Annotated in this window: 54 protein-coding genes, 1 tRNA gene, 1 other RNA gene and 1 riboswitch (1 of these 57 cut by a window edge); of the genes, 35 read left to right on the top strand and 21 right to left on the bottom strand. The window is 49.8% G+C overall.

Going from position 1 to position 57,388, the window contains the following annotated elements:
* On the bottom strand, nt 1-809 hold the 5' portion of the coding sequence (locus MUG84_RS01245) for a YitT family protein (protein WP_244718208.1). Its footprint begins 16 nt before the window's first position; 809 of the gene's 825 nt are visible here — the first part of the coding sequence; its start codon is at nt 807-809; its stop codon lies off the left edge, out of view.
* Nucleotides 810-1,142: 333 nt separating this feature from the next.
* Between MUG84_RS01245 and cshA the strand changes: the two genes are divergently transcribed.
* Entirely contained in the window at nt 1,143-2,756 is a 1,614-nt protein-coding gene (gene cshA / locus MUG84_RS01250; RefSeq protein WP_244718211.1) for a degradosome RNA helicase CshA, read from the top strand.
* A gap of 103 nt (nt 2,757-2,859) precedes the next feature.
* Here the strand turns inward: cshA and MUG84_RS01255 are convergent, their stop codons facing one another.
* A complete protein-coding gene (locus MUG84_RS01255) occupies nt 2,860-2,988 on the bottom strand; it encodes a YjcZ family sporulation protein (RefSeq protein WP_244718215.1) in 129 nt (42 codons plus the stop codon).
* A gap of 176 nt (nt 2,989-3,164) precedes the next feature.
* Between MUG84_RS01255 and MUG84_RS01260 the strand changes: the two genes are divergently transcribed.
* From MUG84_RS01260 to MUG84_RS01270, 3 genes are all read left to right on the top strand, one after another.
* Nucleotides 3,165-3,980: a YesL family protein gene (locus MUG84_RS01260; protein ID WP_244718218.1), complete on the top strand. Its 816-nt coding sequence runs from the start codon at nt 3,165-3,167 to the stop codon at nt 3,978-3,980.
* 6 nt (nt 3,981-3,986) lie between these two features.
* Nucleotides 3,987-4,177: non-coding RNA, 6S RNA (gene ssrS / locus MUG84_RS01265), on the top strand.
* A gap of 163 nt (nt 4,178-4,340) precedes the next feature.
* Nucleotides 4,341-4,733 carry a DUF1499 domain-containing protein gene (locus MUG84_RS01270; RefSeq protein WP_244718222.1) on the top strand — a complete coding sequence of 131 codons (393 nt, stop codon included), beginning with the start codon at nt 4,341-4,343 and terminating at the stop codon, nt 4,731-4,733.
* Nucleotides 4,734-5,022: 289 nt separating this feature from the next.
* Here MUG84_RS01270 and tpx read toward each other — a convergent pair whose 3' ends face one another.
* Nucleotides 5,023-5,541, bottom strand: a complete 519-nt coding sequence (tpx, locus tag MUG84_RS01275; protein ID WP_244718225.1) for a thiol peroxidase — start codon at nt 5,539-5,541, stop codon at nt 5,023-5,025.
* Between the two features lie 179 nt (nt 5,542-5,720).
* Between tpx and MUG84_RS01280 the strand changes: the two genes are divergently transcribed.
* Together MUG84_RS01280 and gltC are read left to right on the top strand one after the other, a co-directional pair.
* Complete coding sequence (locus MUG84_RS01280) at nt 5,721-6,353, top strand: rhomboid family intramembrane serine protease (protein WP_244718228.1); 633 nt, start codon at nt 5,721-5,723, stop codon at nt 6,351-6,353.
* A 40-nt stretch (nt 6,354-6,393) separates the two neighbouring features.
* Nucleotides 6,394-7,323 (top strand): glutamate biosynthesis transcriptional regulator GltC, encoded by a 930-nt coding sequence (gene gltC / locus MUG84_RS01285; RefSeq protein ID WP_244718233.1) that lies wholly within the window; start codon nt 6,394-6,396, stop codon nt 7,321-7,323.
* A gap of 27 nt (nt 7,324-7,350) precedes the next feature.
* Here the strand turns inward: gltC and MUG84_RS01290 are convergent, their stop codons facing one another.
* Nucleotides 7,351-8,031 (bottom strand): zinc metallopeptidase, encoded by a 681-nt coding sequence (locus MUG84_RS01290; protein WP_244718236.1) that lies wholly within the window; start codon nt 8,029-8,031, stop codon nt 7,351-7,353.
* A 52-nt stretch (nt 8,032-8,083) separates the two neighbouring features.
* Nucleotides 8,084-8,515, bottom strand: a complete 432-nt coding sequence (locus tag MUG84_RS01295) for a MerR family transcriptional regulator (RefSeq protein WP_244720860.1) — start codon at nt 8,513-8,515, stop codon at nt 8,084-8,086.
* 321 nt (nt 8,516-8,836) lie between these two features.
* Here MUG84_RS01295 and MUG84_RS01300 point away from each other — a divergent pair, with 321 nt between their 5' ends.
* The 3 genes from MUG84_RS01300 to MUG84_RS01310 all read left to right on the top strand — a co-directional run bounded on the left by MUG84_RS01300 (nt 8,837) and on the right by MUG84_RS01310 (nt 12,153).
* Complete coding sequence (locus tag MUG84_RS01300) at nt 8,837-10,279, top strand: ammonium transporter (protein ID WP_244718254.1); 1,443 nt, start codon at nt 8,837-8,839, stop codon at nt 10,277-10,279.
* 66 nt (nt 10,280-10,345) lie between these two features.
* A complete protein-coding gene (locus MUG84_RS01305; RefSeq protein ID WP_244720862.1) occupies nt 10,346-11,416 on the top strand; it encodes a DUF294 nucleotidyltransferase-like domain-containing protein in 1,071 nt (356 codons plus the stop codon).
* Nucleotides 11,413-12,153 carry an exonuclease domain-containing protein gene (locus MUG84_RS01310; RefSeq protein ID WP_244718258.1) on the top strand — a complete coding sequence of 247 codons (741 nt, stop codon included), beginning with the start codon at nt 11,413-11,415 and terminating at the stop codon, nt 12,151-12,153. Before MUG84_RS01305 ends, MUG84_RS01310 begins: the two co-directional genes overlap by 4 nt.
* Here the strand turns inward: MUG84_RS01310 and MUG84_RS01315 are convergent.
* On the bottom strand, nt 12,140-12,595 hold the full coding sequence (locus MUG84_RS01315) for a Mov34/MPN/PAD-1 family protein (RefSeq protein WP_244718262.1): 456 nt from the start codon (nt 12,593-12,595) through the stop codon (nt 12,140-12,142). The two genes, MUG84_RS01310 and MUG84_RS01315, sit on opposite strands and share 14 nt — an antisense overlap.
* A gap of 106 nt (nt 12,596-12,701) precedes the next feature.
* Between MUG84_RS01315 and MUG84_RS01320 the strand changes: the two genes are divergently transcribed.
* The gene (locus MUG84_RS01320) at nt 12,702-13,256 is read left to right on the top strand and encodes a TlpA family protein disulfide reductase (RefSeq protein WP_244718266.1); all 555 of its coding nucleotides are present in this window, start codon (nt 12,702-12,704) and stop codon (nt 13,254-13,256) included.
* Nucleotides 13,257-13,369: 113 nt separating this feature from the next.
* Here MUG84_RS01320 and cimA read toward each other — a convergent pair whose 3' ends face one another.
* Nucleotides 13,370-14,995, bottom strand: a complete 1,626-nt coding sequence (gene cimA / locus MUG84_RS01325; protein WP_244718269.1) for a citramalate synthase — start codon at nt 14,993-14,995, stop codon at nt 13,370-13,372.
* A 289-nt stretch (nt 14,996-15,284) separates the two neighbouring features.
* Between cimA and MUG84_RS01330 the strand changes: the two genes are divergently transcribed.
* The 3 genes from MUG84_RS01330 (at nt 15,285) to MUG84_RS01340 (ending at nt 18,518) form a co-directional block, all read left to right on the top strand.
* Entirely contained in the window at nt 15,285-16,580 is a 1,296-nt protein-coding gene (locus MUG84_RS01330; protein WP_244718272.1) for a DNA polymerase IV, read from the top strand.
* A 146-nt stretch (nt 16,581-16,726) separates the two neighbouring features.
* Complete coding sequence (locus tag MUG84_RS01335) at nt 16,727-16,975, top strand: ferredoxin (protein ID WP_244718276.1); 249 nt, start codon at nt 16,727-16,729, stop codon at nt 16,973-16,975.
* A 115-nt stretch (nt 16,976-17,090) separates the two neighbouring features.
* Complete coding sequence (locus tag MUG84_RS01340; protein WP_244718281.1) at nt 17,091-18,518, top strand: L,D-transpeptidase; 1,428 nt, start codon at nt 17,091-17,093, stop codon at nt 18,516-18,518.
* Here the strand turns inward: MUG84_RS01340 and MUG84_RS27185 are convergent, their stop codons facing one another.
* Entirely contained in the window at nt 18,519-18,653 is a 135-nt protein-coding gene (locus tag MUG84_RS27185) for a hypothetical protein (protein ID WP_280521113.1), read from the bottom strand.
* Between the two features lie 189 nt (nt 18,654-18,842).
* Between MUG84_RS27185 and MUG84_RS01345 the strand changes: the two genes are divergently transcribed.
* From MUG84_RS01345 to MUG84_RS01365, 5 genes are all read left to right on the top strand, one after another.
* Nucleotides 18,843-19,937, top strand: a complete 1,095-nt coding sequence (locus tag MUG84_RS01345; protein WP_244718284.1) for a quinone-dependent dihydroorotate dehydrogenase — start codon at nt 18,843-18,845, stop codon at nt 19,935-19,937.
* 24 nt (nt 19,938-19,961) lie between these two features.
* Complete coding sequence (gene yjbM / locus MUG84_RS01350) at nt 19,962-20,789, top strand: GTP diphosphokinase (protein ID WP_244718288.1); 828 nt, start codon at nt 19,962-19,964, stop codon at nt 20,787-20,789.
* Between the two features lie 173 nt (nt 20,790-20,962).
* Complete coding sequence (locus MUG84_RS01355) at nt 20,963-22,516, top strand: RsmB/NOP family class I SAM-dependent RNA methyltransferase (protein ID WP_244718291.1); 1,554 nt, start codon at nt 20,963-20,965, stop codon at nt 22,514-22,516.
* Nucleotides 22,513-23,265, top strand: coding sequence for a pseudouridine synthase (locus MUG84_RS01360; RefSeq protein ID WP_244718294.1), 753 nt, complete (start codon nt 22,513-22,515; stop codon nt 23,263-23,265). The genes MUG84_RS01355 and MUG84_RS01360 overlap by 4 nt, the downstream gene beginning before the upstream one ends.
* Nucleotides 23,266-23,311: 46 nt before the next feature.
* Nucleotides 23,312-24,112, top strand: coding sequence for a Cof-type HAD-IIB family hydrolase (locus MUG84_RS01365; RefSeq protein ID WP_244718297.1), 801 nt, complete (start codon nt 23,312-23,314; stop codon nt 24,110-24,112).
* Between the two features lie 59 nt (nt 24,113-24,171).
* On the opposite strand, the gene MUG84_RS01370 is transcribed toward MUG84_RS01365, so the two are convergent.
* Nucleotides 24,172-25,509: an RsmF rRNA methyltransferase first C-terminal domain-containing protein gene (locus MUG84_RS01370; protein WP_244718300.1), complete on the bottom strand. Its 1,338-nt coding sequence runs from the start codon at nt 25,507-25,509 to the stop codon at nt 24,172-24,174.
* Nucleotides 25,510-25,602: 93 nt separating this feature from the next.
* Nucleotides 25,603-26,757: a GGDEF domain-containing protein gene (locus tag MUG84_RS01375; protein WP_244718303.1), complete on the bottom strand. Its 1,155-nt coding sequence runs from the start codon at nt 26,755-26,757 to the stop codon at nt 25,603-25,605.
* Between the two features lie 232 nt (nt 26,758-26,989).
* Here MUG84_RS01375 and MUG84_RS01380 point away from each other — a divergent pair, with 232 nt between their 5' ends.
* From MUG84_RS01380 to MUG84_RS01390, 3 genes are read left to right on the top strand one after another with little or no spacing between them, the layout of a single operon-like run.
* The gene (locus tag MUG84_RS01380; protein ID WP_244718307.1) at nt 26,990-28,114 is read left to right on the top strand and encodes a glycosyltransferase family 4 protein; all 1,125 of its coding nucleotides are present in this window, start codon (nt 26,990-26,992) and stop codon (nt 28,112-28,114) included.
* 12 nt (nt 28,115-28,126) lie between these two features.
* The gene (locus MUG84_RS01385; RefSeq protein WP_244718311.1) at nt 28,127-29,446 is read left to right on the top strand and encodes a metallophosphoesterase family protein; all 1,320 of its coding nucleotides are present in this window, start codon (nt 28,127-28,129) and stop codon (nt 29,444-29,446) included.
* On the top strand, nt 29,334-32,624 hold the full coding sequence (locus tag MUG84_RS01390) for an AAA family ATPase (RefSeq protein WP_244718314.1): 3,291 nt from the start codon (nt 29,334-29,336) through the stop codon (nt 32,622-32,624). Before MUG84_RS01385 ends, MUG84_RS01390 begins: the two co-directional genes overlap by 113 nt.
* Here MUG84_RS01390 and MUG84_RS01395 read toward each other — a convergent pair.
* Nucleotides 32,611-33,639, bottom strand: coding sequence for a YkvI family membrane protein (locus tag MUG84_RS01395; protein ID WP_244718317.1), 1,029 nt, complete (start codon nt 33,637-33,639; stop codon nt 32,611-32,613). The genes MUG84_RS01390 and MUG84_RS01395 overlap by 14 nt on opposite strands.
* A 173-nt stretch (nt 33,640-33,812) precedes the next feature.
* Between MUG84_RS01395 and MUG84_RS01400 the strand changes: the two genes are divergently transcribed.
* From MUG84_RS01400 to MUG84_RS01420, 5 genes are all read left to right on the top strand, one after another.
* The gene (locus MUG84_RS01400) at nt 33,813-34,406 is read left to right on the top strand and encodes a DedA family protein (RefSeq protein ID WP_244718320.1); all 594 of its coding nucleotides are present in this window, start codon (nt 33,813-33,815) and stop codon (nt 34,404-34,406) included.
* A gap of 97 nt (nt 34,407-34,503) precedes the next feature.
* Nucleotides 34,504-35,076 carry a xanthine phosphoribosyltransferase gene (locus MUG84_RS01405; RefSeq protein WP_244718323.1) on the top strand — a complete coding sequence of 191 codons (573 nt, stop codon included), beginning with the start codon at nt 34,504-34,506 and terminating at the stop codon, nt 35,074-35,076.
* 84 nt (nt 35,077-35,160) lie between these two features.
* Nucleotides 35,161-35,490: a hypothetical protein gene (locus MUG84_RS01410; RefSeq protein ID WP_244718327.1), complete on the top strand. Its 330-nt coding sequence runs from the start codon at nt 35,161-35,163 to the stop codon at nt 35,488-35,490.
* Between the two features lie 105 nt (nt 35,491-35,595).
* Nucleotides 35,596-35,811: a hypothetical protein gene (locus MUG84_RS01415; RefSeq protein WP_244718330.1), complete on the top strand. Its 216-nt coding sequence runs from the start codon at nt 35,596-35,598 to the stop codon at nt 35,809-35,811.
* Between the two features lie 236 nt (nt 35,812-36,047).
* Nucleotides 36,048-36,132 (top strand) — tRNA-Leu (locus MUG84_RS01420).
* Between the two features lie 84 nt (nt 36,133-36,216).
* Here MUG84_RS01420 and MUG84_RS01425 read toward each other — a convergent pair.
* The 5 genes from MUG84_RS01425 to MUG84_RS01445 all read right to left on the bottom strand — a co-directional run bounded on the left by MUG84_RS01425 (nt 36,217) and on the right by MUG84_RS01445 (nt 41,893).
* Complete coding sequence (locus MUG84_RS01425; protein WP_280521115.1) at nt 36,217-37,176, bottom strand: ABC transporter ATP-binding protein; 960 nt, start codon at nt 37,174-37,176, stop codon at nt 36,217-36,219.
* Nucleotides 37,173-38,165: an ABC transporter ATP-binding protein gene (locus MUG84_RS01430; protein WP_244718348.1), complete on the bottom strand. Its 993-nt coding sequence runs from the start codon at nt 38,163-38,165 to the stop codon at nt 37,173-37,175. The genes MUG84_RS01425 and MUG84_RS01430 overlap by 4 nt, the downstream gene beginning before the upstream one ends.
* A gap of 19 nt (nt 38,166-38,184) precedes the next feature.
* The gene (locus MUG84_RS01435) at nt 38,185-39,132 is read right to left on the bottom strand and encodes an ABC transporter permease (RefSeq protein WP_244718351.1); all 948 of its coding nucleotides are present in this window, start codon (nt 39,130-39,132) and stop codon (nt 38,185-38,187) included.
* Nucleotides 39,129-40,067: an ABC transporter permease gene (locus tag MUG84_RS01440; RefSeq protein WP_244720874.1), complete on the bottom strand. Its 939-nt coding sequence runs from the start codon at nt 40,065-40,067 to the stop codon at nt 39,129-39,131. Before MUG84_RS01440 ends, MUG84_RS01435 begins: the two co-directional genes overlap by 4 nt.
* 119 nt (nt 40,068-40,186) lie before the next feature.
* A complete protein-coding gene (locus MUG84_RS01445; protein WP_244718354.1) occupies nt 40,187-41,893 on the bottom strand; it encodes a peptide ABC transporter substrate-binding protein in 1,707 nt (568 codons plus the stop codon).
* Between the two features lie 357 nt (nt 41,894-42,250).
* Nucleotides 42,251-42,363, top strand: a riboswitch (glycine riboswitch).
* 154 nt (nt 42,364-42,517) lie between these two features.
* On the opposite strand from MUG84_RS01445, the gene MUG84_RS01450 reads away from it, so the two are divergent.
* Together MUG84_RS01450 and MUG84_RS01455 are read left to right on the top strand one after the other, a co-directional pair.
* On the top strand, nt 42,518-43,858 hold the full coding sequence (locus tag MUG84_RS01450; protein ID WP_244718373.1) for an alanine/glycine:cation symporter family protein: 1,341 nt from the start codon (nt 42,518-42,520) through the stop codon (nt 43,856-43,858).
* Nucleotides 43,859-43,990: 132 nt separating this feature from the next.
* Nucleotides 43,991-44,893 (top strand): divergent polysaccharide deacetylase family protein, encoded by a 903-nt coding sequence (locus tag MUG84_RS01455; protein WP_244718376.1) that lies wholly within the window; start codon nt 43,991-43,993, stop codon nt 44,891-44,893.
* On the opposite strand, the gene MUG84_RS01460 is transcribed toward MUG84_RS01455, so the two are convergent.
* Nucleotides 44,868-45,572 carry an N-acetylmuramoyl-L-alanine amidase gene (locus MUG84_RS01460; RefSeq protein ID WP_244718379.1) on the bottom strand — a complete coding sequence of 235 codons (705 nt, stop codon included), beginning with the start codon at nt 45,570-45,572 and terminating at the stop codon, nt 44,868-44,870. The two genes, MUG84_RS01455 and MUG84_RS01460, sit on opposite strands and share 26 nt — an antisense overlap.
* A gap of 143 nt (nt 45,573-45,715) precedes the next feature.
* On the opposite strand from MUG84_RS01460, the gene MUG84_RS01465 reads away from it, so the two are divergent.
* On the top strand, nt 45,716-45,901 hold the full coding sequence (locus MUG84_RS01465; protein ID WP_244718382.1) for a YqzE family protein: 186 nt from the start codon (nt 45,716-45,718) through the stop codon (nt 45,899-45,901).
* Between the two features lie 61 nt (nt 45,902-45,962).
* Here the strand turns inward: MUG84_RS01465 and MUG84_RS01470 are convergent, their stop codons facing one another.
* The 3 genes from MUG84_RS01470 to MUG84_RS01480 all read right to left on the bottom strand — a co-directional run bounded on the left by MUG84_RS01470 (nt 45,963) and on the right by MUG84_RS01480 (nt 49,771).
* Nucleotides 45,963-46,961, bottom strand: coding sequence for a hypothetical protein (locus tag MUG84_RS01470; protein ID WP_244718385.1), 999 nt, complete (start codon nt 46,959-46,961; stop codon nt 45,963-45,965).
* A gap of 130 nt (nt 46,962-47,091) precedes the next feature.
* The gene (locus tag MUG84_RS01475) at nt 47,092-48,021 is read right to left on the bottom strand and encodes a YqhG family protein (protein ID WP_244718388.1); all 930 of its coding nucleotides are present in this window, start codon (nt 48,019-48,021) and stop codon (nt 47,092-47,094) included.
* A gap of 1 nt (nt 48,022) precedes the next feature.
* Nucleotides 48,023-49,771 (bottom strand): DEAD/DEAH box helicase, encoded by a 1,749-nt coding sequence (locus MUG84_RS01480; protein WP_244718391.1) that lies wholly within the window; start codon nt 49,769-49,771, stop codon nt 48,023-48,025.
* A 549-nt stretch (nt 49,772-50,320) separates the two neighbouring features.
* Between MUG84_RS01480 and MUG84_RS01485 the strand changes: the two genes are divergently transcribed.
* From MUG84_RS01485 to MUG84_RS01500, 4 genes are all read left to right on the top strand, one after another.
* Nucleotides 50,321-52,906 carry an adenosylcobalamin-dependent ribonucleoside-diphosphate reductase gene (locus tag MUG84_RS01485; protein ID WP_244720876.1) on the top strand — a complete coding sequence of 862 codons (2,586 nt, stop codon included), beginning with the start codon at nt 50,321-50,323 and terminating at the stop codon, nt 52,904-52,906.
* A 383-nt stretch (nt 52,907-53,289) separates the two neighbouring features.
* Nucleotides 53,290-53,586 carry a response regulator transcription factor gene (locus tag MUG84_RS01490; protein ID WP_280521116.1) on the top strand — a complete coding sequence of 99 codons (297 nt, stop codon included), beginning with the start codon at nt 53,290-53,292 and terminating at the stop codon, nt 53,584-53,586.
* A 142-nt stretch (nt 53,587-53,728) separates the two neighbouring features.
* Complete coding sequence (locus tag MUG84_RS01495; RefSeq protein ID WP_244718394.1) at nt 53,729-54,271, top strand: DUF3995 domain-containing protein; 543 nt, start codon at nt 53,729-53,731, stop codon at nt 54,269-54,271.
* A gap of 210 nt (nt 54,272-54,481) precedes the next feature.
* On the top strand, nt 54,482-55,375 hold the full coding sequence (locus tag MUG84_RS01500) for an alpha/beta fold hydrolase (RefSeq protein ID WP_244718397.1): 894 nt from the start codon (nt 54,482-54,484) through the stop codon (nt 55,373-55,375).
* Between the two features lie 151 nt (nt 55,376-55,526).
* Here MUG84_RS01500 and MUG84_RS01505 read toward each other — a convergent pair whose 3' ends face one another.
* A complete protein-coding gene (locus MUG84_RS01505) occupies nt 55,527-56,021 on the bottom strand; it encodes a MarR family winged helix-turn-helix transcriptional regulator (RefSeq protein ID WP_244718400.1) in 495 nt (164 codons plus the stop codon).
* A 153-nt stretch (nt 56,022-56,174) separates the two neighbouring features.
* On the opposite strand from MUG84_RS01505, the gene MUG84_RS01510 reads away from it, so the two are divergent.
* Nucleotides 56,175-56,603, top strand: coding sequence for an SgcJ/EcaC family oxidoreductase (locus tag MUG84_RS01510; RefSeq protein WP_244718403.1), 429 nt, complete (start codon nt 56,175-56,177; stop codon nt 56,601-56,603).
* 1 nt (nt 56,604) lies between these two features.
* A complete protein-coding gene (locus MUG84_RS01515) occupies nt 56,605-57,354 on the top strand; it encodes an SDR family NAD(P)-dependent oxidoreductase (protein WP_244718407.1) in 750 nt (249 codons plus the stop codon).
* Nucleotides 57,355-57,388: the final 34 nt, after the last annotated feature.

Raw genomic sequence — 57,388 nt, forward strand, 5'->3', positions numbered from 1 at the left:
GAGCCCATGACGCCGACCGTTTCGACAATGTTGACGAAGGCTTTGGGATCCGTCTGTTTGATGATCCGTTTCAGCTCCTGAAGCTCGTAACGGGTGGTCACCGTCATCAGCATGTCCTTGGGCTCATGGGAAAAGGCGCCTTCGGTTTTGATTTTGGTTACGCCCCGCGGCCGCACCAGCAGCTGCTCTAGTAGGGCTTCCGTTTCATTGGTGACAATGTATACAGTAACCTTGAAATGGCTGACATGAATCATATCCACCACTTTGCCGGTAACAAAAATCGATACCATGGAAGCGAGGGCAAGGTTCCAGTCCTTTTGTAGATAACCTGCCGCAAGAATGACGAGACCATTCATCGCAACGAGCACACTACCGACAGGAAAATCACGGTAACGCGTCACGATGGAACCGACGATGTCAAATCCGCCCGAGGAACCACCTGCCCGGAAAGAAATGCCTGCCCCAATGCCTACCAACACCCCGCCAAATACAGCGGCAAGCAGCGAATCGGAGGCAAGAGGCTGAACCGGTACGATAGCGATGAACCAGGTGGTAGCAACAACGGACAGAATGCTGAGGACGATAAATCTTTTCCCGAGCAAAAACCAACCTGCAACAAGGATCGGAACATTAAACACAAAGTATAAAATGCTGAGATCCACGGGCGTGAAATAATTGACCAGCATGGATAGACCGGATACGCCGCCGCTGAGCAGCTGATGTGGAACGAGGAAAAGATTGAATCCGCAAGCGATGAGCGCGGCACCAAAGATGACAATGAGATATTTCCAGATGTTGCTAAGCCGCAAAATGCTCCACCTCTATTTCACGTGTAATTTTTTTTGAATAAAAGGGTTTTTTACCTTTGTTTCCAAGCAGCTGGTTTTTGTATTTTGATTTGTGATATAATGTATTGGATGTTCTTGAGTAGGCTTGTACAATAGTATTATTTTGACATTGTTTCAGGAGAAAAATTACCGTTTACTAAAATCTGTAGGCTGTTTTTCCCCTGGATAAACGCTATAGAGAATTTAAGCCATGCAATAATTTTTGAAGAATGGCTAACCTATATAATGTTTACGCTACTTAAGAATACAGACAAGATTGTGGATTGTCCACTATATAGAAGGAGTATGAAAATATTGAAAAATTTCGCAGATTTAGGCCTTGAACCAAAGGTTCTTCAGGCCATCACAGAGCTTGGATTTGAGGAAGCAACACCAATTCAGGCGCAGTCGATTCCGATTGCTATGTCCGGACGCGATATGATCGGCCAAGCTCAAACCGGTACAGGTAAAACAGCAGCTTTCGGCATTCCTCTGATTAATAAAATTTCTAAGGACACGGACAAAATCGTAGCGCTCGTTATGACTCCAACCCGTGAGCTTGCCATTCAGGTTGCTGAAGAGATCGGAAAACTGACACGCTTTAAAGGTATCGGATCGCTGCCAATCTACGGTGGTCAGGATATTGGCCGTCAAATTCGCGCATTGAAAAAGAAACCGCAAATTATCATCGGTACACCAGGTCGCTTGCTTGACCACATCAACCGCAAAACCATCCGCCTTGATGATGTCGAAACCGTTATTCTGGACGAAGCCGACGAAATGCTGGATATGGGCTTTATGGATGATATTCAATCCATCCTGAAGCTGGTACCCGAAGAACGTCAAACGATGCTTTTCTCCGCAACAATGCCGCCAAACATTCAAAAACTGGCTCAGCAATTTTTGAAAAATCCTGAACATGTATCGGTTGTTCCTAAACAAGTCAGCGCACCGCTGATTGACCAAGCATATATCGAAGTACCTGAGCGTCAAAAGTTTGAAGCACTTTGCCGTTTGATTGATATGGAGTCTCCTGAGCTGGCGATCGTATTTGGACGTACCAAGCGCCGCGTTGACGAGCTGTCCGAAGCTCTGCAAAAACGCGGATATTCTGCGGACGGACTTCATGGTGACCTGTCTCAAAACCAACGTGATACCGTTATGCGTAAATTCCGTGACGGAAGCATCGACGTATTGGTGGCAACAGACGTGGCAGCGCGCGGTCTCGATGTTTCCGGCGTAACTCATGTCGTTAACTTTGACCTTCCACAGGATCCTGAGAGCTATGTACACCGTATCGGACGTACAGGCCGCGCAGGTAAAGAAGGTACTGCATGGTCCTTCGTAACACCTCGTGAAATCGATCATCTGCACCTGATTGAACGCGTTACGCGTCACCGCATTACGCGCAAACCGCTTCCTACACTGGCTGAGGCTATTGAAGGTAAGCAGCGGATTATTGCTGAGCGCCTGATGGAGACGATTGAGTCTGGTGAGCTTAACGAATATAAAGGTCTTGCGATCCAGCTTCTGGAACAGTATGATTCCGTGCAGCTGTTGTCCGGCGCTATGAAAATGTTGACTGGCGAGAAACGCGATTCCGAAATCCAACTGACTCCAGAGGATCCGATTCGCGTGAAACGTCGCTACAATAACAGCGGTAAGCCTGATCTGCGCAACGGCCGCAAACCATCTGGAAACTACGGCGGATTCCGTGGTGGCAGCAATGGCGGCGGAAGAGGCGGATATAACCGTGACCGCGATAACGGTGGACGTGATAACGGTGGACGTGGCGGATACAACCGCAGCAGCAGCGGTGGCGGACGCAGCGATACTTCCTCTTATCGTGGCGGTGGAGACCGCAAGCCGCGGACGAACAGCGGTGAAGGAAGACGCCCTTCTAAACGCGATGATTCCTACAACAGCTAATCGCTGAATACAAAAGAGACGATGTGTGCCTTGCACACGCCGTCTCTTTTTTGTTTATTTATGCTTTTAATTCATGAGGTTAGCTCTTTTGGTTTCATTTCAATTACCAAATGAATGCGCGGGTGATGATGACCAGCAAGATGAACAGTACTAGAATTGCACCTGTGGAACCCCACATTCCTGCTCCACAACCATATCCGATTCCATATCCTAATCCTGGTGCGTATGCCATATATGATTACCTCCTTAAGTGTTTGATTCCTTTGGGTTACTGTGTATCTTATGAGGGATAATGCCCTTCTGTATAGACCTTTACCTAAATCCCAGGAAATTAGGCGCTGGTAATCTAAGGCTAAAATGCGGTATATTAATATGTACAGGCATAGTTAGTGGAGGAGGGGCTTATTATTGGAATTTAAAGGTGCAATGGGCGGTATTTACAAAATTACAGAATGGATTACCCGCTTTGCTTACAGCAACATCCTGTGGCTTTTATGTTCGTCTCCGTTTTTCTTTTTCTTTGTGACCAGACTGCTGGTAACGGGTCCGAATGAGAAGCTTCAAATGAACTGGTCTATGGGTATTGTGGCACCGTTTACATTGTTTCCGGCTACAGCGGCATTGTTTGCAGTTGTCCGGAAATGGGTGATGGGCGACACGGATGTAAAGATCTTTAGTATGTTTTTCAGAACTTTTAAGGAAAACTATAAGCAAAGCATGATTGGCGGCATATTTTACGTTCTTTTGCTAGTCATTATGATTGTCGATTATAACGTTTATATGACCCAGCTCAACAATCTGCAAATCATCGGCATCGTGATGCTGTTTTTGCTGATCGTGCTGTTCATTACGTTGTTTAATTTCTTTTCCATGATCGTTCATTATCACATGGGAATGATGCAGCTTCTGAAAAATGCAGTACTCATTACTATTCTTAGACCGCTGCGTGTCTTAACAACCGTTATCGGAAGTGCTGTAGTGCTGTTAATCGGTTCGAAGTATCCGGCACTGATCTTTTTCTTCGGCGGCAGTCTGATTGCATTCTGGGCATTCTTCAACTTCTACGCGACGTTTAACAAAATGCAGGAACAGGCCGAACGTATCAAGCAGAAAGAGCTGGAAGAGCAGGAAGCGGCTGAGCTTGAACAGGATCCGGACGAAGAGGGTGATGAGCAAGAAGATGTTCCTCATCAACATTTACATTCTGATAAAAAAGGTCTATAATAGTACTACATCCTGCGATGTTCGCCACGGTTAATCGTTGTTTTGAACCAATGATAATGTCTAGGGAGATCATTACGAGGCGCAGCTGAAAAGCCCTGTCTATACGACATGGGGACTTCAAAAACGCATCCGAGGTCACCCACCTGCCAAAGCAGGTTCAGAAGACAATTTAGCCGGACGGCATAGGCGGGTTTTTATTTTGAATGATAACTTGGGCACCCCGTTTTTCGGAACAATTCCGGAATTCAGGGGTGTTTTTTGCCTATAAGGTACATTTTACCCTACTTTCTCTTTTGTTCTGTCCTTAACAATGTTACACTATAAAGTATTGAAGATGCTTACTGCAAAGGGGGAAAGGTCTTGTCGTTAAAGAGAGTTCTAGTGGGGGTCATTCGCAGCCAAGAAGGTACAAGCGACCGGGCGAAAGATCCGAAGATGAAGACACGCTATTACAATTTATCGAGAGACAAGGCATGGGAGGAAATATCCTCGACGCTGAAAAAGATTCCGGGCTACAAAGTGCTTCATGAGGTTCCTTCCGTCGGTGAGATTACACTGGAGAAAAGGACGTCTCTTGGGCGCACGATGGATATTACGGTATCCGTACTGTCGGTTGGACCTGTGCGCAGTGCGGTAGACATGTACTCAGCTTCTAGAGGCTCCATGGGCGACTTGGGAGCGAATTATCGCATTATTTTGAATTTGTTTTCAGCACTCGATAAGAAATTGGCTAAATACAAAGTTACCCAATAACAGGACTAAAAAAGCGAGAGAAAGGACAAGGCTCTTTCTCCCGCTTTTTTTAAGATTATAGAATTTATAAATCTCAGCGAAGCTGAACCATTCTATAATCACAAGAAAAACTTCCGCTAAACGCGGTCTGTCTTCTGTGCAATTACATCAATAGACGTTTTTCTTTAGATTTCCGTAAGATATGCCACTCAAGGAAGCTGCTTCCGGATCTCCTGATAAAAAATTTCAGTTCCATTTTGTTTAAATGGATTTAAGCATATACTAACATTAGGGACCGATGCTTTGAGACTTAGAGCAGTTCCTTTACAGCGGCTACCGCTTTTTCATAATTCGGATGCTCAGTCATTTCAGGCAGATACTCCACGTACGTAATTTTGTCGTTTTTATCAACTACGAAGATGGAGCGCATATCCAGGCGGAATTCCTTGATCAGAACACCATAAGCTTGTCCGAAGGACATATCCTTGTGATCGGAGAGGGTAACCACACGGTCCACGCCTGCGGCGCCGCACCAGCGTGCCTGCGCGAACGGAAGATCGGCGCTGATGGTCAGAACGATGACTTCATCTCCCAAAGCCCCTGCTTCTTCGTTAAAACGGCGTGTCTGTGCATCACATACGCCAGTATCCAGGGAAGGTACGACGCTGATCAATTTGATTTTGCCTGCATAATCCTTCAGGGTAGCTTGCTCGAGCAAATTTTTGCTGACGGTAAAATCAGGAGCCTGATCCCCTGCTTGAAGCTGTGGTCCAACCAATGTGAGCGGATTGCCTTTAAAAGTAGCAACACCTGTACGTTCTTGTGTCATGTTGATTCTCCTTTCGAAAATGGAAATTGGCGAATCGTGCCAAGGACATTATAATCTTTTTAAAAAGGCATTGTCCAATCAGCTTGCTTGGTTTACTTGAAATGCTGAAAAAACATTTTAGGCAAGAGAATGATTAGGAAGAATTCATTCCTGAATGGTTCAAGCAAAGGAAGTGTATCATGATATTTGTTCGCTACGAAAATTGGAAAAGTTACTTAAAATACTACCCCGTCACGACGATATTATTTGTGGCTAATATTATTATGTTTCTTGTATTGACTTTTAACGGAGGATCTTCAAACAACGAGACGCTCATCAAGTTTGGCGCACTGACCAATGTGGACGGCTTCAATGAGTGGTGGAGATATGTAACGTCGATCTTCCTGCATGGAGGCTTCTCGCATCTGTTGTTTAACGACTTTGCGATCTTGGTGTTTGCTCCTCCCCTGGAGCGGCTCCTTGGAGCCTGGAGATACGCGGTATTGTATTTGCTTAGTGGTGTGATCGGCAATATCCTGTCCGTTGCACATTACAACCGGATGGGCGAGATTCTACTGACGATTGGAGCTTCTGGGGCCATTTTCGGTGTTTACGGGGCGTTTCTATATATTGCACTGCTGCAGCGGAATTGGATGGATGAGTCCTCGCGGAAGACGGTGTTTGCTCTGCTGATTGTCGGTATTGTCTTTTCCTTTATACCTTCAGGGGGAGTAAACGTTAACTGGGCGGCTCATTTGGGTGGATTTGTCGGCGGATTTTTTATTTACGGTTTAATGGCAAGAATGTTGAAGAAACGGGTTAAACGGTCATAACTAGCGGATTCACGTATATGCAGAATGGAGCGAGTAACAGGTGGAATTAAGACAGTTGCAGTATTTTTTGAAGGTAGCACAGAAGGAGCATGTTACTCAGGCGGCGGAAGAGCTGCATGTGGCCCAGTCTGCGGTTAGCCGTCAGATTCATCAACTGGAGGAAGAATTGGGAGTCCAATTGTTTATGCAAAAGGGCAGAAACCTGCAGCTAACGCCTGTGGGGCAGCTGTTTTGCAAAAGGGTGGACAGCATTCTGAAGGATCTGGATAAAGCTGTTGTGGAGGTTCATGAATTTTTGGACCCGGAACAAGGGGAAATCCGGATTGGCTTTCCGCACAGCCTGGGTATCCATCTGATCCCGTCTGTCGTTGCTGAATTCAAGCGGCGGTATCCGAATGTGAAATTCAGATTCAAACAGGGGATGTTTCCTTCGTTAATCCGGGATGTCATCTCGGCCGAGGTGGATCTTGCTTTTATTTCTCCGTTTCCTGAGAAACATGAGCAGGTTGAGGGCGAGATTATGCTGACCGAAGAGCTGTATGCGATTTTGCCTCCGAATCATCCTTTGGCCAATGAAGAAAGCATTACCCTGAATCAGCTGAAGGAGGATAAATTCGTCCTGTTTAGCAAAGGGTATTCCCTGCGGCCGATTGTCTGGCATGCCTGTCTTGAAGCTGGCTTTACTCCGAAGATTGCTTTTGAAGGGGAGGAAACGGATACGATCCGCGGGCTGGTTGCTGCCGGTATGGGTGTCAGTATTTTGCCAGAGATGGCATTGTTCCAGACGAATCCCTTGCAGCCAGCAAGAGTGAGAATTTCAGAACCTAAGGTGACACGTACCATCGGCCTGATTCATCGTTCTGATGACAAGCTGCCGCGGGTTGCGCAAGCATTCAGAACCTTTCTGCTCAGCTACTTCGGACTGCAACAACAAAATGGAAACCAAAAAAACACCCCGGTCGGTTCTTAACCGATCAGGGTGTTTTTGGTATGCAGCTTAGTCGCGATTGTTGTTATTGAAAATCATAATGTAGCGGAGCAGTTCCAGTACGGAGACCAAAGCAGCGGCTACATAGGTCAAAGCGGCAGCGTTCAGTACCTTGGCAACGCCTCTTTCCTCGTTAGGCGATATATAACCTTCAGATACCATGATATCGCGTGCGCGGTTACTTGCGTTAAACTCGACGGGCAGCGTAATCAGCTGGAAAGCAACGGCGACGGAGAAGAAAATAATCCCGATGCCGAGAAGTCCTGTCCATTGGAACAAAAAGCCTGCGAGAATCATCAGCGGCGCAAGACCTGAAGCGAAATTCACGAGCGGGAAGATCCGGTGGCGAAGCACCAGCATTGGGTAATGCTTCTTATGCTGGATAGCATGTCCAATTTCGTGGCAGGCTACCGAGATAGCCGAGATGGAGCTTTCATAGTAGACCGGCTCGGACAAACGTACAACGCGGTTGATTGGATCGTAGTGGTCGGATAATGCGCCTCGAACCGGCTCAATCGGGATATCATGCAGACCGTTGCTGTCGAGCATATGCCTTGCAGCTTCATAACCAGTCATGCCGCTCGTTGCTTGGACAGTGGACCATTCTTTAAAGGTTCCCTTAACCCGGAACTGGGCCCACATCGAAAAACCGAACGCAATAATAATTAATAAATACATATTCATTCCCATATTACACCCTCCTGCTAGTCGTGAAAAATAATATCTCTATATGGGAGACCGGCTATATTGTAGGTCCCTGCTCGAGGAAGAGTCTGATAGCTTCGATACAAGCCGCACCTTGCGGCAGTAATTTCAAAAGCAGGTGACTGGCTTGCCCGGGCTTCATCTTTTCTAGAAGGGGACTAAGCTCCTTCACCTCGCGTTCAAGCTGCTGCATATGCAGTTCCAGGTAGGTCAGCTTGTCGGATACCTGATTGATCTCAGGTTCGGCATCCCATTTATCGAGCGTCTGCCGGATCTCTTCTAGAGTATATTTCTCTTGTTTTAAATCATTAATACGTTTGAGACGGAGTAAGGTTTCATGGCTGTACAAACGATAATTTTTAAGGGTGCGCTTTTCGGGAGAAATGAGCCCCAGTTTGGTGTAATAATCAATTGTGCGCTCGCTGACATCTCCAGCTTTAGCCAATTCACCTATACGGTACAGCGTTATATCCCCATCTAAATCACCTCACTGGATCATAATTAATATTTATTAGATTGAACTATAGACGAAAACCGCCTCATTCCTATGAGCCACTTTCATTCAATCTATGTAACTCATTTTAATGTGGAATTGATGAAAATATGATACATGAAAGTTAACCATACAGTCAAACGTAATGCTTGCTTAATGTTACAAATAATGTTATTAAACATAACATATAATATTTTGACGAAAATATTATTGTCATCACCACCCCTAACTGCTTATAATGTGATTAATAATTTCGTTATATGTAATATAACCTAACATTAAAGAGGAGTGGGGAGTATGAAAGGAAAGTGGATTGGCGGTGCTTTGGCATTTCTTGCATTAATGGCTTTTCCGGTTACGGTGTTTGCGGATGATGGACCCACGAATGTGCAGCTTCAAGCAGGACTCAATACATTCTTTGTGTTCATGGCAGCCATGCTCGTGTTTTTCATGCAGGCGGGATTTGCATTGCTGGAAGCTGGCTCGGTGCGGATGAAGAATGCCGGCCATATTGCAGGTAAAACGGTATTAACGCTCGGCATCTCGGTGATCGTATTTTGGGCTTTCGGCTTTGGGCTCGGTTTCGGCAACGGGAACAGCTTCTTTGGGACGACCGGATTTTTTATGACAGGCGATTCGATGGCGAAGTCCTTTGATGCGCTGTCGGCATCAGATGTATCCCTTTCGGTGAAATTTTTATTCCAACTCTCCTTCGCGGCGATCTCCTTAGCGATTGCATGCGGCGGTATGGCCGAACGTGCCAAGCTGAGTATATATATCGTATTCGGAGCATTGTTTATGATCGTCATATATCCGGTTGTGGCTCACTGGGTATGGGGCGGCGGCTGGCTCGGCCAACTGGGCATGCAGGACTTTGCAGGCTCAACAGTCGTGCATTTGACGGGTGCCACTGCAGCTTTGGTTATTACGTATATGCTGAAACCTCGTCTTGGCAAATACAATAAGGATGGCAGACCGAACAGCATTCTGGGCCACAATCAGGTTTTGTCTGTTCTGGGCGTATTGATCCTCTGGATTGGCTGGTTCGGTTTCAACCCTGGCAGTACTTTGTCGGCGATGATGGACGGTTTCTTCGGCTATGTGGCATTGACAACCAATATCGCGGCGGCGGCGGGAGCCGTTGCTGCACTGCTCATTTCATGGGCTGTATTCGGCAAGGCGGATATCCCAAGCATGCTGAACGGTGTGCTGTCAGCACTCGTAGCGATTACAGGCTCTTGTGCCTTCGTGGATCCATGGGCTGCAGTTGTCATCGGGGCTGTCGCCGGAATCATTACCTTCTTTACGGCGCAATGGTTTGAGAGAGCAGGTATCGATGATCCGATTTATGCATTTTCCGTTCACGGCATTGCGGGGATTTGGGGAGCCATCTCCACAGGGTTGTTCGCAACGCCGAAGCTCGTGGAAACGACGGGTGTCGGTAAGCCGGGCTTCTTTTATGGCGGGGGATTGGAACAGCTTGGTGTTCAGCTTCTGGGAGTTCTAGGGGCATTCGTGTTCGTGTTCGTGATCTCGTTCATTATGATCGGTATGATGAAAGTGACGATGGGCATCCGCGTATCGGAGGAAGAGGAGATGATGGGGCTGGATATCAGCGAGCATGGCGCATACGGCTATCCGGAGCAAATGAAGCTAATTGCCGATGCGGCGGTAAAGTCTTCTTTAGAGCTCTCTGCAGTAAAGTCGGCAGCAGGAACCGGGGAAGCTTTGAACCTATGATCTTAAAGGCGACTTGTAAGCTAAAAAATTCAGCTGTTTGATAGGGAGGTGCAGCTATTGGAGCCGATGAAATACGCGGAAAGTGAACCGGATTTGGAAGGCATCAGGTATGCAGCTTCCCGCGAGCAGCTGAGACAACAACGTCAAGAATGCCAAATGCAGCTGGAACAGCTATATGCAGTTTTACCCATTACCCAATGGACGTCACTCGTGAACGATATGCATGATCATGTTGCCGCTAGGGCGGCCGTCATTTCCGAATATGAGCTGGATGCGGTGGGTTACGGTCCGCCTCCGGTTCCCTACGCATTTGTGGCATTCGGCAGTTCGGGACGGCGCGAGTCCACACTGTGGAGCGATCAGGACCATGGGCTGATCATCAGTGATGTGGACCATGAAGAAAAAGAAAAGTATTTTCACGCATATGGGCGCCATTTGTCCAATTTACTGGAATATTTGGGATATGAAAAATGCAAAGGGAAAGTCATGTGCTCCGAGCCGCTGTGGCGGAAAACACTTGAGGAGTGGAAGCGGCAGATCATAAGCTGGCATCAGGATTTCAGCTGGGAGCCTGTCCGCAGTCTGATGATCGCTTCGGATATGCGTTTTATCGCAGGTGAGCGTTCACTTGCGGCGGCCTGGAAGCAGTTTTTTGAACACAGCATGAATGAATCTCCGGAGATGGTGACGGCTATTTTGCGAAACACAGTCAGACATAAAGCGACGATGAATATTCTTGGGCAGGTGGTTACCGAGCGTTTTGGAGAGCATGCCGGCGATTTTGATGTGAAATACGGTGTATATATTCCGCTCGTGAACAGCATCCGGTACATGGCCCTTCAGGAAGGCATCGGAGAGACATCAACGCTGAAGCGGCTGGAAAGATTGACGCTACTGGATGGAGGGAACATGCTGCTCGAGAATTGCCAGCGGGCTTTTCTGACAGCACTGACGCTTCGTGCAGCCGCTTCCTTTACGGTGAACAACGGGATATATTCCAGCAGCGGATTCCTGCCGCAATCGGAGCTGAAGAAAAAGCCGCTCCTGTATAAGCTTCGTGACAGTCTTACGACAGTGAAGCGAACGCACCGTGCGCTGCAAAGACGACTTTGGTTTGCGGAGAGGAGAAGATTATGAAGACTCCAGAGCGCGGGAACGGCGGATTCTGGAGCTTGCTGCGCCAGGGAGGGGTGCCATCGGCGATCGCATCTGTGATGGGTGGCAACTCGGCTCAGCAGATGGCGTTCATCCGATCTCTCATGAGAGAACAGCGGCGGCCGGAGATGCTTCATACACCATTGAACAAGCTAAAAACCGTCATTTTCGACCTCGAAACTACGGGGTTCAACGTTCAGCAGGGGGATGAAATATTGTCGATCGGTGCACTCAAATCGGACGGTGAGCACATCATGGAGCAGGATTCGTTTTATACGCTGGTGCAGGCCAAACGGCCGGTGCCTCGCCAAATTACCGAGCTGACAGGCATCACCCAGCAGATGATCGATCATGCGCCGCCTCTGATAGACGGTCTGCATGATTTTATGAGTTTTGTGGGTGACCGGGTTCTGGTAGCGCATGCCAGTGCGCATGATAAATCTTTTCTGAATTCGGCCCTCTGGAAAACGTCCAAGGTGAATCTGAGCCACCGCGTCATCGATACGATGCTGATCGCACGCTGGCTGGAGCCTTGCCGGCAGAGCTACACGCTGGATTCACTACTGTCGGGAAAAGGCATTCCTATTGAAGGAAGGCATCATGCGCTTGAGGATGCGAGAATGACCGCGAAGCTGTGGGCTTCTTATTTGAGGGATATTGCAGAGAGCAGGAAGGCTGATACGCTAGGTGATCTCTATGCTTGTCTCAGTCATGCATAATCCGGCATGCTTGCAGCGTGTAATTGCCATCGGTTCCTTTGATAATATTATAGCCGTTTAACTGTACGTTATGATCCTCACTACCTGGGCTGCCGATCAAATAGACGCTGAGCATACCGGCGAATAAAGGCAGCTGCTGCAGATCCTGGGCAGAAGGTACGGGATCCGAGTGAGGATGCGAATGAAAGAGGCCGATCAGGCCATCTCCCTGCAAGCATTCTCTTGTCCAGTCCTCGGGATGCAGGATGAACCGGTGCAGCGGGTCAGGAGCTGCGTTCCTCATAGGAACAAAGGTTTCACTCCGCATGCATCTAGCTGTAGCTGAACCACGCAAAATACCGCAGACTTCATAAGGTAATCCGAGAAACAGGTGCTCGGCAATTTGCCTTTCGCACGAGGCGCTGAGCCAAATTTCTTGTTGGGTTTCATGAGATTCTGTCAATCGTAGTTCTCCCTTCTGGAAAAAATCTGCAATCCATTTGTAAGTTACGGTGAAAAGAGGGTACAATACTTCATAGAAACTTTCTATGAAAAGGAACGGGACATCCATGAAGCGTAATCTATATATTCTTCTTGGCGTCATCGTATTAATCGGTATCGCGATTTATCAAAATGCGGGACCCGGCATTCAGTCGGTTTTCCAGCAAGAGAAGCCGATGCCGACCGAAACGGGACCCAAGGCGGGACTGCTTGCCCCGGAATTTACAGCCCAAGGGCTGGACGGAAAAGAGTATCATGTTGACGGACAGCAGGATAAAGCGATTCTGCTGAATTTCTGGGCATCCTGGTGCAGTCCATGCCAGCAGGAAGCGCCTGAGCTGAATGCATTGGCCGAGAAATACAAGGACAGCCTGAACATTTACGGGGTCAACGTGACGAAATACGATAATAAGCAGAATGCCCAAAAATTTATCGAAAAATATGGCGTGAACTTCCCGGTGATGCTTGATATGAAAGCTGATATCTATGAAAAAATGTACCAAGGGATCGCATTCCCGACCAATGTGCTTATTGACAAGCGCGGAGTCATCCAGGAGGTTGTGCTTGGTATTTTGCCACCGAAGGATTTGGAGAAAAAAGTGAAGCATCTCGTAAAATCCTGATGATTTTTTCTTGCGATATCAGGATGCTTCTCTTGAAGTTTATACTTTCTGCTATCTTGAAAAACCTCGGTGTCCTGACAGGACAGCCGAGGTTTTAAGTTTTCTGATGAAGCTTAATGGTTGATGAGACCCCGCTGGTCTGCAGACGGTTCCTCTACATCGCGTTCTTTTTGGAGAATTTGCCCAAGCAGTGCGTAACGCATACTGTCCACAAGCGCTTCCCAGCTCGCTTCAATAACGTTGCCGGATACCCCGACGGTATTCCAGGAATTGTTAATATCCCTCGATTCAATTAATACGCGAACCTTCGCTGCCGTTGCATCCTTCTCATCAAGAACACGTACCTTATAGTCCGACAGGTGCATTTCCTTAATGGCAGGGAAGTATTGAACCAGCGCTTTGCGCAGCGCATTATCGAGCGCGTTGACAGGACCGTTGCCTTCAGCTGCTGTATAGACATTGTTGCCGGCGATATTCAGCTTCACGAAGGCCTCGGAGACAACCGGCCGGCCGGCTGTTTTTTCAACCAGCATTTTAAAGGATTCGAAGGTGAACAGCTCTTTCATTTCGCCGCCAGCTTCGCGTAGAAGGAGCTCAAGGGAAGCGTCCGCTGCTTCGAAGGTGTAGCCTTGATGCTCGAGATCCTTGATTTTGTCGATCACCTTGCGGGATTGCTCGTTCGTCTGGTCAAAATCGAGGCCCATATCATGAGCCTTGGAAACGATGTTGCTTTGTCCCGAAAGATCCGATACCAGCACCCGCTGCTTATTACCTACCCATTCCGGAACGATGTGCTCGTAGGTTCTGGAATCCCGGAGGATGGCCGAGACGTGAATGCCGCCCTTATGGGCGAAAGCCGCATTTCCGACATACGGCTGATTGATCGGCATGTGGACGTTTGCAATTTCACTGATATAACGTGCGGTGTTGGTCAGCTGCTTCAGGCGCTCTTCGCCGATACATTCATACCCGAGCTTGAGCTGCAGGCTCGGGATAATGGAGCAAAGGTTAGCGTTGCCACAGCGCTCTCCGTAGCCGTTGATCGTTCCCTGCACTTGACGGGCGCCCGCTTGCACCGCGCTGAGTGTGTTCGCAACCGCAAGCTCGCAATCATTATGCGTGTGGATGCCGAGGTTAGCCTGCGGGATGTCGGTATGAAGCGTTGTGACGATGCTGCTGATTTCATGTGGAAGCGTTCCGCCGTTGGTATCACACATGACAAGCCAATCCGCGCCGGCTTCCTGGGCTTTTTTCAATACGGAGACCGCATACTCGGGATTGTTTTTGTATCCGTCGAAGAAATGCTCCGCGTCAAAAATCACCTCAAGACCCTGCTGCTTCAGATAAGCGATGGAATCATAAATCATGGCCAGATTTTCTTCAAGCGTCGTTTGGAGTGCAGTATGCACGTGAAAATCCCAAGACTTCCCGACCAGTGTCGCAGCTTGTGCACCGGACTCGATGATGCGCTTCAGGTTCGCGTCCTGATCTGCCTGGCTGTCCTTGCGTCTCGTGCTGCCGAATGCAGTGATTTTGGCGCTGAGTCCGAGCTGCTGCACTCTTTTGAAAAATTCGATGTCTTTGCTGTTGCTTCCCGGAATCCCGCCTTCAATATAATGAACACCAAGATCATCGAGCTTCTTGGCAATTTTGAGTTTATCGTCTGCTGATAAGCTGATTCCTTCTCCCTGGGTGCCATCGCGCAGGGTTGTATCGAAGATGGATATGGACTTAGACATGAGGCGTCCTCCTTTGGAAGTCTTATAAATTTCGATTTTGCAGGATTCATAACGTTCTTAATTTTTTGAATTATAGGATTTAGAGGTATTCAGTGAGTTGAAAACGTCTGAGACTCTATAATCAGAAGACAAATGTCCGTCTGCTGCGGATATTTTTTTAATATTATAGCATTTTTACGCGGGAATGTAACAAAGAATTCCGGAATTTCCCGGCGGGCCGGTTTCTTGACCTCTTTTTCAAGGAACGTTATGCTGGAATTAATGAATTTAGTGAAGGTGAGAAGGACTCATGAAGAGGGATGTTGACGCTTATTATCCATCGAACGGACGGGTCATTTTACATGTGGATATGAATGCTTTCTACTGCTCGGTCCATGAGGCGGAGGAGCCGGAAAAATACCGCGGCAAGCCTACGGCCGTAGCCGGAAGTATCGAGCTGCGCAAAGGGATCATCGTGACCTGCTCCTATGCCGCCAGGCAGAAGGGGATCTCCACCGGAATGCACGTGAACCGGGCGCTGAAGCTATGTCCGGATCTGATCGTCATTTCGCCCGATTTCCATTTATACCGTAAATACTCAAACGCATTTATGAAAATTGCTTATTCCTATTCACCGCTCATGCAGGCGACTTCCATCGATGAATGTTATCTCGACATTACCGGCTCCAGGCAGTTCGGCACACCGCAGCAAATCGCGGAAGAAATCCAGTGTAGGATCGATGAGGAGCTTGACCTGCCGTGTTCCGTGGGAATCGCACCGAACAAGCTGCTGGCCAAGATGGCGTCCGACATGAAAAAGCCGAAAGGAATCTCCATACTTCGCATTCGTGATGTACCCAGCATATTATGGGATAAGCCATGCGGCGAGCTGTTTGGCATCGGCGGCAAGACGGCTGAGAAGCTGCGCAAGCTCGGGATCTATACGATTGGTCAGTTGGCGAAAACGGAAGAGGACACACTCACCCGGGCGTTTGGCGTGATCGGGGTCTGGATGAAGCAGGCCGCAAACGGAATCGATCATTCGCCCGTTCTGGAAGAACGGGAACAAAATAAATCGATCGGACATACCACGACGCTTCCAATGGATATCCAGGCCCGTGAGGATGTAAACCGGGTGCTGCTGAACATCAGCGACCAGGTGGCACGCAGACTTCGGCGTCAGGAGCTTGTTGCAGGGGGCGTACAGATTACGATCCGCACACCGGACATGAAAACGATCACGCGCAGCCGGGCGCTAGGGACGCCTACCGAAAATGCGAGCGAGATATATAATGAAGCCCGCCGCTTGTACGAGGAGCACTGGAGCTGGGATAAACCGGTGAGACTACTTGGCATTACGCTTCAGCATTTGACGCCCAAAAGTGAATCGGCCATTCAGCTGGATCTTTTTGAATATGAAAAGCAGCCGAAGAAGGAGTCGTTAACACAAACGATGGATATGCTCCGCAACAAATTTGGTGAAAATGCGGTCGTTACCGCAGGTATGCTGGGCGATGATCCTTCGGTTCTGCTTCGTAATCATAAGGTGAGGGGAACCTCGCTACAGATGGATTTTGTTAATAAAGAGGGACTTGATCTTCCTTAATCATTCAATATATACAGGTTAAAGTTGAATTGTAAGTGATATTTATCATAGGCTTTCGGCGTGATGGTGATATAGGATAAGATCTGCGGCCTGCCTAAGGCCTGATGAAATGCTCGTTGCTTGCAATAGGGGGTAGAGTGAATATTATGGCAAAATACTGCTGGGTTGATAAAGATACATGCATTTCTTGCGGGGCATGCGGGGCTACGGCGCCCGATGTATTCGATTATGATGACGAAGGAATGGCGGAGGTCGTGTTTAACGGGGATGCCAATCAGGGCGTAACCGAGATACCGGAGGAACTGTTCGACGATCTTCAGGATTCCGTAGACGGCTGCCCGACGGATTCAATTCATGTTGCTGATTGTCCCTTCCGGGTTGCGGTAGAACAATAGAGAAAAGGACCAAAACATCCTTTCATTCGGGATAGACCCGGGTGAAGGATGTTTTTTTTCAGTTTTTATACTCCATCAACCGATATATAGAAAAAGAACATCGATGGAGGAACCCGTGGGAAATTCACATTACCTGAAAAAATATGTGCAGATGCATCCGGACAACAAGATGGGGTGGTATTTGCTTGGTAAGGAATATGAAAAGAACGGGAAGCATGGAAAAGCGAATTACTGCTTCAATCAATCCGGAGGAATATATGAGGCGTTTGAAACGAGCAAAATGCCTTCAGATATATGGGAAGAGTATGAAACTAAGCTGCTCCAGCAGGCTAAAGAGAAGCACCGGCGTTCCGTTCGAATGCGCCGTTCGCTAATGATCCTGATGCTTCTGCTGATTGCATTGATCCCGCCTGTGGATGCGCCGGGTCAGAGCAAAAAATCCGCGGAAGCGGTGCTTGCAAAACAGCCGGACAGCATGGGAAATCACCCGAATGATGCCGCAGACAAGGAGCGGGATGGTGCAGCGGATCTGCAGGAGAAGGACCGTGTCATGTTTACGGCGGCGCAGGAAGGCGGCTTTGGAGCGGGAGGACCGCAAGTGAAGCCAGGGCCTTTTACCCACCCCGAATTGCTGAAGGGGAAACTGGCTGTGCTGGAACTGAAAAAGCAGGGGAATTGGCTGCTGTGGGACAGGCATATGCCGCTTGGGTTTACACTGGAGAATAAAGGTGCCGGAACGCTTACCTATCAGTCATACAATCCTAAAACCTGCAGCTGCCAGCCTTCGGACGGAAGCGAGCTGACGAATGAGGCGCTTACCTGGACGGGGGAACAGGAAGAGCAGGCCTTGCTATACAGTGCCATCAAAGCATATAGGAATAATACCGGCAATTTTCCTGATCAGCTGGGTGATCTGCTGCGCCCGTTTCCAGGCAACTGGGTATCAGGCACAACGGATGGAATGAAGGATGCTTTTCAGCCGATGCTCAAGCGGGTTAAGGCGGAAGCAGCGGGGCAGGAACCTACTGATGAAGTACGAGCTTTAGACGGCTCAAAAGGGAAGGGACCATTCTCTAAGACATGGGGCAATAAGCCGTTTTTTGAGGAGCCGCTAAAAATCGTCGTGGATAAGAGCAATCACCGGCTCGCCGTGATTAGCGGACAGATTATTCTGCGTAATTACAAAGTCGGACTTGGAGGCATACGTACCCCGGAGGGGAGATACGTCATTTCGGACAAAGTGATGAATCCGAACGGACGCTCAAACGGAGAATTCGGGAGCAGGGGGATGCAGCTTTCCGGAACGAATTATGCCATTCACGGAACGGATGAACAGGATAGCATCGGAGCGGATGAGTCTCAAGGCTGTGTTCGGATGAGCAAAGAGGATATCGAGGAGCTTTTTGATCTGGTGCCTATGGGAACTCCAGTCGTTATAACGAAAGGGGCTTTGCCTGATGAACTGCTCGTTCCGAAGGAAAGATTCCATACGAAACGGGAACAGGACCAGACAAACCCCCGGGAAACGTACCACTGGCTGTAATCAGGTGTTTAAGATGATCAGCACAACAATCAGCAGAACGAGAAGCAATAAACTGAGGCCTGACCAAAAAATCGCCTTTCTGTTCACTTCTTCCTTTTTTTGCTGAAGTGTCGGAGGCTTGCGCTTGGCTGCCATAGAGTTCAACCCTCTTTCTATCAAATTCAGTGGATACCTCAATTGTAATGGGTTTATCCCTAAAATGCCAGCAGGGTCAAAGGCGATAAAACAAGCGGATGGACAAGGTAAAAAACTTTTCTTTTACCACGGAAAAGGATACACTTAAGAGTAGAGAACATAACTGTGGATGGAGAGGAAGAGTAGCAGGTGCTGTACCGAAATGTGGCAAAACCGATTTTTTTTAAGATGGACCCTGAAAAAGCGCATCATTTGGTGATCGGAGGTTTACATACAGCCGGATCTATGCCGGGAGGCTCCGCATTTCTGCGAAGCATGTACGGTGTAAGCGAAACGCCGGATCTGGCAGTCGATTTATTCGGGCTTCATTTTCCTACGCCGGTCGGACTGGCGGCGGGACTGGACAAGAACGCGGCAGCCGTTGAAGGCTTCTCCTCTATCGGATTCGGATTCATGGAAGTGGGGACCGTTACGCCGAAAGGACAACCCGGCAATGACCAGCCCCGCTTGTTCCGCCTGCCTCCGGACGAGGCTCTGCTCAACCGGATGGGCTTTAACAACGAAGGTGCGGAAGCGATGGCGCAGAAGCTGTCCCGGCTGAAATCAAGATCTGTTCCCGTGGCGGTCAATATCGGCAAAAACAAAGTGACCCCAAACGAGGAAGCATATAAAGATTATCAGGAATGCATCCGGAAGCTGTATCCGTACGGCGATTTCTTTGTCGTCAATATCAGCTCGCCGAACACGCCGGATCTGCGGAATTTGCAATACGGAAGCGAGCTTTCCTCGCTGATTGCGCATATCATGGAAGAGATGCGTCAGCAGGCGAAAAAATACGGCGAATCCAAACATATATTGGTTAAAATTGCTCCAGACGTAAGCAACGAGGAGCTGGAGATGATGGTGGACGCTCTTGGGGCGAGCGGGATTTCCGGCATTATCGCTACGAATACGACGATTGGCAGGGACGGTCTGACCCATCCGAACAAGAAGGAAACAGGCGGAATCAGCGGCAGACCGCTGCGGGCGCGCTCCACGGAGGTTGTGTCCCGCGTATACAAACAAACCGGCGGGAAGCTGCCGATTATTGGCTCCGGCGGTATTTTTACTGCGGAGGATGCTTACGAGAAAATCCGGGCGGGCGCAAGCCTGGTCGAAATCTATACTGCTCTTATATATGAAGGGCCCGAAGTGAACCGCCGGCTGCATGCCGGGCTTAGGGAGCTTCTGCGCCGAGACGGATTAACACATATTTCCGAAGCCGTAGGAGCTGACCATCGCTGAGGGAGACAGACAGGAGGCATGTGAATGGACGGCAGGGATTGGGGATTGTTTTTACTACCGTACGAGCAAACTGTTGAAGAACTTAAAGTCAAATTCAAAACCATGCGTGCGGAACTGAAGAAGCGCGAAGAGTACGCGCCGATCGAATTTGTAACGGGCCGCGTGAAACGGATATCCAGCATTTTGGAGAAAGCAAAACGTTTAAACGTGCCGATGGACCAGCTGGAAACCGGAATCGAGGATATCGCGGGCATCCGCATTATGTGCCAGTTTGTGGAGGATATCCGGCGTGTGGCCGAGTACATCCGCAAGCGTAAAGACCTGAAGCTCTTATTTGAAAAGGATTATATTACGAATTACAAGGAGAGCGGCTACCGCAGCTTTCATATGATCGTCGAATACCCGGTGCAAACGGCGCTCGGCCAGAAACATGTACTCGCCGAAATTCAAATCCGGACCCTGGCGATGAATTTCTGGGCGACAATCGAACATTCCTTAAGCTACAAGTACCGTGAAAGCCTGCCCGAAGAAATGCGCAAACGACTGCAGAAGGCAGCCGAGGCCGCAGCGGTGCTGGATAACGAAATGTCCAGCATTCGCGAGGAAATTCTGGAGGCCCAGAAGAAGTTTGAGGATGATTCAAATATAACCTCACAAGCATTGACATTGATTCACCAGCTGTATTTCTACCATCTCGTTAATGAAGCGATGGAGTTCCAGGAGCGGTTTAACCGGATTTGGGTGAGCCAGGGCGCAGATCGTAATACGGAAGAAATGAAGGAATTGCTGGAGGATGTCAAACAGATGATAGCGTCTTACCGGAAGGAAGATTCGAACGACGATCAAGTTTAAGCAATGGGAGCTCTCCATACAGATGGATACTTATGAGATATGAAAGAGGATCAGCCTGCTGCCCTGGGAGGGTAGCGGGTTGTTTTTTTAGATCATTAAGAGTATGCCTTCCGTCGAATTGTGATAAAATGGGACAGACCATTTAATCGAGACAGAACAGGATGATGAATGACATGGCACTGCAGCTGCCCCCCGCTTTTGAGGAGCGGATGAAGTCCCTTTTACAGGAGCAATACGATCGTTTTCTCGCTTCATACAACCATAAACCGTTTAGCGGGCTCAGAGTCAATACACTGAAAATTTCTGTGGAGGACATGATTACGCTAAGCCCTTGGCAGCTGAAGCCGATTCCGTGGTGTCCCACGGGATTTTATACGGAAACAGGCGACAGACCGGGAAGACATCCTTATTACCATGCGGGCCTCTACTATATACAAGAGCCGAGCGCGATGGCTCCGGTGGAGCTTTTGGACGTTCAGCCGGGTGAAAGAGTACTTGATTTATGTGCGGCTCCAGGAGGGAAGTCCACCCAGATCGCAGCCAAGCTTAAGGGACAAGGCCTGCTCGTCAGTAACGATCTGAATGCGGAACGGACGAAGGCGCTTGCCAAAAATCTGGAGCTTTACGGTGTACGGAACGGCGTTGTACTTCAGGAGCATCCGGACCGGATTGCAGGCAAATTTCCTTATTTTTTTGATAAAATCCTTGTCGACGCTCCGTGCTCGGGCGAGGGCATGTTCCGCAAGGACGAGGACATGGTCCGGCAGTGGAATGCCGACTCGCCGGCCAAGTATGCAGCCATGCAGCGCGATATTTTAAGAACGGCAGCAGGCATGCTGAAGCCAGGCGGCCGTATGGTATATTCCACATGCACCTTTTCACCGGAGGAAAATGAAGCGATCATTGCTGAATTTCTTGCAGAGCATGAACATTTCCATGTCCAAGCCCCGGTGCAAAGCGAACTGTTTGCGAAGGGAGAGACGGCCTTTATTCGCGAGCATGTGAACGAAGCGCATAGCATTCCGGATGAGATCTGGGAGCAAGCGGAGCATACTGCACGCCTGTGGCCGCATCTGATCGAGGGGGAAGGACATTTCCTCGCGGTGCTCCAGCATGATGGAACAGAGGAAGAGGCGCCACGGCACCTGGAGATTACAGCCGGATCTCAGGATACGAATGGAGGTCGTCTACACGGCAGGAACGACTCCCGTTCCGATCGCAGCCGCAGCACCGGAAAAAAAGGAAAGGTTTCTTCCAAGGCTCCCGCAGCGGATCAAACGTCCGGCCAGCTTGAGGCATACGGCGAATTTATAAAAAGCCATCTTTCCTTTGAACCTGGCGGATATACCATTGTGTACGGGCAGCATGTTTATCAATCACCGCTTCCTTCCGAAGCGCTGGACGGACTTAAGGTTGTTCGACCGGGCTGGTACATGGGAGATGCGAAGAACGGCCGCTTTGTCCCGGCGCATCCGCTGGCCACAGCTTTGCATCCGCACGAATTCAAACGGGTGCTTGCACTATCGTCCGAATCCGGCGAGGCAGTCCGGTACTTGAAGGGCGAAACGCTTGATGTGGAAGCGGACCGCGTGACTTGTTATGGCGGCGTGATGCCCAAAGGATATGTATTGGTATGTATTGATGGCTATTCTGCGGGCTTCGGCAAATGGCAGGATGGATTTTTGAAGAATGAATACCCTGCAGGGTGGAGGTGGACCTCGGTATGAGCGGAAAAGGGAGAACGACCCTGAGATTGGACAAGGTGCTGACCCATATGGGTTATGGTAGCCGGAGCGAAATCAAGAAATACGTGAAACAGGGTTTCATCACGGTTAATGGTGCCCGTGCGAAAGACAGCGGCATGCACGTCCATCCGGAAACGGATGTCATCCTGCTGGACGGGGAGCAGATTGTCTACAAAGAGTTTATTTATGTGATGCTCCATAAACCTCCTGGCGTGGTGTCCGCTACCGAAGACAACCGCGACCGGACCGTTCTGGACCTGCTGGAGCCTGCGATTCTGGCTTTTGAGCCTTTCCCTGTCGGGCGTTTGGACAAGGATACCGAAGGATTTCTGCTGCTGACCAACGATGGCAAGCTTGCACATGAGCTTCTGTCCCCCAAGCGGCATGTACCTAAGACCTATACAGCTCTTGTCTCCGGTGATGTTGATGAAGAAGATGTGGAACAGTTCGCTAAGGGTGTCACGCTGGATGACGGGTATGTGACCCTGCCGGGAGAGCTTGTCATTTTGCAAAAAGAGCAGAAGGAGGATGGGGTTCTCTCCCGGATTGAGCTGACGATTCATGAAGGAAAGTTCCATCAGGTTAAACGGATGTTTGAATCAGTTGGCAAAAAGGTCCTTTATTTGAAGCGGATCCGGATGGGCAATCTGGATTTGGATCCTGCTCTGAAGCTGGGCGAGTACCGGGAATTAACGGAAGAAGAGCTTGGATTGCTCAAGAATAACGAATAGATATTGGCAAAATAGACAAAAACGACTTAAAAGGATGGATGGAGAAGTGAAGTACAAGCTGATAGCGCTGGATGTTGACGGAACCCTGCTGAATGACAACCATGAACTGAGCGAACAAACGATGAAAACAATTCAGGAAGTATCCCGCACCGGGGCGGAAATCGTGCTTTGCACCGGGAGAGGTCCGCAAAACTCCATTCCGTTTATGGAGCAAATTGGATTGACCGGATATGTGATCAGCCATAATGGAGCGGCAACGGTAGATGTGGAGACGAAGGAGATTGTGCATCAGTTTGCCATGGACACCAAGGCGATTCAGCCGTACATGGATTATTTCCGCGAGAAACGCGTTCATTTTGACGTGAATACCGCTTTTAATATGTATGTAGATAACGTGGAAGGGATGGCTGCAGAGATACGCAGCATGTATGAGAATTATTTGATGCTGCCTCTCGATATGCCGCCTCTGCAGGAATTCAGTGAGCCTATTGTCAAAATAACCGCATTTGCTTATGCTGATGTCCTGGATCAGATCTATGAGGAAACGAGTAAGTGGACGCCTAAGTTCAATAGTTTGCGTAGCGGCGAGTATTTCCTTGACCTGATGCATCCTGACGCCTCCAAAGGCAACGCGCTGAAGCAGCTCGCAGAGCGCCGGGGAATCCGGCAGGAAGAGGTGCTTGCAATCGGCAATTATTTTAATGATATCACGATGCTTACCTTTGCAGGTCTGGGCATTGCCATGGACAACTCGCCACAAGAGGTTAAGGCTGCTGCGAATGAAGTCACAGCATCCAACAATGACGACGGCGTGCATGAGGCATTGCTCAAATACTGCTTATCCTAAACGCAAAAGGTACCCATTTGGTCTTATGAGACCAAATGGGTACCTTTTTGTGTGAGGGATCAAAATTGACGAAGTCCTTTGGGGTAATGGTTCTTCAGCTGGCCGCTGCTGGCTTTGCCCCAACCGAGTGGCAGGCCGTCGACGGCAACGAGTGTCCACCCGCGCAGAGATGGATCCGCCTGAAGCGTTTCTCCACGAAGATACGCCTCTACCTGCGGGTCACCCGTCGTCAGCATGACATGCTGCTTGGCTTGCTGCGGTGCCAGAGCTATGGCGAGAGCATGAGCAGGTTCGATGCGGTTTTTCTTCAAATGCGCCAGATGAAGACCGGCTCTCGGAATTTTGAGTCCGCTGATGTGAAGCGGTTCCTCTGAGGGAAGAAGATACAAAGACTCGCCGAATAGCACAGGTATGCCGGCAGGCATGAAGCCAGGAAGCTCATTCGAAGACCAGTCCGTAAATTCACGTAAAGCGGATTGTTCAGCTTTATTTTTTCCCTTATCCTGTGTTTTGCGCTGCCGCTGTTTGCTTCCGTTCTGATCCAGACTTTCTTTTTTTCGCAGAAAGGCGACAAAATGTCCTTCGCCAGCCTCCAGATGAGGCCAGAGCCTTTTCATTTGAACGATTTCCATATCCGGATACGCCTTGGTAAAAGACTCCATCGTGTCTTCATTTTCGCTTCGGTTGAAGGTGCATGTCGAATACGCCATCGTACCGCCGGGTTTAAGCATCAGGTAGGCGTGATCAAGAATGTCGCGCTGGCGGGTGGCGCACATATCCACCATCGAGGGGGACCACTCCTCAAGTGCTTTTGGATCCTTGCGGAACATGCCTTCGCCAGAGCACGGTGCATCGAGCATGATCCGGTCAAAAGCTTCCGGAAACCGGCGTGAGAGCTCATCTGGTGCGGCACAGGTGACCACGGCGTTGACAACGCCCATCCGCTCTACGTTTTCCGCAAGAATTTTGGCGCGTTCGGGGTGAATTTCATTCGAAACCAAGAGTCCCTGTCCTTGCATTTTGGATGCGATATGGGTGCTTTTGCCTCCAGGAGCGGCTGCAAGATCCAGAACGGTTTCACCCGGCTGCGGATCCAACAGTTCTACCGCCGACATAGCCGAAGGCTCCTGGATGTAATATAGCCCAGCCTGATGGTAAGGATGTTTGCCCGGTCTTGAGTTTTCGGAGTAATAATAGCCGCTCGGGCACCAAGGAATTGGTTTCAGGTCAAACATGGAGATGACAACTTCCTTTAGTTCCGGTGTGGCTTTTAGCTCATTAAAGCGCAGCCCTTGCGTTCGCGGAAGATCATAGCTGTGCAAAAAGGCGGGGAGTTCCCCGCCCAGAAGAGACTTCATTTGTTCAATAAATGCGGAAGGCAGCGTTTCTTGGCCCATGGTTCAAACTCCTTTGCTTCTGCAGTGATGTACTGGATTATACAATCCTCATGCTGCGATGTGAATTTAGATTTATGTATGCTTTCTTCCTAATTAAGAAACGGTTTCTTCCGCCTCCTGTTTCGGGTATGTTTTCTGGTAGGGGGATACCTTGTTTTTGCCTGTCGTTTTGGAGTGGTACATCGCCTGGTCAGCTTGTTTCACCAGCTCTTCGCCTGAGACATTTTTGCGCAGGGAGCTGTATCCGATGCTTAGCGTCACGATCGACTCCTCGGCTACTCTGGCACGGATGCGCTCTGCGATTTGGGCGACCTTGGCCCGCTTGTCCACGACCAGCGCCACGAGCTCCTCGCCGCCGAATCGGCCGCTTAGTCCGACATCCGTCACTTCTTCATCGATGATGGCTGCGACCTGCTTCAAGACCAGATCGGCACGGTGATGCCCTTGTGTATCGTTCAGCTTTTTGAAATTGTCGATATCGCAAAATATCATAGATACCTTTACACCCTGATCAACATAGCGGTTCAGCTGCTTGGTAAAATAACGGCGGTTGTACAGATTCGTCAAGCCGTCCGTAATGGAGGAACGGTAAATCGACTGCATCAGCTCGACAATCCGTTCGAACAGGATTAGGAATATGATCGTGTAATAGGCAAGCGGCAGCCATAACAGAGCCCCATCGATCCACGGACCTTGCAGGTCTGCATAACGCGAGAGCATGCCGAGCGCTATATATACAAAATAAACGGCAATTCCCGCAAAATATTTACCGCGCTGGCCGATCCGCCGTGAAATGAAGGTACCTCCTGCATATAGAATACCCAGCTGATAGACATCCAAGTATATCGTTTGCCAGCTTGTTCCTCCAAATGGGATAACGGCAGAAATCAGCGGCACCGGGAACAGCAGCGCCAGAACACCAAACACGATGTAAGAGGCCTTGTTCATGCGCTTATACAGCTGATAAACCGAGAGATTCAGAAGCAGGAACGAAAAAATTTGCAGATCATGAATCCAGCTGTAGCTGCTTGCATCCTTCGTCGGTGAGAAAGCGAAATGGATGTTCAGACCTTCATATGTCATAATAAAAAGAAAGGCAGTTACCATTGAAAGATAGGCTTTTTTTCGCTGTTTGCTGTACATAATGAGGCACATCAGCGTCATGATGAGTATGATGTACAGACTGCATGCTGATGCTATTACCGCCTGAATGGCGGAAGATGATCCAGTTACGTAAGGCATAATCATATATCGGCTCCCGAAAATGGTTTTCCTTTACTGAAACATATGTTCCAATATATCATAATTTCAAAGATCCTGAAACGAAAGGAACTTGCAGAATCCTTGAGGAACGGGTTTCACTCAGTAATATATAAATCGGAAATTTTCCGTTCGATCATTAATTGTGGCCACAGTTCATAAGGCTGACTGATTCTGCAAGATTCCCTAGAAAAAGAGATACGGAAAGGGGCGTTTCCCCATGAAATTACTACAAGCACTCTTCTTTCCACCGGAGCAACCAGGTGGTGTTTCCTCAATGATTCCTTATATGCAGGAGCGTTTTCAATCATCAAGGTGGGATATGGAGATGTTCTGGCTGCCAAGGCGCATCCGCAACAAAGGCCATGAAGAGATCCATTTTGAAACCTTCGACTGGACGGAATACGGGGACAGTCCCACGGTCCAGAAATATATTCAAACCTACAGGGATTATTTATGGTGGACCAAACTACGCCTTCAGAAGCCTTATGATCTGATCCATGCTCATCATCCGATCGCGGGGTTGGCGATGAAGCAGGTCTTTCCGGAAGTGCCGCTCATCCAAACAATCCACTCCAGTTATGAAAAGGAACTGATTTTGAATGGGAAAATCGAAGCGGACGGACCAGAGCACCGGTTTTTGGTTTCCTTGTACCGGGAATTGGAACTGCGTAGCGAACGGATGCTGACCGTATCACGGTCGTTTGCGGATTATCTGGGTGCTTACGTGGACCGTCCCGAGAAGATCGGCGTTACGCCCAATGGATTTGATGAAAAACGTTTTAAGCCGGTTCCTCATGAAAATGAAGTGCCGCAGCTGATTACCGTATGCCGGCTGGTGCCTGCCAAAGGTCTTGATATTCTGCTCAAGGCATGCGCAGAGCTTAAGAAAAACGGACTGGATTATGTCCTTCATATTATTGGTGACGGTCCTTTCCGCACGGAGCTTGAAACGCTGGCCAAGCAACTTGGCATTTATAATGAAACCATTTTTTACGGATATACGCTTCATCCGGAAGAATTTATGCCTTTCTTTGATATATTCGTTCTGCCATCCAGAGCGGAAGCGTTCGGCTCTGTATTTGCCGAGGCCGCGCTGAGCTGTCTGGCGCTTGTCGGAACCGATGTCGGCGGGATTGCCGAACAGATCGAGGATGGCGTCAACGGTCTGCTCGTGCCGCCTGAAGATTATATGGCGCTCAGCGTAGCGCTGGAGAAGGTCATCACCGATCCGCTCTATCGCTATGATTTGGCGCGTACGGCATGGGATAAGGCGAAAAGCCATTATTCCTTGACCTATGCCGTGAACGAACTTAAAAAAATATACTTACAATATTCTTCGTGAAAGAGTGATTGAATGGTTCCTTTTAAGTTCATTCATACGGCAGATCTTCATCTCGACAGCCAGTTCAAGGGGATCAGCGGAGTGTCAGATGACATCCGCTCCTTTTTGCGCGAGTCCACGTTCGCTTCACTCGACCGACTGATGCAGCTGGCTGTTTCGGAGCAGGTTGATTTTATAGTGATCAGCGGGGATGTATATGATGCCCAGGATTCATCGCTGCAGGCTCAGCTGCGTTTTCATGAAGCACTGGACCGTTTTGGAGAGCACGGCATCGGGGTCTATATCATCCACGGGAATCATGATCCGCTAGACAGTCCGCGCATGAAAACTGGAAAAAGGGAGCATGTCCATGTTTTTGGCCCGGAATTCGAGCAGGTGACGCTACTACGGAGGAAGGACCAGAAGCCTGCGGCCGTTATCGGCGGCATTTCATATCCGACCGCTAAAGTGACGGAAAATACATCGCTGCGTTTTCGAAGGAGCAGGGAGGAATCCTTGTTCCATATTGCGCTTTTGCATGCCAATGTGGACGGAGATCCGGCCCATGAAACCTATTCACCATGTACAAGGCAGGATTTGATCCATTCAGGCTATGATTATTGGGCGCTTGGACATATTCATAAAAGGCAGATTCTAAATGAGCTTCCCTATATCGTTTATCCGGGCAATATTCAGGGCCGCAGCATCCGTGAGACTGGTGCAAAAGGATGTTACGTGGTTCAGGTGAACGAGGACGGGAAAGCGGACTTGATGTTTCATGAGCTGGATACGGTCCGCTGGTTTCAGGAGGAGATTCCAATTGACAGCATGGAAGGCGAGGAAGCCTTTCAAGTACAGGTAGAGGATCGGATGCAGCAAATCCGCAGTGAATGTCAAGGCAAAATGAGCATCGTCAGATTTGTCATTACGGGACGGGGAAGTTTACATGAGAAGCTGGAAGAGGGACGGATTGCAGAGGAGCTTCTTCACGAGCTGCACCGGAAGGCGGTACGCTCAGCTGCAGAGCCAAGCGGGTTCGAAGGACTCGTCTGGGTGGAAAGCTTTCATGTGAGGTCGGGTCCATGGATTGACCGGAATGCCTTGCTCCTGGAAGACAGCTTTCTCGGCGAGCTGCTGCGTTACGGCCAGCATGCGAGAGAGGATGAGAAAAGCCGGAGCGAGGTGTTCCGTAAAGCATTATATCCTCTGATGGCTAACCGTGAGCTGAGCAGGCTCCTGAATGAAGCGGCTGATGAAGAGAGGAACGAATGGCTGCAACGGGCTGAAGAGATGGCCATTCTTCTTCTCTCTAGCCATGAAGAAGGAGGGGGTGGAAAAATCGATGAGGATTGAACGTCTGCACATTCATGGCTTCGGCAGAATCAAAGAACAGGAGATCCAGTTTAATAGTCCTTTGACCGTATTGGCGGGTCCGAACGAAGCCGGAAAAAGCACGATTCTCATGTTTGTGCGCGCGATGCTATACGGCATACCGAGCCGGGCCTTTCCGGCTGAACGCTATGAGCCTTCCGGAGGCGGCAGTCACGGGGGGATGCTGGTAGCCGAAGCAGCGGATGGCTCCAAGTGGACCATTACCAGATATGCGGCACCGGAGCGGCGTACAGGATCAGGACGAAGTGAGCAGCCCACCATCGTGAAAACGAATCCTCAGGGAACTGCTATACATATGACTCAACATGATTTGGAAAAAGAGCTTTTGGGCGGTATGTCGCGGGATATGTTCAATCAGCTGTTCGCCGTTACACTGACAGAGCTTCAGGAAATTCGGACGCTGCAATCGGGCGATATGGGCAGTTATTTGTTTCATGCCGGCTTCGGCGGGGGAACGGAAATCGTCCGTGCTGAACGGAAGTTGGTTCAGAACATGGAAAAGCTGTACAAGCCGCGTGGACGGGTACAGGAAAGCGCCAAGGTGCTGCAGCGGATGGAACAGCTGCAGCGTGAAATTTCAGAGAGCAGGTCTTATCTCTCCAAATACATACACGCCGAATCCAAGTTATCGGAGACACAGCAAACCATCGCGGATGTGGATATTCGTAGAACCGACTTATCCAGGCAGCTTGCAGTGCTGCACAAGGCGCAGGAGATTCGTCAGCAGTGGCTGGAATGGAAGGAAGCGTCTATTGAACGGGGCGGAATTTCAGGTGAGGTCTCATTTCCTGAAGAAGGTCTTTCACGCTTAGAACGGCTTCGTGAAGAGCGGAATCGGATCGATATCAGGCTGGAGGAACTTGAGCGGGCATTAGAGGAATGGAAAAAGCAGCTTGCGAAGCTTCAAACGGATGAGCTGCTTATAAGCCAAGGACCGGTCATTGAAAGGCTTGCAGCGCGCCGAGAGATGATGGAAATACGGATAAGAGAGCTTCAGGAGTTATCCGGTGAGGAGGCTGCCTTAAAAGAGCAGCTTCAAAGATTACTTCGGCAGATTCATCCTGGATGGGGACAACTTGAACTGAGGTCATTCTCTGGCGCTGTCTCCGAGAGGGAATCCGTCCGGCGGTATGCGGCTGGGTTTGCCGGATATGACCGGCGGATGGAAGGCTTTGCGCTTGAACGTGAGCAGAAGAACAGGCAGCTTGAATCAGCTGAATACGAGTTGGAGCGGGCAGAGGCTGCTGTTTCCGAACGTAAAGAAGCAGGCAAAATCCGTTTTCATATGATTATCCCGCAGACCAGGACAGAACTGTTGACGGCTTGGCAAGAACTCCAATCGGAAGCGGAGCGGTGGCGCGAGTCCAGACTCAGCCGTGTTTCGGCCATGAATTATGAAGAGCAGGAGGCCTTGGTAAGCGGGCGGATGAGGGCGCTGTATCGAAAGCTGCTGTGGGGAAGTGCCGTACTTACTTTGGCTTTTCCTGCTATATTGTGGATCATGAAATCTCCTTGGGGTGCCCTGGCGGCTTTCCTGGTCTTTATCATAGCCGATGTTCTCTTATGGCGTGGAAGCGAGGCATTGCCAGGAAATAGTACTTCCAGATCCGGAAGAAGGAAGAACGGGTCTCTCTATTCGCCTGAAACTGGTGAAGAACGCATATCACACTTAATGTCCTCCCTCGTTTCCGATCCGCTGACAGCATCAGCCTCTTCAGATGGACCATTCACGCGAAGCTCTTCCATTTCCGATCAGGATATGGAGTCTTCTCTGCGAGAGCTGCGGAAGCTGGTTGATGCCCGGCTGCTGTGGCACGAAGAACTGGAACAGTTATCTGCTGATGCGGATGGAGTAAGGCAGCAGGCTGAATTGTTTAAGCGCGAACGGCTTGCTCTCATACGCAAAATGGACGGAGAACAACATACCTTTGAGCAGTTGGATTCACAGTGGCGCTGCTGGCTTGTGGAGCGAGGTCTTGAGGAAGGCTCATCGCCTGAAACGGTGATGGATATGTTTGGCTTCGCCGAACAGGGGATGGAGCTGGTCCGGCGGCTTGATGTGCTTGGCCGTAAATGGCAAGCCTTGAAGCAGGAGATCGATGCGTTTGAGAAGGAATGCCTTACGATATTACCGGAGCATGAAGTACTGGATCTCCACCTGCTCTCCCATTTGGGGATGAGAATGAGGTCATGGGAGGAACAGCAACATCTCCTGCACAAAAGGGAAGTCATCGGCTCCAAGCTGGAGCCTGTCCAGGAAGAAATGTTCAGACTGGAGAGAGAGAAAAGCCGACTAGAGAGAGTTATGCAGTCACTGCTTGATGAAGCTCAGGCTGCGGATGAAGAGGAATTCCTACGGATCGGTGCCGTCTCGGAACGCCGTAAAGAGCTCGAACGCATGATCAGACAGCTGGAAGTTAACATGTTCAGCGGCTGGTCGGGCGACCGGGAGCAGGCTCTGCTGAATGTGTTAAATCACTATGATCAAGCGGCACTGGATGAAGCTTGCATCCGAGCAGAGGAGGAGATGTCTTCGGCTGAAAAGCGCTGGAATGAGCTGCAGCAGCAGCGGGGCAGGCTTCTCCAGGAAAGAGATCATCTGGTGCGTCTATGCTCACATGACACAGCACTTCAGCAGCTGGAGGAAGAAAGGGCTCATTTAAAAGAAATTGCCTCAGAGTATGCGGTTCTGTCCATCTGCGCTGAAATGATTGCAAGGACCCGGGGAATATATGAGCAAGAAAAACAGCCCCAGGTACTGAAGCTGGCTTCAACGTATTTTCATGAGCTTACCCGGGGAAGTTACAGCCGGATCGTGATGAAAATGGGTGAGAAACGGCTGCTTGCTGAGCATCGTGACGGCAGTTTGATTGACAGCTCGCTTCTCAGCCGGGGAACGGCCGAGCAGCTGTATTTGGCGATGAGGTTCGCGCTCGCCGGCAGTATGAACAGCCAGGTCTCTGTTCCGCTGATCCTGGATGATCTGTTCGTGAATTTTGATGAGGACCGGATGTGCTCCGCCCTTGATGTGGCTGGCAGGATGGCTGAGAACAAACAAATTATACTGCTGACCTGCCATAGGTATATGACCGATCATGTGCAGAGAAGGCTTCCACAAGCTGAGATTATTCGGATTTGAGCATCAGCCGGGCGGCCCAAAGAATAGCCAGACAACCAAACAGCGGATACAGCACGGACAAAAGGGAGCTGAATCCTACTTGGCTAAGGAGAAAACAAATGAACATGACGCCCACTGAAATCAGCTTCGGGGACAGTGAGGTATGCTGCTGAAGTTGAAGCGTTATGCCATATATATCAGCCACGAACGTACTGAATATTTCCATGAATATCAGCACCACATAAATGATTTGGACAACTGGGCCGAGGTGTGTGGCAATGATGCCCATTGGAATTTCGTACTGCTGGATGCCAGGCATGTGTGCGGAGATTGCGATATGAGCAGAGAGCAGCATTAGCCCGACGCCGAAGCCGCCGATCATCCCGCCCCATTTTACTGCTGTTTTGCTCTCTGTCTTACTTCCCAGCGGAACAAGCACGGCTTGAGCCATGACCAGATTAAAAGCCGTATAAATAATGGGAGATAGCCAAATTGCAACCATATGATGATCTGTAGACAAGCTAAGGAAGCGGTCAGCGGTGGGCAGCTTGATTGTATTCAAAACGATAAGCAGGGATAAAGTTAACATCATAGGTACGACGATACTGTTAATCTGTAAAATGGCATGAATGCCGTGTTTCAGCAGCAGATAGGTGCCAATGATCGTTAACAAAAGGCCTGTCTGATAATGGAGATTGAGATGCTCCATAAATACCGAGCCCGCACCGGCCAGCATAACGCTGTTTACGCCAATCAGCACAATCAACATGATCATGCTGATCACACTCCCTGCTTTGGGCCCGAACAGATGCTTGTTCAAATCTTCATAGGATCTGGCGGATATCTGGCGCGACATCAGCATCATTTTCGTTCCAAGCCAGATGAACAGGGCCGTAGCCAGCATAATGGTCAATGCGCCCCATTTGCCAAATTGGGTGAAAAATTGGATGATTTCCTGTCCGGTTGCGAAACCGGCTCCAACGATCGTTCCGATGTATGTAAATGCGATTTGAAAGATGCGAATCCCAGTTTTCATTATGTTCCTCCCTGCTTTAAAGCGGCGCTATTGTGTACATCGCTTAGTACAGGTTATGATGGGGACATGAAGGACATGACTCTACCTGTCCAAAAAACGGTTAGACGTCGGATTGGATATGACAATGATGACAAACTCTAGAACTGCAAGAGAAAAGGGAAGAGGTATAACGCTTGACGGAAATTATGGTTTACCTGACTCAATACGGTTACATAGCTTTGTTTGTACTTCTGGCTTTAGGCATTTTGGGAATTCCCATACCGGATGAGACGCTGATTGCGACCTTTGGCGGGATGATTGCGCAGGGATATTTTCATTTTGCCGGAGGGTTGTTGGTCACATTTCTAGGCAGTATGACAGGTATGCTCATCAGCTATGCACTGGGACGGAAAGTCGGCAAGCCGCTGCTGGACCGTTACGGCAAGTGGATTCGGATGACTCCGAGCCGCTTACAATCCACGGAAGCTTGGTTTAGGCGCTACGGCTCATGGAGTATCATTCTAGGTTATTTCGTTCCAGGACTCCGGCATTTGTCTTCCTACATGGCAGGGATCTCCAAGGTTCCTTTCAGCCGTTTTCTGCTGTATGCAGCCGTGGGCGCATTGCTGTTTTGTACAACATTTTTACTGATCGGCCATGCTGTAGGCTACCACTGGAATGAAATTGCCGTACTGATCAAGCGTTCGTCCCATCGGATTGGTTTATTGGTCTTCGCTCTGATCGCACTTGGAACTTGCGCTATTATCTGGTGGAGAAAAAAACGGTGATTGTTAAAGGCTTTGTTGTGTTATAAATTATTGAAAAATGGATAAAGGTTATGTTATTTTTACGTCAAATAGAAGCGCCGTCTTGGGGGTTGATGGAATGGAAAAATTAAAGCAAAGAATTATTGAAGAGAGCATGGTTATGTCGGAGCAGGTTTTGAATTTGGACGGGCTGCTCAATCATCAGGTGGATCCTGAGCTGACGATGGAGATGGGCCGTGAGTTTGCAAAGCGTTTTGCGGATGCAGGCGTGACCCGCGTCATTACGGTTGAATCCTCCGGCATTGCTGTCGCATTTGCCACAGCGTTCGAGCTGGGTGTGCCTCTGGTATTTGCTCGCCGCAAAAAAACGCTCCTGGCCGATCCTGATGCGCTGTGCGAGCGAGTTCCATCCTTCACCAAAGGAATCGTCACGGATATCATGCTTTCGCGTAAATATATTCATGAGCAGGATAAAGTATTGTTTGTTGATGATATTATCGCCAACGGTGATGCGGCAAGAGGGCTCGTTAAAATTATCAACCGTTCGGGTGCTGAGCTGGTTGGTCTTGGCGTCGTGGTGGAAAAAAGCTTCCAGGCAGGTGCCCGTGCCATTCGTGAGCAAGGAATCCGGCTCGAATCGCTGGTACGCATCGAGTCGCTTGAGGGCGGCGTCATCACTTTTGGAGAGTAATCGTCCAAATATAAACAATTCCTTTCAAGTGGCATTCTTTTCGCTTATAATATAGTTGAGAACACGAAGAGGGGAGGCGGCACAATGGGGAAACAACCGGTAGCGGAGCAGTATTTCGTCGATAAACTGGCTGCAGCGAAGGATCATTTTGAACGCGCTTTGGATTGCAAACATACGGAGTTTGATGATCTTTATCCCTATATGATGGAGCATCCTCAGTTTTTCTGGTACAAACGCTATGTCGCCTGGTCAGAGCTGCTGACCATCGTGCGCATGTGTGATGAGCTTGACTTTTCCTGGAAGGAATTGTTTACCCCTCATCAGGTGGAGTATGTTGAAAAACGGGTGATGTCTTCGACCGTGCTCGATTATTGGTTTGAGAAGAACGACAGCAAAGAACACGCACAACGTTAATTTGCCCATTAGATAAATTCAGGCAGGATGCTGCTGCAAAAGATAAGACCTAAATGAGCCCATTTAGGTCTTTTTTTGTGAAATAACAGAAGGGGGGCGAAAATAATGATTACCGATGATCAGCTGAATAACTACCGCCTTTCCGGAGAGATGGTTCGGGTCGTACGTGACAACTTGGAAGAGAATGATGTCAAAGGAATCGTGGTCGCATGGAATGACGAACAGGTCATGATCCGCCGTCGCAACCGGAAAGTGGTTAAACTTGACCGAAGCTATATCTACCAGCCGCTGGACGAGCCTCGTATAAGCCCGGAAGCTTAAACATCAAAATCTAAGCAGTCTTTATCATGGCAGCAACCGCTTTGACTTTGGTTAAGGCGGTTGTTTTAAATCGGGAGTACACCGGAATCTACATGGTAAGGTCAGTTTGGTTGACAAAGCTTATAATAACTTTTTTCTATAAAAAGTGTTGACTATATTCTGTAGCCATGGTATGATATATCTTGTCACTGCGATAGAGTTGGAAACGACGAAACAGCTAAGCGATGAATATATATGCGGTCGTGGCGGAATTGGCAGACGCGCACGGTTCAGGTCCGTGTGGGCTAACCCCCCGTGGAGGTTCGAGTCCTCTCGACCGCATCCTACTTTAAAAGTCAACAGGCTCTATGATTACTTAATATAAGTAATCATAGAGCCTGTTTTTATTTGTTCGGGTCGGTCAGCTCAAACCAGATGGCAGGCGACATCATGTCCCGGCTTCGCTTCCCGGAGCTCAGGCTTGCGCTCGGCGCAGCTCTCGACCGCATACGGGCACCGCGTCCGGAAGGGACAGCCGCTCGGCGGATGCAGCGGACTCGGAAGCTCGCCGCTCAGCACGATGCGTTCCTTGCCGGCCTCTATGTCGGGATCGGGGACGGGAATGGCGGACATGAGCGCGCGTGTATACGGGTGAAGTGGCTCGACATACAGCGTACCGCTGTCGGCCAGTTCCACGATCTGACCCAAGTACATGACGGCAACTCGATCGCTGATATGCTTGACCATGGACAGATCATGCGCTATGAACAGGTAAGTCAGTCCAAGACGCTTCTGAAGATCTTTCAATAGATTGACGACCTGAGCCTGTATCGATACGTCAAGCGCCGAGATCGGCTCGTCGCAAATGATGAACTTCGGATCGACAGCCAGTGCGCGCGCAATTCCGATGCGTTGGCGCTGGCCTCCCGAGAACTCATGTGGGTAGCGGGTGGCATGATCGGGATTAAGTCCGACCAGATAAAGCAGCTCCTCGACCCGCTTCCTGCGCGCGGAACGGCTGTCGGCGAGACGGTGAATATCCAGCGCTTCCCCGATAATGTCCATAATGGTCATGCGTGGATTCAGCGATGCGTACGGGTCTTGGAAGATCATCTGCATCTCACGGCGGAGTGCCTTGAGCTGCCGCGGTTTGAGCCGGTAAATATTCGTATCTCCGTACCAGGCTTCCCCTTCCGTCGGCTCGTACAAGCGGAGGATCGTCCGTCCCGCCGTCGATTTGCCGCACCCCGATTCGCCTACCATCCCGAGCGTCTCTCCTCTGCGGACGGTGAAGCTGATGTTATTGACGGCCTTCAGCGTTTGGCCCCGTCCAAGATGGAAATGCTTGCTCATCCGGTTAATCCGGAGCAATGGCTCTGTGCTCATCTGGCCACCTCCCGTGCCAGCGGATGAAGCAGCCAGCAGCTCGCGCTGTGGGTTCCGCTGCTGGCGGTTGATTCTGGCTGCCGCTGCTGGCAGATACTCATCGTGTGGTTGCAGCGAGCCCAGAAAGGGCAGCCTGTCGGCGGTTTGGCCAGATCGGGCGGCGTACCATAAATCGGCACGAGCGGTTCATCTTTACTCTGATCAATCCTCGGCAGGGAACGCAGTAGGCCTCGTGTATACGGATGCTGCGGCTGCTTGAATATTTCCTGCTTCGTGCCGGTCTCGACGATTTGCCCCGCGTACATGACGATAACGCGGTCGCACAGATCCGCCACAATGCCAAGATCATGCGTAATCAAAATAATCGATGTCCCAAATTCGCGCTGCAGAGATTTTAGCACGCTCAGAATCTGGGCCTGAATCGTCACGTCGAGCGCCGTCGTCGGCTCGTCCGCGATGAGTAGCATAGGACGGCAGGCCAAGCTAATAGCGATCATGGCCCGCTGCCTCATGCCGCCGGAGAACTCATGCGGATATTGTGAGAAGCGTGAGGCTGGATGGGGGATGCCGACCATCTCCAGCATCTCTATTGCCCGCCGCTTGGCTTCCTGCGCTGTCATGTGCTGATGCTTTGTCAGCACCTCGGTAATCTGGCGGCCGATCGTCATCGTCGGATTCAGCGAAGTCATTGGATCCTGAAAGATCATCCCGATATCCTTGCCCCGGATGGACTGCATTTCCCGTTCCTTCATGCGCAGCAGATCTTTTCCTTGGAATCGGATTGCTCCTTGATGAATGCGGGCGGGAGGCTGCGGCAGAAGGCGCATGATCGCTTGGGCGGTCACGCTCTTGCCGCAGCCGGATTCGCCGACGATGGCGACGGCCTCGCCGGGCTGAACATGGAATCCGATGCCGCGCACGGCTTGCACCTCGCCGCCGCGGACGTGGAAGGAGACGCGGAGATCTTGGACTTCTAGCAACGCTTTCATGGGCGAACCCTCCTTGTCTTTATTTTTTCATCTTCGGATCGAGTGCATCGCGCAGCCCGTCTCCGAACAGATTAAAGCACAGCATCATCAAACTGATGAACAGCGCAGGGAAGGCAAGGCGCCAAGGATAAATTATCATGGTCTTGAGCGCGTCGTTAATCATTGTCCCCCATGATGCGGCCGGCGATTGTACGCCTAGCCCAAGGAAGCTCAGTACTGCTTCACTGAAGATGGCTGCCGGCACCGCCAAGGTCAAGGTGACGATAATCGGGCCCATCGCGTTCGGTAGGAGATGCCGGAATAGAATGCGCATGCCCGATGATCCTAGGGAACGGGAGGCGAGGGTGTATTCCTGATTTTTGAGCTGCATCATCTCCCCGCGCACGATCCAGGACATATTGATCCAGCCGGTCACGCACAGCGCCAAAATAATCGTTCCCAGGCTCGGTTCGAAGACAACGACGAGCAGAATCGCCACCAGCAGATCGGGAATGGAATAGATGATTTCAGAGATTTTGTTCATTACCTCGTCGAGACGTCCGCCGATATAACCCATGATTCCGCCGTAGATAACACCGATGACGAGATTGATGGCCGCGGCGGAGAAGCCGACAGTAAGAGAAATACGGGCGCCCATCCACGTACGGGCGAACATGTCGCGGCCGAGATCGTCCGTGCCGAACCAATGCTCGGAGGAAGGCGGCAGGTTCGTCTTCTCCAGATTATTGGAGTAGTAATTGTAAGGAGTCAGCATCGGGCCAATAATAGCCATGACGATGATGAGCAGCAAGAAGACAAGCCCCGTCATGGCAACCCGGTTGCCGCGCAGACGCAGCCAGGCGTCGCGCCATGCGGATGCGCCTTCCTGTTCGATCGCTTCCGCCGCATGTTCGCTGACGTCCGCCTTCCGGAAATCTTCCGGGCTCAGAGTGTATACTTCGGCAGAGGAGGAATGGTGCATTGTCATGCGGCCTTCTCCTTTCTCGAGATAAGAGTGATGCGGGGATCGATGATTCCGTACGCGATGTCGGTGATGAAGCGGGCGCACATCAGAATAAGCCCATAGAATAGGGTAATACCCATAATGAGCGAGTAGTCGCGGTTGCTGATGCTCGTGACGAATATTTTGCCGAGCCCACCGATTCCGAAAATTTGCTCGATGATGAAGGAGCCTGTCACTACGTTGGCCGTGAGCGGTCCAAGATAAGTGACAACAGGCAGAATGCCGTTGCGCAGTACATGCCGGCGGATGATGGCACCGCCAGATAAGCCTTTTGCCTTGGCTGTCTTAATATAATCGGCAGTCAACACTTCCAGCATATTCGAGCGCGTCAGGCGAGCAATGAAGGCGATAGGCAGGGCGGAGAGCGCCAGGGTTGGCATAATGTAATCAAGCGGACCGTTCAGGCCGACGACATGCAGCCATTTCAGCTTCACGCCGAAACTATATTGGAAGAAGGAGGCGAGCACGAAACTGGGGACCGAAACGCCCAGAACGGCGATGACCATCGAGGCGGAGTCGAGCAGCTTGCGATGCCGCAGCGCTGCGACCATGCCCAGGCTGACGCCGATGACGACGGAGACGATAATCGAGACAACGCCGAGCTTTAGGGAGTAGGGGAAGGCATCACGAATCATCTGTCCGACTTCGCGGTCCTGCATTTTCATCGAGATGCCCAGATCACCTTTCGCCAGGTTGGATAAGTAGACGAAATATTGCTCATACAGCGGTTTATCCAGTCCGTATTGGGCCATCAGTCGGGCGCGAATTTCGGGCGGAACCGCTTTTTCGGACATGAACGGATCGCCGGGAATGGCCTTCATGAGCAAAAATGTGACGGAAGCCAGCACCCACAGCGACAGAATGAGATAGAACAGCTTGGTCAAGGAGTACCGAATCATGGACATCCTCCTTCTAGTCATGTTCATTCCACCACGGATATGAAGAAGCGGGACGCACCGGCAAATGGCCAAGTGCATCCCGAACGGACTTCATACCGGGCAGGGCGCGAACTGCGCCGTTATTCGAAGTAACCCCGGTTGAAGATGATGTTTCCTTGGTAGTCGATAAACACGTTTTTAAGATTGGATTTCTTGAGCGCGACGTTTGTATAGTAGTACAGCGGAAGAATGGCCTGATCCTGCTCGATCAATATGCGCTCCGCTTTCGCCATCAATTCCATCCGCTGCTTGTTATCAAGCGATTGCTTCGCCTCGTGAACGAGCTTGTCGTATTCCGGATTGCTGTATCCGATATCATTGTTGCCGCTTCCGGTCATGTACAGATCGAGAAAGGTCATCGGGTCGTTGTAATCGGCTTGCCATCCGGCTCGTGACATTTGATAGTTGAGCGAGGTACGGTTCTTCAGGAAGACGCCAAATTCCTGATTCTCGATTTTTACTTTGATGCCTAGATTTTTGCTCCACATGTCGACGATGGCCTCGGCCACCTTTTTATGGTTTTCATCGGTATTGTAGATGAGCGTAAATTCAGGCATGGCAGAGAGCCCCTCCTCACTGAGCCCCTTTTGCAGCAGTGCCTTTGCTTCCTCTACATTTTCCTTGAAATAATCGTTCTTGTGTTCGGAGCGGAATTCGCCGTTCTCACCCGCGATTCCCGGAGAAACAACGCCAAATGCGGGCAGTTGTCCGCCAAGAGTCACCTTATCGACGATCAACTGGCGGTCGATCGCCATCGCCAGCGCTTTGCGGATGTTGACGTTATCAAACGGCTTCTGTTTATTGTTGAACAAATAGTAGTAGCTGGAGGCGATACCCTTAATCTCCATTTCGTTCGGCTTCGTCTGCTTCAAAATCGGAATCTGTTCGTTTGGAATGCGTCCGGTCGGCATGCCGGCAAAATCGAGCTGGTCGGTCTCGTACATATTCAATTCCGAGCCGGCATCATCTACCATGGTCATCTGCACTTTGGTGAATTTAATTTCGTCCTTAGCGTAGTAATTCTCATTCTTAACGATCTCAAGCGAGCTCTGCTGCTTCCATTCGCTCATTTTGAACGGACCGTTCGAAATGATGGTACTTGCGTCGGATGCCCACTTCGGATTGTTTTTCACAGAGGAATGTACCGGGAAATAGGTCGAGAATGAAAGAAGGCCTAAAAAATACGGAGTGGAGTGCTCTAACTCGACCTCAAGCGTATTGGCATCGACGGCCTTGACGGCGACCGAATTCGGGTCGGCGTTTTTTCCGGTGTTATACGCTTCAGCGCCCTTGATATAGTACATCTGATAGGCGTATGGTGGCGCCGGCTCTAGTTTCGGATCGAGCACTCGCTTCCACGCGAACTCAAAGTCAGCCGCAGTCACGGGATCTCCGTTCGACCATTTTGCGTCCTTCCGCAAATGGAAGGTGTACTTGAGTCCATCTGGAGAGACTTCCCACTTCTCTGCCGTGCCTGGAATGGCTTTACCGTTTTCATCGCTCCGCGTCAACCCTTCGTACAGTCCGGTGAGTACGGCAAACCCCACGTTGTCTTGCACTTGAGCGGGATCGAGCGATGGCGGATTCGAATGCAGATTGAAGCGGAAGACCTGCTCCTTCGGTTTTTCCGTCTTACCTTCAGGTGCCGGATCGGCAGGTTTTTCATTGTTCTTCGCCGGTGGCGGGGAAGAGTTGGTGTCCTGACCGCCGCTGCTTCCGCAAGCACTCATCAATGCGCTTACAATCAGTAGTAATGTCAGCATGGCTAGCATGGATTTGTGTTTCATTCGCATAGCTTACCCCTCTCTTGATATGAAGTGGTCCACCTGGCCGGCGGCAAATCGATATAGCGTAAGCGATACGGCCATCGGTGTATCCCTTATCATTTTATAAACATGCCAACTCGTCTTCGTATATTCCCATTTTCGATAAATTTTCATAAGCCAATAAAGGTAATTATACCCAATCAAATAAACATCCTTGTCAAATCGTACAATGAATTCTATAATGGTTACCAATCAAAATTGCATACACACTGGATGAAGTTTACGGGAGACAAGCGGCAGCTTGGCCGAAGGGGCATAAAACTCTCAGGCGCCGAAGAGGTGGGATTATACCCAGTCTCGGGAGGCAGGACCGTAAGTGGACAGGACTCTGGAGAGACTCCATTCATGGAGCACCGAAGGGGCAATACGCGTGAAGGGAAGGAATCTCACAGCGCGTTGAAACTCTCAGGTAAAAGGACAGAGATTGCAGGATCGGTTACCCGAATTCGTACACGCTAAAGATGTGCATCGTTTCACATAGCTTGGCGTAATATTCTGCAAATTTGTCCCCAGAGTCAAATCCTTGGATTTGGCTCTTTTTTCATGTCGTCTAAGAGAATACAACATCATGAGGGGGAAAAAGAAATGCACGTGTTAGAGCAATTAAACAAATGGGTATGGGGGGCGCCGCTGCTCATTTTATTGGTAGGAACAGGGATATGGCTGACATGCCGGCTCGGTCTGTTGCAGGTTATGAGGCTGCCGCTTGCCTTAAGACTGGTGTTCAAGGCCAAAAGTGAAGGGGAAGGTGATGTGTCGAGCTTCGGTGCCTTGGCGACGGCGCTTGCAGCGACTGTCGGTACAGGAAACATTGTTGGGGTTGCGACCGCAATCCAAATCGGGGGTCCCGGAGCATTGTTTTGGATGTGGATGGCCGCGTTTTTCGGGATGGCAACGAAGTATGCGGAAGGTGTATTAGCTGTGAAGTATCGGATCACGGATGACAAAGGACAAGTCTCCGGCGGACCGATGTATTATATTGAACGGGGACTTGGGAGTAAATTCAAGCCGCTTGCTATATTTTTTGCCGTAAGTGGTGTACTGGTAGCACTCTTCGGCATCGGGACATTCCCACAAGTGAATGCGATCGTGTCTTCGACGCAGTCCAGTTGGGGAATCCCCGTGATTGTGACGGCGGGAATCATGACAGTGGTAACCGCACTTGTTACATTGGGCGGAATCAAAAGCATTTCGCAAGTGTCGACCAAGGTTGTCCCCGTGATGGCCATCATTTATATCATCACATGTCTAGTCGTGTTGATCACTTTTATTGACCAAATCCCGCATGCGGTAGCCCTTGTTTTTCAGAGTGCGTTTCACCCGGCGGCAGCGGGCGGAGGTTTTCTTGGCGCAACGGTTATGATGGCGATTCAGAGCGGGGTCGCGCGAGGGGTGTTCTCCAATGAATCGGGTCTGGGGAGTGCTCCAATTGCAGCGGCGGCTGCAAAGACCAAGTGGCCGGCAGAACAGGGACTTGTATCTATGACCGGTACGTTTTTTGACACGATCATTATTTGTACGTTAACAGGGCTAACTTTGATCGTGACAGGGGTCTGGCAGGGAGATGAGCGCGGGGCGATGATGACTCAGGCGGCATTTGATGCCGCGATTCCTTATGGTTCGATGATTTTGACGGTATGTCTGATGTTATTTGCATTTACTACGATTTTGGGCTGGAATTATTACGGCGAGCGTTGTATCACATATTTGTTTGGCGTGAAATCCATCCTGCCGTACCGCATCGTATTTATACTTTTGATTGCCTTTGGCGCTTTTATCAAACTGGATGCAATTTGGCTGCTTGCAGATATTGTGAATGGGCTTATGGCACTGCCGAATTTGATTGCCCTATTGGGTTTATCGGGAGTGGTTGTAGCGGAGACGCGTCGATATTTGCAGCATATGAGAAGTCAAAAGTTAGGGTGAGGTGGCTAAAAACGGTAGTTTTGAAGAAATTATTCCCGCAGTCGTTTTACTGATGTGAATACATATTTCCTCCTGCTTTCTCAAACAATGAGGTAAACGACCAACGTTGCAATGAGAAGGAGGAAGAAGGTCTTGAAATCACGGAAAAAATATGAATGGCGTATCTGCGTGAAGGCCGCCGGATTGGCTTTGCTCCTTGCAGCCGCACCTGCACTTACGGTATCTGCTGAAAATTCGTCAGGCGGGCTTGACTCGAATATGGGAACACCTTCAATAAACAAGGACGTTCAGCCGATCTCGCAAAACCCTGTAAATAAGGAAAAAAAGGTTGCGGTTATTATTGATGACTTTGGGAACGGCCAGGGTGGAACGGAAGAGATGCTGTCCATGCCCATCAAGCTGACGGTTGCGATTATGCCATTTTTGCCGACAACACGTAACGACGCCGAGCTGGCTCATAAGAAAGGCTACGATGTTATTGTCCATATGCCGATGGAACCGAAGCAGGGAAACCCTAAATGGCTTGGTCCCGGTGCTATTACGGCCAACATGACCGATGAAGAAGTCCGCAAGAAAGTGGAAGAAGCCATTGATAATGTCCCGTATGCAATCGGCATGAACAACCATATGGGATCCAAAATTACCGGTGACGAACGAATTATGACCATTGTGCTTACGGTTTGTCGGGAGAGGGGACTTTTTTTTATCGATAGCAAAACCAACTACCACTCCGTGGTCGGTAAACTGGCCGTGAGAATGGGCATGCCGCCCGTCGCCAATCATATATTCCTTGATGATTTTCACACGACCGGCCATATCAGCAAGCAGATGAAAGCCGTCGAAGAATTCGCCACAGAACATGACAACTGCGTCACGATCGGCCATGTAGGAACTCAAGGCAAGAAGACGGCGGAAGTGCTGCGAAGCAGCGCTGCCAGCATGCAGGGCCGTGTTACCTTTGTAGGCATCAGTGATCTAGTCAGAGATATCTGGGGCTGGCAGCCTTCGCCTATATTACCGTCAAATAATAATTGATTCCATTTGCAATGGCTTGGGCGATTTTCAGCTGGCCTCTGCGGTCCGTCAACATGGCACGGTCTTCTGCATTGCTCAAAAAGCCGGTTTCGACGATCACCGCCGGATCGGCTACCTGGTTGAGCAAATAAAAGGGCCGGCCATGCTTGATGGAACCCCTGGTGCCATAGAGAAGGTCGAGCTGCTGTTGAATGGCAGAGGCAAGCAGGACACTACGTCCTTCATCTTGAAAGAGAACCAGCCCGCCGCGTTTTGCGGTATTGCGTCCCCAGTTGACATGAAGGCTGACAACGATCAGTGTAGGGATTTGCTGGCTAAGTTCTTTTCGCTGGGCCAGATCCCGTTGATGTCTAGATCTGCTGTTTAACCAATGATTGTCATCGCTGAGCGCGTAATCGCCTGTCCGGTTCAGCACGGCATGATACCCTTTGCTGCGCAGCAGCATAAATAGTTTTTGTGAGATCGCCAGATTAATATCTTTTTCCAAGATATCCTGAAAAGAAGTTCCTCCATCGATACCCCCGTGGCCTGCATCGACGATAATGACGTCCGTTGGAAAGGCAGGATGCTCCTTAACTTCCTTGGCCGGGCCGGTTTGAGACATGACCTGTACAGGAAAGCTCAGGGCAAGAGATGCGGCAATAAGGACTGAAACGGTCAGCTGTAGAAGCTTAATCATATGTAAAGGCCATCCTTTCGAAGATGTATGGTCAGCAATAGAATGTGCAAAAATCGGAAAAAAATGCATGAATTGAAGGCCTGTTTAAAATACCGCGGATTTGCGTAAGCTATAATCATCACAGCTGCGGAGGGGATGCGCGGATGGCCAGTGGAGATGAACTCGTAAAATACATTACCGAACGTTTCGTGACGTATATAGAAACACCCAAGGAAGAGCGGAAGCTGCGCAGCAAACCGAAGGAACCTTGGGCTGAAAAATGGTTTGGGATGATTCCACTCGGATTGACGCTGATGAAGCGGCAAACTGGCAGGAAGAAGCAAAGATGAGGAAAAAGACGCCTTAACCGGGTAATACCGGCGCAGGCGTCTTTTCATTTGCTGTAATGTTTTATATATGAGATAAGTTCAGAATGCGGAATTCGCCAAGGGAAAGAAGTGAGGATGTAGGCAAATAACGGCTGCCATGAATTCCGGAAGCTGCGTATAGAACGACACTTTCCTTACCTGCTGTTGACCAGGAATGAAGTCCGGTAATGGCAAATGGCGCTCCGTAATTTGCATTATGGCCGGGTGACGTAAACACTAGGCTGTTGTGCTCAGCTTTGAAGGCCTGAATCAGATCGCTGTTTCCCTTAACCGGTAACTTAGGCGATGAAAGCCATAACAGATTGTCGTATGGATTGCTTGTCCGCTGCTGCTCAGGCAAACTAGTCGTTGAAAGCCGGATTCCCTGATGTGGAGTCAGACCTCCGCTAACCGAATTGCGATCAGGCGCATCTATAGGCAGTTCCTCCGCAGTGATTCCATGGATATAAACCGTATTCTTCCCTGGCTGCGAAACCTTCCATACCGGAAGCAGCGCAGCATACTGCGCTTCAATACTAAGGCCTGCAGGCAGCTTGGCACCCACTTTCAGAATGCCAAGCTGCTTCAAGCGGTTGTAGAGAGCTTGCGTGTTATATGGCATCTCGTCATCCCGGCCATATTCACTGAGCATGTAATTTCCATCATCGGTCGAAGTCAGGATCAGATAGCCGATCGGTTTGCCGTTTTGGCTGACCGTAGCTAGCCAGCTGTGTGTCCCCGGCCCAAGAGGATCGTAGGAGATGCTGGCGTTTTTCCATTTTTCAAAGGCATCCTGCCTGGATAGCTCGCTCACCACATCCTGCGTAAAGCTTTGCAATGAAGAAGGAGCAGATGCAGTCCATTTTTGACTGAAAACCATATTTTTTAAGGCGGCTGCTGTATTTATAGAAACATTCTGTTTGACGGAGGTTGTGGCTGCAGCTGCTCCGGCTGCATTAGCCGCACTCGTTCCGGCTGACATCAGGCACTGGGCAAGGAGAAGGGCGGCGGCCGCTTTGGCGGTGAAGGGGATTATATTCATTCGTTTCACCTTTCTTGTTTTCGGGCGTTTCCTTAAGTGTAGAGGACAAGCCTTGAAAAGACTGTTGCAAGCTGTCGCGTGGTGACCTTGGCATCCGGTTCTATTTTTGCCTGCTTTTGTCTAATGTCATCTACCGGATAGACCTCAGATGAAATAGACCGCAGGTTATGACGGACAAATGCACCTTGGGTTCGTACTGCCATGTCGTTTCGCTGCGCCTGTTGCTGTATTGCTCCCTTATGGCGGCCAGTTTTTCTTCATCCGGCTCTTTGAGTAAATCCTCGTAATAGATGTCGATGACAGCAAGCTCCTCATTCAAACGTTCCCTGGCCTGCTCAGCCCAGCCGTAATCCATTTCCGCAAGCAGCCGGGTCATATAGCCTTCAAGTAAGCTGGCTGCCTGAGGAAGCGATATGGAGGCTGGCTGAATGTGGATGTTTTCAGGCAAACGAGGACTTAAAGCCAATCCCCGCAAACGTTCAGGAAAAGGAGAGACGATCCTACCGGTTACGAGCGATATTCCGACAAAATGGAGTTCTTCCTTTTTCACGTCGCAGGCCATTTCAACCTTATAGCATATCCCAAGCCAGGGTTCATAGGCCGCTGAGAAGAGAGTCTCCCGCTGAAGCGCTGCCGGCTGCTCGAACAGGTAGAGGCAAGAGCCTTCCTGCCGGGCGGCGTTCCAGATTTGCTGGAGCCTGCTGCTGCCGTAAACCACATCCTCGCGCTGAATCCTTCCCGGTCCGATCTGGGGTACCATGGGCGCCGTACCGAAATAGCGGGATAGAATGCTGTCCTGCTGGGGCTGCTGCGAAGCGTTTAGCTGCTCTTTTTTGTCATACTGCTCCGGGTCAAAGACGAACGTGAAGGATAGAGTTTCCGGCTCGACGCCAGTTCTTTCGACAAATCCCCAGTAATAAGGCCGGTTGGTAAGCTGTTTGTCGGCCTGCGGAGACAGCTTGACCGTAACATGCCATGGCGACTTCTCTATAATCCGGCATTCGGTGCTTTCCAGATAGGTCATCATGTGCTCCTGAACCTGCTGCTGTGACATGCTCATGTTATGCTTCTTCCTCTCTCATGGATGTCGACTCGTAATCAACCTCAACCTGGCGTTTAATCTGATCCAGCGTCTGGCCAAGATTACTTACCTTTTGGCGGATTTCTTCATTAGAATCAGATTCGAGGAACATTTTGTACAGACTTTTCTCAAGAGATTCCTGCTTTTCAAAATGCTCAAGAATAACGTCCAAACCGCCGATAACCATTTCGAACATATTGATCTTTTCATGCAGCAGATGCAGAATATGCTCCTCGATCGTACCAGAGGTGGACAGGTTGTAAATTTGAACGTCCTTCTGCTGGCCGAGACGGTGAACACGCCCGATCCGCTGCTCTACCCGCATGGGGTTCCACGGCAGGTCGAAGTTGATCATATGGTGGCAAAATTGGAGGTTGATCCCCTCACCGCCGGCTTCGGTTGCAATCATCACCTGGGCGCGTCCCCGGAAGAGATCCATCATCCAGTCCTTTTTGCCCCGGTTCATGCCGCCGCGGTAAGGTACGCAGATCAGCCCGTGCTTCTGAAAATACTGGAGCAGGTACTCCTGGGTTGCGCGGTATTCGGTGAATACGATGACCTTTTCATTCATTTGCTTAATCAGCTCGATCGTTTTTTCAGCTTTCGTATTGGCTTTGATCGCACGAATGGCGTTTACCAGCTCCCAGACCTTGGCCGTGAGCGGTGATTCGTCCGGAATTTTTTTCGAAAGGTTCACCAGGGTAAGAAATACGGCGTCGCGGCTGCTGCATACTTCGCGCTGCAGTGTAACGAGCGACAGCATGCTGCTCAAATTTCCCCCGGAAGCCTTATATTGGTCTTTGACAAAGGCTGTCACACCGTCATACAATGCTTGTTCTTCGGGCGACAGCTGAAGATTGACGTTGCTAACATGGCGCTTGGTAAAATGAACGGGTCCCTCGCCCCGGCGGTTCCGGATCATGACCTTGGCCAGCTCGTCCTTAAGCTGATCCTGATTCTTCGGCTGGCGCTTGCCGACCACGAAATTAGTGGCGAAATCGCCCTGGCGGCCAAGCTGACCGGGCTTCAGCAGCGTAATGAGGTTAAATAGCTCGCTCATGTCATTTTGTACCGGTGTGGCGGTCAGCAGGAGACAATATTTTTTGCGGAGCTTTTGAATGAACTGATAGTTTGTCGTTTTCTTGTTCTTCAGCTTATGGGCCTCGTCGATAATCAGCATGTCGTATTCCTGCTCAAGCAGGAAATCCTTATGCGGATCGCGCTTAGCCGTATCGATAGACGCAACCACGACATCGGAGTGCCAGGTATAAGCTTTTTTCTGGGCAACGGCGGGAATGCCGAATTTGCTGTTCAGCTCGCGCACCCACTGCAGCACAAGCGAAGCCGGCACGAGAATCAGCACTTTGGATACGAGCCCGCGGATCATATATTCTTTTAAAATCATTCCGGCTTCTATCGTTTTACCGAGTCCGACCTCATCGGCCAAAATGGCTCTGCCGGACATCTCGAACAGCACTCGGTGCGCGGTGTCGAGCTGATGTGGAAGCGGGGAGAGGCCCTGCAAATGCTTCAAGCACTGCAGCTCGTCAAAGCTGGTTACCAGGCGCGCTTCTTCCCCCTGGATCGCCAGCTGCGCAAGCCGCCAGTCTCCCCAGGGCCCGCCTTTCTCAAGGCGGCTGTTAAGCTGCTCAATCCAGCTGCGGTCAATATGCAGAGGAACCGGAAGTTCCTGCGGCTGTCCGCTTGCACTAGGCTGGGAAGTATTCATGCCCCGTACCTCCTTCATTTTTCGTATACATACGTATATGGATTTTTGCAATAAAACAAGTAGCGGCATTTAATCACGAAATTATATAGACTGATAAAGTTCTGTTCTTTGCTCTTGGAACGAACCCGGGTGCTCCTTAAAATCGGATTTTGTAATATCCAAGTATTGTGTAGTATGCACGTAAACGGATGAGTTCATAACAGGGCTGGAAGGAACGGTCACATGTGCTCACAGGAAAGATTTTCAAAAATATTTTCAAAGGACCGGTGTCAAAAAGTGAGATAGATGGAGAAAAGAAGAGGTTGTCCGATATTGAAGAGCTTACATGCCTTAAATTTCAGGATATCTTTGTAGAGTTACAATATGTGGTATAGTATAATGTATTTCGAACACAAGATATTGTACGTGATGAGCGAAAACGTGTTTATACGCTTTATATCTTGTTAGATGGGATGAAGCGAAAGTAAGAGCTGGATTTTAGTACATCAGTTCATTCCGTATGGTTTATTGAATAATGCCAATTATCGTGGGAGGTTGTTTCGTTTGGGTATGATTCAGCAGAAACAAAAGCTCGAAGGATTGAGTGAAAAAATCTTTTTGGACCGTTATGCCTGGAAGGACCCGGATACCAGCCATGCAAAGGTTGGGGACGTCGTTCTCGTGCTGACTAAAGATGATCCGAAGTTTCCTACCAAGGAAGTCGGAGAGATTGTGGGTCGCGAAGGCAGCATCGTGACGGTTAAAACCCGCCGCGGCGAGCTTGTAGAAACTCATGTGGATAAATTGACTTTAAATATAGAAAAAACGCCGGAAGAAATGTGGGACCGTCTGGCGGGAGCGATGTCTTCCGTGGAGGAAACCCCTGAGCTTCAGGCCGAGTGGCAGGAGAAGTTCCGCTACATTCTGGACGACTGGAAGCTGGTTCCCGGCGGACGTATTGCAGCCGGAGCAGGAGCAAGCGATGAGCTGACTTTGTTCAACTGTTATGTCATTCCATCGCCAAAAGACAGCCGCGGGGGCATTATGGCCACGCTGTCTGAAATGACGGAAATTATGGCACGCGGCGGCGGTGTCGGCATCAACCTGTCTTCTTTGCGTCCGCGCAGAGCCGTCGTTAAGGGCGTAAACGGTTCGTCCAGCGGTGCTGTATCCTGGGGGGGGCTGTTCAGCTACACAACCGGTCTGATCGAGCAGGGCGGAAGCCGCAGAGGCGCGTTGATGCTGATGATCAATGACTGGCATCCAGACGTGCTTGATTTCATCACCGTTAAGCAAACGATGGGGCAGGTCACGAATGCGAATTTGTCCGTATGCGTAAGCAATGATTTTATGAAGGCTGTCAAAGAGGACCTCGATTGGGATCTCGTCTTCCCGGATACGACCGTGCCGGGCTATAACGAATTATGGGACGGAGATCTCGACAAGTGGAAGAAGGAAGGCCGCAGCGTCATCCATTACCGCACCGTCAAGGCGCGTGAAATCTGGCATACGATTATCGAATCGGCCTGGAAATCCGCAGAGCCTGGCGTGGTATTCATGGAATACTACAACCAGATGTCCAACAGCTGGTATTTCAATCCGATTATTTGTACGAATCCATGCGGCGAGCAGGGACTGCCTGCCTGGGGCGTCTGCAATCTGTCTGCGATGAACCTCTCGAAGTTCTACGATGAGGAAAAGCATGATGTGGCATGGGACGAACTGGCACTGACCACCCGTTATTCCGTGCGTTTCCTGGATAACGTCATCAGCAAAACACCTTATCATTTCGAAGAAAACGAGCAGAACCAGAAGAAAGAGCGCCGCGTAGGCCTCGGAACCATGGGTCTAGCTGAGCTGATGATCAAGCTGAACATCCGCTATGGAAGCCCGGAATCCATGGATTTCCTGGATAAACTGTATGGATTTATTGCCCGCGAAGCTTATTTGGCATCTTCCGAGATTGCTGGGGAGAAGGGTTCCTTCCCGGCATTCGACGCAGAGCTGTATCTGCAAAGCGGATTTATGAAAAATATGACCGAAGAGTATCCTGAAGTCGGCAATGCCATTCGTGAAAAGGGCATGCGTAACGTAACCGTGATTACGCAGGCGCCAACGGGAAGCACGGGAACGATGGTAGGCACTTCGACAGGCATTGAGCCTTACTTTGCCTTCAAGTATTTCCGCCAAAGCCGTCTTGGCTTTGATGAGCAGTTCGTGCCGATCGCGCAAGACTGGCTTGACGCCCATCCTGGCGAAGAACTGCCGGATTACTTCGTAACCGCCATGGACTTGTCCGCTGAGGATCATATTCGTGCACAGGCGGCAATCCAGCGCTGGGTTGACAGCTCCATTTCCAAAACAGCCAACTGTCCGTCTGACTTCACAGTAGAAGAAACGAAACGTCTGTACGAGCTGGCCTTCGATCTGGGCTGCAAAGGCGTAACGATCTACCGTGACGGCAGCCGCGATGTGCAGGTTCTGCAAACCGAGAAAAAAGAAGATAAAAAGCAGGATACAGCTATAAATGAAGTGGCCAGTGCGAAGGAAACTGAGGTTCAGGAGCCTGCGGCCAAGCTGCAAACCGCAGCGAGCGAATCCAGAGCGAAGGTCGTCGACAAGCAGTACAAGCGCCGCCCGCAAGTGCTGCGCGGAGCAACGTATAAAATTAACACGCCGTTTGGCATGGCCTATATCACCATCAATGATCTAGACGGGATTCCAAGCGAGATTTTCCTCAATGTAGGTAAAGCAGGTTCGGACGTATTTGCGATGGCGGAAGCCCTCGGACGTGTCTGCTCGCTGTTCCTGCGTTATGGAGATCACGGCCAAAAGGTCGAGCTGCTGATCAAGCATCTGAAGGGCATCGGCGGTTCCGGAGCTATCGGCTTTGGCCCGAACCGCGTCGAGTCCATTGCGGATGCCGTGGCCAAAGCACTCGAAACGCATGTGCAATCCGACTACGAAGATCATGACCCGGCACCGGTGGCAGCAACGCTGGCGCCTGAAACGGCCGAACACGGCGGCGGCTACGGCCACCGCTACGACGACCCGAAAGCCTCGGTAGATCTTTGCCCTTCCTGCGGATCGGCGACGCTGATTAATATCGAAGGCTGTAAGACTTGCGGAAATTGCGGGTACAGCAAGTGTTCGTAAGATAGAGAATTGAAGAAAGAGATATGAGAAGTGTGAAATTCCATAATTAATTAGAATTGTTTCATAATTGCTTAGACGAATATTCCAAAACTAATTGGAAAACGAATAAATATTCAAAGTTTTGAATATAATAAGAAGAAAACCAGGCGAAAGTAAATAGCCTGGTTTTCTTGTTAATAAAAGGTGTGAGAAGAATGTTATTCAATAAACCTTTGATGTATCATGATGAATCCGTAGAAGGATATTTAATGCGAAGTGAAATACTCAATTATGGTGATCCTAATTTTCTAGGTATAGATAAACTAAAGTCCAACGCTTCTGATGTTTAGCAGAAAGAGTTCGATGATTACTTTAGATAACTATTATTTAACGAGGACAAAAAAATGAACGGAGAATCCACCATGAATCCCCGCGTGGCAGCGCGTGTTGTACAGGAAATTCGAGCTGCCTCGTCCAATAAAGCCGAGGCCAATCCGTTTGCTATCCTTAGCGAGCGGGAATTGGAAGTGCTGCGGCTCATCGCAGGAGGCCTCACCAACTCAGAGATCGCCGAGCGCCTTTTCATAAGTGAGAAGACGGTGAAGGGCCATGTCAGCAATATCTTAAGCAAGCTGCATATGCTTGACCGCACAAAGGCAGCTGTCTTCGCATGGGAGCATGGGCTCATGCGGCCGGATTAATGCACCAAGAAAATTTCTTATTCTAGTCTTGCTGAAAACGGTTCTCCAGATGTATCTCCAAACGGAACCACGGTCTCGTTTCCGGCCAGCTTTTATCTTGTATCATCAGCTTATAAATAGATGATAAAAGGAGCTGGAGCAATTGATAATCAAGTCTGAAGAACAGCAGTCTATGAGATTCTCTGCAAAGTCCCATTGGGCTGCGTATGCGGCAGCAATCTGGTCGGTGCTTTATATCCCGCCCCATGTGTATTTTGCACTCGGAGGCACGATAGGCGTGCCGGGCACTATGACGGAAAAATTTGAACCAGTATGGGCTCTCACTAACTGGGGAGCATCCTTTGCTTTGTTGTTGGCCGGGCTGCTTGCATTGGGTCTTGCTCGTCCCATGGAACAAAAAATGGTGCGGTTGGCGCTGCTGGTTGTCTCTTGGTGCGCCTGTCTGATCCCGATTTTGCACGCAAGCTATGGTTTTGTCACAAAAGGACTTTATCTGCTGGGTGTGCTGCCCATTCATTTCTTCGACTTTTCCCTTTGGGAAACTGTGGATATCGGAATGTTCATGATGCTGGATCTGCTGCTCTTTGAACCGTGGTTTCTGGTTGAAGGCATCTTGTTTGGTCTGGCGATTTGGCAGTTTCACCGCAGAGCTCAGGTGAAAATCGATGCGAATCATGCATTATAATAGGATCGAGCGGGGGCCCGAATGCTGTTTCTATATGTCAAGGTTTAAGTCACTGCCAATCGCGTATATTACTCTTCTCGCAGGAGCTTTGCTGTCAGATACGATCCGGTATATGGTTGGAAATTGAATGTGTTTAAAGGTATAATACACCAATTAATGGCATATAGTCGGATTTTGGAGGGGGATATGATAATGAAAGGGGGGTGGAATATGCCAACATCAGAGGAACAATTTGTCTCGGGTAATGTCGTTTCCGCGGATGGGACGATGATCGGGTATCGCGTGATTGGAAAGGGACCAGGTCTGGTCATCGTTCACGGCACCGCCCGCAAAGGGGAGAATTACGAAGTGCTCGCCCGCGAGCTTGCCGGCCGGTTTACGGTATATGTCATGGACCGCCGCGGCCGTGGTGGCAGCGGGCCGCAGGGTGAGGCGTATAGCTTGCGAAAGGAACGGGAGGATGTTGTCGCCCTATTGACCGAAGCGCAGGCCTCGTTACTATTCGGACACAGCTTCGGTGGCTTGGTTGCACTCGAGGTGGCCCTGGCTTATCCGTTACGGAAACTGACCTTATATGATCCGGCCGTTTCCATCGACGGCTCGATACCGATGGGATGGCTTTCCGCCTTCGAAGAAGCGCTCGCCCGTCAGGATCCCGCCAAGGCCTTCACATTGTTCCTTCGCGGTTTAGGGTTTGATGACATTCCCGACGATCACCTGGAAGCTATTCGCCAAGAGATGAAGCAGCATCCCGGACAGTTCGATATGGTCGACCTCCTGCCCACCATCGCGAACGAACTCAGAGAAGTCGCCCGCGCCGACTCCGCCATCGCGTCGTATGCTGGAATTTCGGCCGAGACGTTGCTGCTATTGGGAGCTGAAAGCCCGGGTTATTTTCAAGCGGCGCGGGCGCTGGAGAGCGTAATGCCGCACTTCTACACACGTATTCTTCCGGGCCTCAAGCACAATGCGCCGGACATGAACGCTCCAGAACAGGTCGCCCGCGAGTTGGAAGTCTTCTTTCTGAAAACCGCGTCGACTTGTTCCACGACAACAGACCAATCCTCGAGTGCTGGGCCGGATAAATGGGGAACGAAGCTCTAAGGCTAAGGGCTAAAGAGTAGCTGTCACTAAGCACAAACATATGGAAACATCTGTAACTCCTCTTACGGCATGAAAACTTCCACTTATGCAATGGCATACTTCGTAAAGGGCTTCGAATATAAGTTTTCTTACCGCTCTTCATATCTTTCCTTTAGGACTCGCTTATATTTTTCAATTTGTTCATTTCCTCTAGCGTCATTTCATTGCACTTCCTGATAAAGTCAAGAATCAGCTCCATTTCCTGCTCGTTATATTGCGAGAGGATCTTGAGCGTTGACTGCATAACCGATTGGAACATGGGTGCAATATGAGTCGCGCCTTCCGGAGCAGGCTTGACGACAACGCGTCTTCGATCGTTCGGATCCTTGTCTCTGACGACATAACCTGCTTTCTCCAAGCGGTCGATAACGCTGGTGACCGCTCCTGTAGTCAGTCCTGTCAGCTCCGCTAACTGACCTGCGGTTACCTGGCCCGAATGGTTTAGAAAATCGAGACACTTGTGATCAGTGGCGTTTAGGTCTAATTTTTCCGAGATCAGCTGATGAAACATGACGGCTCTCGCGCTGTTTTGGCGCAGTTCGTGAAGCAAAGCCTGCTGCGTTAATGTGAGCTCGGGCACAGCAGGAGGAAAATTATCCCTTGACATAAAGAAACCTCCAAGTTATGATATGTTTATCTTAATTGATTAAGATATCATATTAATTAAGATGGTTTACTGATTAAGATTCTTACACTCGTCAGTATACCACACGCTTCATGAACCACCAAACAAATTCATTTATGGAGAGGAAGATTTAAAATGACAAACCACCAAGAAGATCTGAAAGATATCAGCGCATTATTTGCAAAGCTGAGCGAAGCTTGGAACAAGGGTGACGGAGAGCTTTACGGTAGCTGCTTTACAGAAGATGCTGAATATGTAACGTTCATGGGACAGCATCTGAAGGGAAGAAAGCAAATTGCCGATGTACATCAAATGCTGTTCGCGGGTCCGCTGAAGGGCACCGTCCTCGTATCAAGCGCTACCACCGACTTACAGCCGCGCTTCATCACGCCTGATGTTGCCGTTGTAATCGCGATTGGTGAAGCACGACTCGCCGTGCCTGCCCAGGATTCTAACGACAGAGGATCGATTAATACGAATGTAATTGTCAAGCAGAATGGAGAATGGAAGCTGACCGCTTTCCAAAATAGTCGCATTCAAGAGATGCCAAGAGGAGCGCGGTAAGATGGATTATGGTTTAGATGGAAAAGTGGTTATGATTACAGGCGGATCACGCGGTATAGGCAAAGCAACCGCCCGCAAATTCGCTGGCGAAGGAGCACATGTCTATATTACGTATTCCAGCAACCGGAACCACGCTGACCGGACTGCCGAAGAAATTCGGCAGTCCGGTGGTTCTTGCAGTATACTGCAGCTATCATTGAATAATCGCCAAAGCATTGATCAAGCGATTGAACAAATCAAGAACGATCATGATCGGCTGGATGTGCTCGTCAATAACGCCGTCTTCTGGGGCGAAGGCGCTCCGGTCGCAGAGAGCTCGAGCGAAACATGGTTTTCCGTTATCGACCAGACCGTGAAAGGTACTTACCTGGTTACGAAACTGGCAGTTCCACTCATGAAACAAAGTAAATGGGGTCGTTTCATCCATGTTTCCTCCAGCCTTGTCCACAGCGGCAAGCCGAATGAAAGCGCGAATGTAACGAGCAAAGCGGCGCTACACGGCTTTAGCCGGACATTGGCGCTAGAACTTGCAGCCGACGGCATTTTCTCTAATGTAGTGATCCCTGAACTGACTTTGTCGGAATGGGTCACGGACATATTTCCACCAAATGTACTGGAGGAGTATGCACAATCTTTTCCGCCGGGAAGGATTGGAACGCCAGATGATGTCGCCAATTTGATTGTTTACTTGGGGTCAGCAGCTAATAGTTTTGTTAATGGAGAAGAGATCCGCGTTACAGGAGGGAAGTGAGCTTCCACAGTGGTGATATCATCCAGATTCGCCC

The organism is Paenibacillus mangrovi (genome assembly GCF_022898935.1).
GTDB lineage: Bacteria > Bacillota > Bacilli > Paenibacillales > Paenibacillaceae > Paenibacillus_AQ > Paenibacillus_AQ mangrovi.

Excerpts from the sequence above, each read along its gene's own strand:
- MUG84_RS01430 (WP_244718348.1), bottom strand. The coding sequence starts at position 38,165 with ATGAAAGCGTTGCTAGAAGTCCAAGATCTCCGCGTCTCCTTCCACGTC.
- MUG84_RS01360 (WP_244718294.1), top strand. The coding sequence starts at position 22,513 with ATGAGCGGAAAAGGGAGAACGACCCTGAGATTGGACAAGGTGCTGACC.
- MUG84_RS01435 (WP_244718351.1), bottom strand. The coding sequence starts at position 39,132 with ATGACAATGCACCATTCCTCCTCTGCCGAAGTATACACTCTGAGCCCG.
- MUG84_RS01310 (WP_244718258.1), top strand. The coding sequence starts at position 11,413 with ATGAAGACTCCAGAGCGCGGGAACGGCGGATTCTGGAGCTTGCTGCGC.
- MUG84_RS01320 (WP_244718266.1), top strand. The coding sequence starts at position 12,702 with ATGAAGCGTAATCTATATATTCTTCTTGGCGTCATCGTATTAATCGGT.
- MUG84_RS01440 (WP_244720874.1), bottom strand. The coding sequence starts at position 40,067 with ATGATTCGGTACTCCTTGACCAAGCTGTTCTATCTCATTCTGTCGCTG.
- MUG84_RS01445 (WP_244718354.1), bottom strand. The coding sequence starts at position 41,893 with ATGAAACACAAATCCATGCTAGCCATGCTGACATTACTACTGATTGTA.
- MUG84_RS01410 (WP_244718327.1), top strand. The coding sequence starts at position 35,161 with ATGGGGAAACAACCGGTAGCGGAGCAGTATTTCGTCGATAAACTGGCT.
- MUG84_RS01475 (WP_244718388.1), bottom strand. The coding sequence starts at position 48,021 with ATGAGCATGTCACAGCAGCAGGTTCAGGAGCACATGATGACCTATCTG.
- MUG84_RS01500 (WP_244718397.1), top strand. The coding sequence starts at position 54,482 with ATGCCAACATCAGAGGAACAATTTGTCTCGGGTAATGTCGTTTCCGCG.
- MUG84_RS01405 (WP_244718323.1), top strand. The coding sequence starts at position 34,504 with ATGGAAAAATTAAAGCAAAGAATTATTGAAGAGAGCATGGTTATGTCG.
- MUG84_RS01395 (WP_244718317.1), bottom strand. The coding sequence starts at position 33,639 with ATGAAAACTGGGATTCGCATCTTTCAAATCGCATTTACATACATCGGA.
- MUG84_RS01415 (WP_244718330.1), top strand. The coding sequence starts at position 35,596 with ATGATTACCGATGATCAGCTGAATAACTACCGCCTTTCCGGAGAGATG.
- MUG84_RS01355 (WP_244718291.1), top strand. The coding sequence starts at position 20,963 with ATGGCACTGCAGCTGCCCCCCGCTTTTGAGGAGCGGATGAAGTCCCTT.
- MUG84_RS01280 (WP_244718228.1), top strand. The coding sequence starts at position 5,721 with ATGATATTTGTTCGCTACGAAAATTGGAAAAGTTACTTAAAATACTAC.
- cimA (WP_244718269.1), bottom strand. The coding sequence starts at position 14,995 with ATGTCTAAGTCCATATCCATCTTCGATACAACCCTGCGCGATGGCACC.
- MUG84_RS01390 (WP_244718314.1), top strand. The coding sequence starts at position 29,334 with ATGAAGCGGCTGATGAAGAGAGGAACGAATGGCTGCAACGGGCTGAAG.
- MUG84_RS01425 (WP_280521115.1), bottom strand. The coding sequence starts at position 37,176 with ATGAGCACAGAGCCATTGCTCCGGATTAACCGGATGAGCAAGCATTTC.
- MUG84_RS01255 (WP_244718215.1), bottom strand. The coding sequence starts at position 2,988 with ATGGCATACGCACCAGGATTAGGATATGGAATCGGATATGGTTGTGGA.
- MUG84_RS01465 (WP_244718382.1), top strand. The coding sequence starts at position 45,716 with ATGGCCAGTGGAGATGAACTCGTAAAATACATTACCGAACGTTTCGTG.
- MUG84_RS01480 (WP_244718391.1), bottom strand. The coding sequence starts at position 49,771 with ATGAATACTTCCCAGCCTAGTGCAAGCGGACAGCCGCAGGAACTTCCG.
- MUG84_RS01460 (WP_244718379.1), bottom strand. The coding sequence starts at position 45,572 with ATGATTAAGCTTCTACAGCTGACCGTTTCAGTCCTTATTGCCGCATCT.
- MUG84_RS01505 (WP_244718400.1), bottom strand. The coding sequence starts at position 56,021 with ATGTCAAGGGATAATTTTCCTCCTGCTGTGCCCGAGCTCACATTAACG.
- yjbM (WP_244718288.1), top strand. The coding sequence starts at position 19,962 with ATGGACGGCAGGGATTGGGGATTGTTTTTACTACCGTACGAGCAAACT.
- MUG84_RS01380 (WP_244718307.1), top strand. The coding sequence starts at position 26,990 with ATGAAATTACTACAAGCACTCTTCTTTCCACCGGAGCAACCAGGTGGT.
- MUG84_RS27185 (WP_280521113.1), bottom strand. The coding sequence starts at position 18,653 with ATGGCAGCCAAGCGCAAGCCTCCGACACTTCAGCAAAAAAAGGAAGAA.
- MUG84_RS01490 (WP_280521116.1), top strand. The coding sequence starts at position 53,290 with ATGAACGGAGAATCCACCATGAATCCCCGCGTGGCAGCGCGTGTTGTA.
- tpx (WP_244718225.1), bottom strand. The coding sequence starts at position 5,541 with ATGACACAAGAACGTACAGGTGTTGCTACTTTTAAAGGCAATCCGCTC.
- MUG84_RS01450 (WP_244718373.1), top strand. The coding sequence starts at position 42,518 with ATGCACGTGTTAGAGCAATTAAACAAATGGGTATGGGGGGCGCCGCTG.
- MUG84_RS01330 (WP_244718272.1), top strand. The coding sequence starts at position 15,285 with ATGAAGAGGGATGTTGACGCTTATTATCCATCGAACGGACGGGTCATT.
- MUG84_RS01305 (WP_244720862.1), top strand. The coding sequence starts at position 10,346 with ATGAAATACGCGGAAAGTGAACCGGATTTGGAAGGCATCAGGTATGCA.
- MUG84_RS01385 (WP_244718311.1), top strand. The coding sequence starts at position 28,127 with ATGGTTCCTTTTAAGTTCATTCATACGGCAGATCTTCATCTCGACAGC.
- MUG84_RS01470 (WP_244718385.1), bottom strand. The coding sequence starts at position 46,961 with ATGAATATAATCCCCTTCACCGCCAAAGCGGCCGCCGCCCTTCTCCTT.
- MUG84_RS01370 (WP_244718300.1), bottom strand. The coding sequence starts at position 25,509 with ATGGGCCAAGAAACGCTGCCTTCCGCATTTATTGAACAAATGAAGTCT.
- MUG84_RS01335 (WP_244718276.1), top strand. The coding sequence starts at position 16,727 with ATGGCAAAATACTGCTGGGTTGATAAAGATACATGCATTTCTTGCGGG.
- MUG84_RS01290 (WP_244718236.1), bottom strand. The coding sequence starts at position 8,031 with ATGGGAATGAATATGTATTTATTAATTATTATTGCGTTCGGTTTTTCG.
- MUG84_RS01485 (WP_244720876.1), top strand. The coding sequence starts at position 50,321 with ATGATTCAGCAGAAACAAAAGCTCGAAGGATTGAGTGAAAAAATCTTT.
- MUG84_RS01515 (WP_244718407.1), top strand. The coding sequence starts at position 56,605 with ATGGATTATGGTTTAGATGGAAAAGTGGTTATGATTACAGGCGGATCA.
- MUG84_RS01300 (WP_244718254.1), top strand. The coding sequence starts at position 8,837 with ATGAAAGGAAAGTGGATTGGCGGTGCTTTGGCATTTCTTGCATTAATG.
- MUG84_RS01510 (WP_244718403.1), top strand. The coding sequence starts at position 56,175 with ATGACAAACCACCAAGAAGATCTGAAAGATATCAGCGCATTATTTGCA.
- MUG84_RS01375 (WP_244718303.1), bottom strand. The coding sequence starts at position 26,757 with ATGATTATGCCTTACGTAACTGGATCATCTTCCGCCATTCAGGCGGTA.